This is a genomic window from Rhodococcus artemisiae (genome assembly GCF_036327795.1).
In the GTDB taxonomy this organism is placed as follows: Bacteria; Actinomycetota; Actinomycetes; order Mycobacteriales; family Mycobacteriaceae; genus Rhodococcus; species Rhodococcus artemisiae.
Map to the genome: position 1 here is coordinate 1 of NZ_JAUTXY010000028.1, position 48,579 is coordinate 48,579.

Here is a 48,579-nt window from a genome sequence, read left to right on the forward strand (position 1 = left end):
GATACGCCGCGCCCGCCAGGAGCCGGTGGCGAGACAGACGATCGTTTCGACCCAACAGGCCGAGCGGATCACCGACCGGGCACTACGCCATATCCGCCCGATTTTCGGCAAATGCTACGGCTACCCCCTCGACGGTGGAACGCGGAGGTTTCGCGGGCCACCTTCGGTGTCCACCGAATCGAGCTCCGCTGCGCTCCGCCCTGAAAAGAACTCTCTCTTTCCCCTTCTGGCCTTCCGATCATGACCGGCCGGCCGCTGCGCGCAACCCCTGGGCGCTCCGCGGCCTGACGGCCCGAAAACTCTCTCCTCCGCTTCGCTCCCCCGAGACTTTTCGTCCCAGGGGTTGCACTCCGCGTCCTTGGGCCGGTCGTTATCTCCATGCCAGAAGGGCAAAAGATCAGGCGGGCCGCGCAGGTCCGCCGCGACCGTGAGGAGAGGCCATGTCCGACCGCATTCACATCGAGGGAATCGGCGAACTCATCGCTGCTGTCCCAACCGTTCTGTCGTTCGTACCTGAGCAGTCCATCGTGCTGGTCTTCTCGAGCGCGGGCCGCATCACATGGATGGTCCGCACCGACTTCGGGACGGGTGGGCGCCTACTGACGGCCGAGACGATTGCCCGGAGCGGCGAGTCCGACGCAGTGATCGTCGTCGTCGTGGCGAAGGGACGCACCTTCCGCGAGGTGATCGCAGAGGGCGACCGCGTGAACGCGACGATGCTCGGGCTGGGTGTCGAGGTGCAGGGGATCTACTACACCCCGAGTATCGAGGGCGGGCAGACATGGACCGACATGCAGACGTTCGGGACCGGCACGGTGGTCGATCCGGCCACGACCGCGGCTGCCGCCGCGACCGTCTTCACCGGCAAGCAGTTCACCCGCACCCGCGAGGAGATCGTGGCCCGCTACCGGCGTGACGACGCGACGATGACCGACCGCCGCCGGGCACGGAAGACGAAGGAGGTGATGGGGGAGAACTTCCCGCGCAGCGTCATCAGCGAGCTGGCCGACGCCGTCCGCGAGCGCCAGGAGCCGACGGCCGCACTCGCAGCGCGAGTCGGGTTGCTCGTCACCACCGACATCACGGCGCGTGATGCGATCCTCGGACTGGCAGTGATCGACCCGGCCACCGCGGCCGAGACGATGGCGGCCGTCGCCCGCAAGTTGTACGGGGCCGAACGGGTGGCGGCCCTGACGGTCGCCGGGTTCTTCGCGTACGTGAACTTCCAGGGACCGGACGCCGGGTGCGCATTCGAGGCAGCCCGCGAGGAGGCCGCCCGGCATCCCCTGTCCGACACGCGTCTGCTCGGACTGGTCGAGCAGGCACTCTCGACGGGGCTGCACCCGAGGCAGATGCGCACGCTGTCCGGCACCGGAGTCGGCATCGCCCGCGAGAAGTTCGGTGTCGAGCTGCCCGCCCCGAGCAGTGATTGGCTCTGACGGCACAACACACAGCGAGGCCCCCGGAATCCGTAGTTCCGGGGGCCTCGCCCGTTGCGCAGAAACGTCGTTCAGGCATCGAGCCTGGACGACGTTCACGCACGACTCACAGCGACCACCATAACCGGGCGCGTACCGTCACCACACATCACCGGCCGTGTCCGTCGCAAACCCCACATCGATCCGATCGCGGACCGGGCGTGTCGGGCATTCACCGTTGACGATCGCGTCGAGATCACCCTCACTCGGCCGGTGCAGATGCTTCGTCGCGTCGTACAACTGCTTCTCCACCTCGGACCGCTGGACCATCGGTGCCCTTTCTCCGTCGCCGACCGTCGAGGCCGGCTCTGCTGTCAGAACAGTGTCCCCTGCCAGTCACCCGGGTTGGTCTTGGCGTGAAACAGTGCATCTTCGTCGTACCCGCCCCGCAACGCCTCACGGATCGCCAGCGACCGTTCGTAGCGTGAGCGCCCCTGACCGTCGAGCAGTGAGTGCCCCGACAGCCGCCCGAGCGCGATCGCGTAGCGCACGTTCTCGCTGTGGGTGGACTGCACGAGGTGATCGTGGCCGACGCGTACGCACAACGGTTCGTTGCACTTGTGCTCGCACACCACGTTCGGGTCGAGGGGCCCGTGCACCAGCTCCACAGAGAAGCGGTGCGCGAGCATCGTGCGTTGCCGGTTCTCGCGTTGGAAGTTGAATCGCCCGTATCCGTCGGGTGCACTGATCGCACCGACCCAGTACCAGCACGTCGGTGACTTGACGACCTTCGCCCAGAACGCCGCGACGTTCGCCCGTGATGGAGTGAGCGAGTTGTCGACCACGCGCACCCGCCGCGGTTGGTCGGACGACTGCGGCGCGACGTATTCGACGTCGCACTCGGGGAACCCGAAGTCGAGCGACGGCTCGCTGTCGGTGCTCATGACCGGCGCAGCGTCACGATGCTGCGGTCACCGGCTGTGTGTCGCCGGCACCAGGTGCCGAGGCCGGCGCAGACGCCGCAGGCGAGGCGGGGATGTCGGGCGTGTCCAGGTCGCTCTTCGCCTGTTCGATGATCTTCTTCGCCTCCCGCGCGCTCACACCCAGCAGCGGGGCAAGTTCACCGGCCGAGGCGTTCTTGCCGAACTCCACGATCGCGAGGGCGTACTCGCGTAGCAACGACGACTCCTGCGCCTGTTCCTCCGGCGTCAGGTGTACGCCGGCCGACTCTGCTTCCGCCTTCACGGCCTCGATCTTGGCGGCGTACTCCTGCTGGATCTTCGCGATGCGCCGATCCCGTGCCTTCTCCAGCTGCTCGATCTTGCGCCGCGGTGTGGCCGCCCGGGACTCGAGCACCGCATCGAGCTTCGCCAGCTTCGCGGCCGCGTCATTGATCGGCGCTGCCAGCGTCTCCAGTTCGGCCTGCCGCGCCAGGACGCGCTCGCGTTCGCGCCGCAGGTTCTCCCGAACATTCGGGGCGGTGTGGGGACGCAGTGATCGGCGCGCTGCCGACGTCGACGAGGTGGCCATAGGACCGGAGTCTATCGGCTCGCCACGCTCTCGGGGAGTTCCGCGCCCCGGATCGTCGTCACCTCGGCATGTCACCCGCTTCGGTCACCTCCCCGACGAAAACCCACCCCCGGCTGTCTAACACCCGCAACTCCGTCGGAACCTCGACGGAGTCTTGGTCGAACTCCGTTCGACCAAGAAAACTCCACACACCTCATGCACTAAAGGTGCGACATGGCATGATCAACTTCCGTGATGACCGTCCACAAGCTCAATGCAGGGGACGGCTATGTCTATCTCACCAAGCATGTTGCCAAGGGCGATGCCACCGAGTCCCGCAAGGCTGATGCGGTCGATTACTACGTCGCCAAGGGCACCCCGCCGGGAATCTGGTGCGGCAGACTTGCCGAGAAGGTCGGCGTCGAGATCGGCACTGAAGTGACCGAGGACGCGATGCGGTCGGTGTTCGGAGCCGCACGCACTCCCGATGCTTTCGCCACGCGGCCGAATGCGGACGCCCCGCTCGAGGAGCGGTTGGAGTGGTCGCGACGGACTGCTCTGGGCCGGGCATTTTCGTGGTTCCAGAAGAGCCAGGAGTACGTCAACGACGTCGAGGAACTGTGCAGTTCCTACAAGGCGAAGTACGGCGAATACCCGGCCCCTGATGCGAAGAAGGTGATCCAGCTCTCGACCGCCCGCAAGCATCTTCGCCGCAGGACGGGCGAGAAGGCCGACCTGCTCAGCGAGCCACAGGTGTGGGAGTTCATCACCGAGCAGTACACCAAGGTTCGGCAGCCGGTGGCCGGTTATGACCTGGTGTTCACGCCGATGAAGTCGGTGTCGTTGCTGTGGGGGCTCGGCGACGAGAAGGTCAAGGCCGCGGTCGAAGAAGCCCACGCGCAGGCGGTGTCCGAGACGCTGGAGTGGATCGAGAATGAGGTGATCTACACCCGCCGCGGGGCCGGCGGTGCGCGCAAGATTAAGGCCGAGGGCCTGCTGGTCGCCCGGTTCGATCACTACGACAATCGTGCCTCCGATCCGAACCTGCACACCCATTGCGCCGTGCTCAACCGGGTGTTGGGCGAGGACAAGTGGACCACGATCGACGGTTCGATTCTGTACAAGGCGAACGTCGCCGGCTCGGAGAAGTACAACACCCGTGTGGCCGAGTTGGTCTCGCGCAAGCTCGGTGTCACCTTCGCTCGCCGGCCCGATACGCCGGTCGGCAAGCAGCCGGTCTACGAGGTCGACGGCATCCCGCTGTCGCTGATCGAGGAGTTCTCACGCCGGTCGGAAATCGAGGTCCGGCAGGAAGAACTGGCGCGTGAGTACAAGGATCGGTACGGCAAGAACCCGCCGAAGAAGGTGCAGTACGCCCACGCGCAGCAAGCCACCCTCGATACCCGCAACGCCAAGAACCCGCCCCGGTCACTGGCCGAGTTGCGGTCCGAATGGCGCCAGCGCGCCGAGGCGATCCTCGCCGGAAGCGATCCGGCCGAGCTGGTCGAGGCGGTGCAAGGCGAACGCGACCGTCGTCCGCTCTTCTCCCCCACCCAGGTGCCCGCGTTGGTGGAAGACGTGGTCGATGCGCTCTCGCGCAAGGTCGGCACCTGGACGGTGTTCTCGCTGTCCGCCGAGATCGACCGGCAGTTGCGTCAGTTCAGTTTCGACAACGACGACGAGTTGCGGGCGATGTACGACAACGCCCTGGAACTGGCGCTGCGGGACTACTGCAAGCCGACCTTCACCGAGGAGTATCACGGCCCGGAGCGCGTCACCGAACGCATCGAACGCGGCCTGGTGCGCAGCCAACTCGTCGATCGCGCCGAGATGCGGTACACCGCAGAGTCGGTCCTCGAGGCCGAGAAGTTCATGCGCGAGCAGGCGTTCGCCGACGATGAGCGCACCGTCTCCGGCTTCGTGATCCGACGCCAGATCGCGCGAGCCGAGAAGAGGGCCGGCCACAGCCTCGGGGGCGACCAGATCGCGATGATCGAGCACTTCCTCACCGCGAAGAAGCACGTTGCCGTGGCGGTCGGTGCGGCCGGTGCCGGCAAGACCACCGCCGCAACCGTGATCGCCCGCGCCTGGGAGACCAGCTACGGAAAAGTCGTCGCACTGGGTCCATCGGCCCGCGCCGCAGAGGTGCTCGGGGAAGAGATTTCGGTTCAGGGACGCACCATCGCCGATGTGCTCACCCGCCACCGTGTCGGTCTGCCTACCGGCATCGACAAGGGTGATCTGTTGCTCGTCGACGAGGCGGGCATGGCGTCGGCGCGGGATCTGGCGGACCTGACCCGCATCGCAGTCGAGACCGGTGCGGTGGTGCGGTTGCTGGGTGATCCGCAGCAGCTCGCGTCCGTCGAAGCCGGTGGGGTGTTGCGTGATCTGGCCGATCTGACCGGCGCGCCGTTCCTGGAGAAGGTGCACCGTTTCACCACCGACGGCGAGGCCGAGGCCAGCCTGCGACTGCGCAGCGGCGATGCGTCGGTGCTGTCCTGGTACGCCGGTAACGACCGGATCCGCGAGGGCATGGCACACGAGCTGCCGGACCTGGTGTTCGACGCCTACGTCCGCGACGTCGAGGCCGGCGAGGTCGCGTTGATGGTCGCCCCGACCAACGACCTGGTGCGCCAGCTCAACGAGAAGGCCGCCGTCTACTACCGCACAGGCGGCACCGTCACCGGCCCCGGAATCGTTCTGGCGGACGGTCTCGAGGCCGCGGTCGGCGACGTGGTGGTCACCCGAAAGAACAACTCGAAATACGTCGTCAAGCACTCCGACGGCACCAAGTCCGGCCGAGTCAAGAACGGCGATCTGTGGACCGTCACCGCGATCGGCGACGACGGCTCACTGCGGCTGCGCAACCACATCAGCGACGGTGAGGTCACCGTCGCGGCCGACTACATCGCCGAGAACGTGCAACTCGGGTACGCGACGACGGTGCACCGCTCGCAGGGCATGACCGTCGGGCACTGTCATGTGCTCGCCGCGGCGAACATGGATCGGCAGTCGCTGTATGTGGCGCTGAGCCGCGGCAAGCACGCCAACATCGTCTACGCCGCGGGCGACGAGCTACCCGACTGGGACTTCGAACACCCCCAGCAGGACCATCCCGGCGCGACGGGTCTGCTGGCGAGGATCATCGAACGCGACGGCTCGCAGCGCACCGCCCATCAGATGATCGAAGACGCACAACGCCAGGCCGCGTCGTGGTCGAGGATCACCGACATCTACGAGCTGGCCGTGTCCGCGCTGTACGACGACTACACCGAAAAGCTGCTGTCGTCGATCCTCACCGAACGGCAGCTCGGCTGGGTGCACGACTTCGGCGGCTGGGATGCCGTCGTCACCTGCGTCACGCAAGCAGAAACCTTCGGCTGGGACACGAAGGCTCTGCTGCGCGGAGCCGCCGAGGAACTGCGCGAGCAGGGACGGGCCGGGCAGGTCGATGACGGCAAGAACGCTCCCGGCCGGATCCTGGCTCGGGCGCTGCGCACGCGCATCGCGCCCGAGGACGGACCGGGTCTGCCGCGCACTCGCCGCGACGATCTGGCGCGTTACAAGGTGCCGGCCTTGACCGACGCGGCGGCCGAGAGGGACCCGATCCTCGCCGCCTATGCTCGTGCCCAGCAACAGCAGATGCATGCCTTCATCGACTCGTATCTCACGCGGGCGATCGAGCAGAACGCCCCGTGGGTTGCGGCCGTGGGCACCCCCGGCGACGACCCGAGGCGAGTGCGGCTGTGGGAGAAGACGGTGCGCGAGATCGCGATCTCGCGGGTGACCTCGAACGCACCCGACGACCAGCACGACCCGCTGGCCTACCTCCGCGGTGCCCGCCGCGAGAAGATCGAATCGGCCATCGAGCGGCTGGCTGCGACGCCGGCCGGGCACCGGAAGTCGGCGCAGCCGTCCTCGCCGTACGCGGGCTACAGCGACACCGAACTGTTCGCGGCACGCCAGTCGAGCCGGCGACGGCTCGGCGAGGACCGGCACCTTCTGACTTTGACCGAAGACGAATTCGCCCGTGTCAGCGGCACCGATTCGGCGGTGACGGCCGTCGATGAGCGTGTCGCCGAGGTCGAACGGCAGGATCGGCACATCCAGGCGGTGCGCGCCTCGCGTGCCTGGCTCGAACGCCTGCGCACCGATCCGGCCGCGACCGCCGAGCAGATCGCCGCAGCGAGGGCGGCGCTGTCGGTGGCCGAGCAGACCGCTCCCCCGGAGCGGGACTGGCCGATCATCGAACGCTCCGCGCAGTTCAACCGGGCCGCAGCTGCCCGCCGGGACCGTGCCCAGGTGCTCGACGAACAGGCGATCGGCCGGGTGCGCGACCGCATCACCCGTCTGGAGGAAGGACTGCACAACGAGCAGGCCATCCTCGAACAGATCGACGCCGAAATCGCCCGGCGTGAGCGGGAGGGAACACCGCCCGGGACACGCCGTACCCGGCCCCAGGCGAGCACACCGCCGCCGACGAGTACGCACCCCGAGTTGGACCGGACCCAGAGTGAGTCCGGTCCCGAGGTGCAGTGGTGACGCAGACGCACGTGCACTGCACGACGAGAAGAGTGAGGACTTCCGCCGATGGCTGACAGCGACCGCACCCGCCGTTTTCGTCGCACGCGCCCCAACCAGGGCGGTGATGCTGCCGCGTTCATCGACGCCCGCGCCGCCCGGAACGCAGCGCCGCAGCAGCCCCCGGCGCAGCCCCAACCGCGACCGGCTGCCGTGCGGGCACGCCAGGACGTCGCGGATGTCGCCGCGTTCGTCCGCAAGGTCGAAACCGAACGCAGTCAGGGCCGGCCCGCACCCCAACCGCAGCCGATGAAGACCGTCCTCGGCGTGTTCCACGGATCCCCGGCGACCCAGACCACCGTGCAGATCCTCGCCGCCGCGGCCACCGCTCGGCATTTCGGCGGCGAGAACTCCGCCGCGGCCCGCAAGTGGCAGCAGCTTGCGCAGGACAACGCGGCCCGTCTCGAGGCGATGCGGGCCGCGCAGTACCGGCAGGAACAGGCCCGCTGCGTCCAGGCCCAGATGCCGCCGGAGGAGATGGACCGCCGGCTTCGTGCCCGTGTCGCCGCCGACCGGGACGCCGATCGGCGGGCCTTCGACGCGGCCGGTGCGGTGGCGCTGAGCTACGTCGCAGCCCAAGCACTGCCCCCGTTCGACAAGCTCGCCGAGCTGTCCCACACGCATCTGACCGTCCCGGAACCGACGCCGGTACCACTTGAAGTCGCCACCCACATGGCGAACCAGACTCACGCTGCACAGGCCGAGACCGGCATCGAACACGCCGACCCCGAGACAGAAGCCGCCCAGGAGATCGACCTCGACAAGTCCCCGGACCCGACAGAACCGGAGACCGAGCAGGACGTCCAGGCCGACACCGCGGCCGCGGCCGTCGAGGACGCCGATGTGTCCGATCGGCTCGAGCAGGTGCAGGCCGATCCGACCACTTCTTCCGAAGGAAAGGGTGGAGTGAGCCTCGAACGGATCGGGTCCGTGTTCGAGAAGGCCGGCCGCGGTATCGGTGCCGCGATCGGCCCGATCAACGGAAACGACGAGGTGGCCCCTCCCCTGTCCCCCGTGGATATGAACCAGCTCAGCCAGGAACTGCTCGACGCGCTCGCGGCTGCGATGAGCGGTCATCCCCGCTCGGTGACCGAGATGCTCAACATCGAACGCCAACCCGACCACACGAACGAGGCCGCGTTCGTTCCCGACATGGGACTCGAACACAGTCGGGAAGCAACACTCGGATACTGATCGGCACCTGTCACCGAGGGAGTCGATTACTGGGCTGACCTGGCGATACGGCAGGGTGTCGTGAGGATACGCAATGATATTCGTGCCACGCACCGGCTATAGCCGGTGCGTGGCATATTCGGACGGCACGTACGGCTCGTACTGGAGCGTCCAGAGTTGATGGTCGAGTACGTCGTGTAAAGGAGTCTTGTGAGCACGCTCGGTAGTTTCATCTGGTCGATCGCCGACCAACTGCGGGGGCCCTACCGCCCCAACCAGTACGGCAATGTGATCCTCCCGCTCACGATCCTGCGTCGTCTCGACTGCATTCTCGAGCCCGACCGGGAGACGGTGCGCGGGCTGGCGGCGAAGTACGACAACCCCAATCGGCTCAAGGTCGAGGTCAAGAAGGCCACCGGGCGGCCGTTCTACAACACCTCGAACTATTCCTTCGCTAACCTCCTGGAGGATGCCGACGGGCTGGCGGACAACCTGGTCGACTACATCGACCGGTTCTCGCCCGATGTCGATGTGTTCGAGTACTTCGACTTCAAGAAGGAAATCCTCGCTCTGGAGAAGGCGGAGCTGCTGCGCGAGGTCATCACATCCTTCAAGGCTGTCGACCTGCATCCGGACGTCGTTTCCAATGCCGACATGGGTGATGCGTTCGAGTACATCATCCGCAAGTTCAACGAGGCCGCGAACGAGACCTCCGGTGACCACTACACCCCGCGGGACGCGATCCGGCTGCTGGTCGACCTGCTCTTCGCGGAGAAGGACGTCGACCTGACCGAGGCCGGCATCGTCCGCACGCTGTACGACCCCACCGCGGGCACCGGTGGCATGCTTGCCCTGGCCGAGGAGCACCTGCTCGCCCAGAACCCCGACGCGAAGCTGAGTCTGTACGGCCAGGAGTACAACGGGCAGTCGTACGCGATCTGCAAGTCCGATCTGCTCGCCAAGGGCCATGACGCGACCAACATCGCTTTCGGCAACACCCTCACCGAGGATGCGTTCAAGGACCGCCACTTCGACTTCTGCATGTCCAACCCGCCGTACGGCGTGGACTGGAAGCAGTACGCCAAGGCGGTCACGAAAGAACGCGAGGAAGCCGGCCCCTACGGCCGGTTCGCCCCAGGTCTTCCGGCGACGTCGGACGGGCAGATGCTCTTCCTGCTCCATCTGGCCCACAAGATGCGGGCACCGGAGGACGGCGGCGGCCGCGTCGGCATCGTCATGAACGGCTCGCCGCTGTTCAATGGCGCCGCCGAGTCCGGCCCCTCCAACATCCGTAGGTGGCTGCTGGAGAACGACCTGGTCGAGGCCATCGTTGCGCTGCCGACCAACATGTTCTTCAACACCGGCATCGCCACCTACATCTGGATCCTCGACAACACCAAGCACCCCGACCGCAAGGGTGTGGTTCAGCTCATCGACGGCACTTCGTTCTGGACCAAGATGCGCAAGAACCTCGGCTCCAAGGGGCGCGAGATCAGCGATGTCGACCGCGCCAAGATCGTGAAGTTGTACGCCGACTTCACTGACGCTGACCCGGACTACTCCAAGGTGCTGCGCAACGACGAGTTCGGCTACTGGACCGTCACTGTCGAACGTCCACTCCTCGACGAAGCCGGAAACCCCGTCGTCGACCGCAAGGGCAAGGCCAAGCCGGACACCAAGAAGCGCGACACCGAGAACGTCCCCTTCACCTACGGCGGCTCGACCGCCGGCGCCGTGGGCAAGACTGAGGTGATCCAGGCGTACTTCGACGCCGAGGTAAAACCCCACGTCCCCGACGCCTGGATCGACTGGACCAAGGTCAAGACCGGCTACGAAATCCCCTTCACCCGCCACTTCTACAAGTACGTCCCACCCCGCCCTCTCGCCGAGATCGACGCTGACCTGGAGAAGCAGGTCGCTAAGATCCTCGACCTACTGCGCGAGGTGGAGGGATGACCGACTCCGTCCGCCTCAAGTGGCTGCTTACGGAATCCGACGCCCGAGCAGGGACAGAAGCCGGAACGCTTCCGCTCTTGTCGGTCTCGATCAGCTGGGGCGTCCGACGTCGGGAGGCGTCGGACACGACCACACGGGCAGCGGCCGAGGATCTGTCCAACTACAAGCTCTGCCGGGCGGGCGACCTCGTCATCAACCGAATGCGGGCGTTTCAAGGCGCGCTCGGAATCGCACCGGAGGATGGAGTCGTTAGCCCGGACTACGCGGTGCTGCGAGTCGACCCGACGGTCGACAAGCGGTGGCTGAACTACTTCCTCACCAGTGAATTCACTGTAGCGACGATGGCGAGCCTCGTGCGGGGCATCGGCGGTACCGAGGCTGGGAACGTCCGAACTCCCCGCCTGAACGTCAGCGACCTGCAGTCAATGACCGTCCCCGCCGTGTCGGCAGACGAGCAGCGCGCTATCGCCGACTACCTCGACCGCGAGACCGCCCGCATCGACACACTCCTTGAGGAGCAACAGCGCCTAATCGAGATGCTCCGCGAGCGGCGGAAGGACTTAGTCCGAGCGGCGGTTCTCGGATCTGTGAACCCCTTCTCACCACCCGCTGAAGCAGCGTTCACTGCGATTGGCCACCACTTCTCGGTAACCCTTGGGAAGATGTTGGACGCCGGAAAAATGGTTCGCAGCGAAGACCAGATGCTTCCATACATCCGAGCCGGAAATATTCAGGACGCCGGGCTAAAGCTCGATGACGTGAAACACATGCCTTACTCGGAGGAAGAGGCCGCAAATCTCAACCTGCTCGAGGGCGACTTGCTCGTCGTTGAGGGCGGGGCTGTCGGCACAAACGTGCTGCTCCGCGAGGATATGCCAGGGTGGTCCTTTCAGAAGACTGTCAACCGACTCCGTCCACTTAGCGACTGGTCTTCCGCTTGGCTGGGATATGTGCTGCGGACCTATCGGGACGTCGGTGTGATTGACATTGTGTGCAATCGCTCGACCATTCCGCACCTGACGGCCGAGAAGCTCCGCGCCATGCGTGTCCCTTCCGTGGATCCGCAGGACCAGGTGCGCGTGGCCGCGACCCTTGATCGTCAGACCGCGGAGATCGATGTCTTGATCGCTGAGACTGAGCGGTTCGTCGAGCTTTCGAAGGAGCGGCGTTCGGCGTTGATCACGGCGGCGGTGACGGGTCAGATCGACGTGCGGGAGGTGGTGTGATGGCTGCTCACAACGAGGTCATCTTCGAGTCCGAGATCTGCGCGTATCTGGAATCCCGCGGGTGGCTGTACTCGGCAAACGACACCGGCTACGACCGGGAACGGGCGCTGTTCCCCGAGGACTTGTTCGCCTGGCTGCAGGAGACCCAGCAGGCGGCGTTCGAGAAGGCGCTGAAGGCGGCGGGGTCGCCGGCGAAGTTCCTCGACGTGCTGGTCGCGGCACTCGACAAGCCCTTGGAGCATGGCGGCGGGACGTTGAACATCCTGCGCAACGGTGTGCAGTACATCGGCGGTGGCCGGTTGAAGATGGCCCAGTTCCGCCCCGAAACCAGCCTGAACGCGACCACTAACGAGCAGTACGCGGCGATGCGGGTGCGGGTGATGCGGCAGGTGCACTTCTCCACCGCCGACCAACGCTGCCTCGACCTGGTCTTCTTCGTCAACGGGCTCCCGGTCGCCACCGTGGAGCTGAAGACCGACTTCACCCAGTCCCTGGACGAGGCGATCAACCAGTACCGCAAGGACCGGCATCCGATGACCAACGGCCGGCCCGAGCCCCTGCTGTCGTTCGGGCACCGGGCGCTGGTGCACTTCGCGGTCTCGAACGATCTGGCCGCGATGACGACCCGGCTCGAAGGCGAGAAGACCCACTTCTTGCCGTTCAACGTGGGATACAAGGGTGGCGCCGGGAACCCGCCCGCTGAGGGCGGGCGGTCGGCGACGGCGTACCTGTGGGAACGGGTCTGGGAGAAGCACGCCTGGCTCACCATCATCGGCCGGCTGATGATCGTCGAGACAAAGCAGGAGTGGGACGTCGCGACCGGCACATCGGTGCGGCGCACGAGCATGCTCTTTCCTCGCTTCCACCAGTGGGAAGCCGTGACGAACATCGTGGCCGCAGTGCGCCAGGAAGGGGTGGGTCGCCGCTACCTGATCGAACACTCCGCAGGATCGGGCAAGACCAACACCATCGCGTGGACCGCACACCGACTGGCACGACTGCACGTGAACGACGAGAAGGTCTTCGACTCGGTGATCGTGGTCGTCGACCGCACCGTGCTCGACGGACAGCTCCAGGAGGCGATCCGGCAGATCGACGGGTCGGGGAAGATCGTGGCTACGATCAGCCCGGAGGACGTCCGCAAGGCCGGGGCGAAATCGAAATCCGGCTTGCTGGCGGCCGCGCTCAAGAACGGGGAGCTGATCATCGCGGTGACGGTGCAGACCTTCCCCCACGCCCTCGACGAGATCCGCAAGGACTCGACGCTCAAGGGCCGGCGCTTCGCGGTGATCGCCGATGAGGCGCACTCCTCCCAGTCCGGCCAGATCTCCTCCAAGCTCAAGGCCGTCCTGACCGCAGAAGAGGTCCAGGAGATTGAGGAAGGCGGTGAGATCGACGTCGAGGCGATCCTGGCGTCGGAGATGACCGAGCGCGCCGAGTCGCAGAACATCTCCTACCTTGCGTTCACCGCCACACCGAAGAACAAGACCCTCGAGCTCTTCGGCCGCAAGGGCCCGGACGGGAAACCGGTCGAGTTCCACCTCTACTCGATGCGCCAGGCGATCGAGGAGGGCTACATCCTCGACGTGCTCAAGGGCTACCAGACCTACGACACCGCCCTGAAGATCGCCGGCCAGGCCGAGAGCGGCGACGGGAGCGAGGTGGAGGAATCCGCGGCGCGTAAGGGGCTGATGCGGTGGGTGAAACTGCATCCCACCAACATCAGCCAGAAGGTGCAGATCATCGTCGAGCACTTCCACACCAACGTCGCCCACCTGCTCGACGGCAAGGCCAAAGCGATGGTCGTGACCGACTCGCGCAAGGCCGCGGTCAAGTACAAGAAGGCGATCGACTCCTACATCGCCAAACGGGCCGCCGTGGACGCCTCGTACAACTACCGCACCCTGGTCGCCTTCTCCGGCTCGGTGACGATGGACGAGGACGAGCAGTGGGCCTCGGACTGGGGACCGCAGCCGAGCAAGGACGACGAGTTCACCGAAGCTAACCTGAATCCCGGTGCCGGCTCGGACCTGGCTGCAGCATTCAAGGGTGAGACGTACAAGGTCATGCTGGTCGCCAACAAGTTCCAGACCGGGTTCGACCAGCCGCTGCTCTCGGCGATGTATGTCGATAAGAAGCTCTCGGGGGTCACTGCTGTGCAGACGCTCTCTCGGCTCAACCGCACTCATCGCACCGCGAGTGGGGAGCAGAAGCGCAAGACGTTCGTCATCGATTTCGTGAACAAGCCCGAGGACATCCGGGCTTCGTTCGAGCCGTACTTCACCAACGCCACCCTCGAGACCGAGACCGACCCGTACGTCGTCGTCCATCTCGCCACCAAGCTCGCTCAGGCCGGGATCTACACCCCCGAGCAGGTGCGTGAGGTCGCCGAACTGTGGGTCACCCGCAGGGGCAACAACGCCCTCTCATCGGCGATCAGTCCGGCCAAGCACGAATTCGCCCGCCGCTATGCAGCGGCGATCGAGGCCGACGACAAAGTCACCCTCAACACCCTCGACCTGTTCCGCAAGGACGTCGCTACCTATGTCCGGCTCTACGACTTCATGAGCCAGATCGTCGACTACGGCGACCCGTACATGGAGATGCTCTCGATCTTCCTGCGGCTGCTCGACAAGGTCATCGCAGAGTCCGCCTGGGCCGCGGAGGTCGACCTCTCCGACGTCGTTCTGGTCGGGGTCAAGCACACCAAAGCGGCCGCGGTCGACATTTCGCTGACCGGTGACGGTCAGCTCAAGGGCATTAGTGCCGCCGGCACCGGCACCCGGAAGGAGCCGAAGTACGTCGCACTCCAGGTCGTCATCGACAAGATGAACGACCTGTTCGGCGCCGAAGCATTCACCGACTCGCAGATTCGTGAGTTCGTGCAGGGCCTGGTGCAGCGACTGCTCGACTATCCGGACCTGGTCAACCAGACCAAGGTGAACTCGAAGAAGCAGTTCATGGAATCGCAAGACTTCCAGACCGCGGTCACTGAGGCGGTCGTCGACAACCAGGAAGCCCACAACACCATGGCCGACTACTTCTTCAGTGACGGCCCCGCCATCAGCGCTGTCATCATGGCGCTCGCAGACGCCTTCTACGAGGCAGCGGTCCATCAGCGGACGGACGTGTGAGCAACTCGGTAGCCGGTGGTGGTGACGGCCGGGCCTTCCGCACTCGCCCTCAGCGCGGATAGCCCCAAGGGGGCAGTGTTGTGAATCGCACGAGAGGCGATTCACAACACTGTCCCATTTCGGGACCGGTGAGAGGTGGACTCGGCGCAACCACGTACCGATGGCGGTCAGTATCGGACACGTTGCGGCTATGGCTGGCTGAGCTTGGTCACCACAGGGCGTTCCACCAGCTCACCGTCACAGCCGCGCTCCGAGTAGTGCTCGGAAATCCAGATCGTCTTGTGTTTGCCTATAGACGGGTACCACTGCCGTCGGTAGTGCCCCCGTACTCGCCATTTCAGCGGCTCCAGGTTTCTCACCGCCCGAGGCCCGTTGTCTTCGCGGGGAACAGGTTTCGCGGTGTACCGCACTACCACGGCAGAGCGCGGCCGCGATGGGCCGTCGTGCAGCTGTGTGTGCCTTGTCCCCGGTGCCGGCGGTGCCGCTGCCAGCAATCGAATCAGCCGGGAGAGCTCGTCCACGCCCGTGGTGGTCCCGTACGCGTCCGTCACGCGGGTTTCCCGGTCAAGCCGCACCACCGACCACATGCTCTTGTTGACATTCGGATTCTGTAGCCGCTTACGCAACGAATCTATCGCGATGCGTACGAGATCTACGTATGTGCCGGCATCTCGCCATGCGAGCAGTACCCCACCGTGCTTGTCGATTTCAGGGTCTGTCACGGCAAGCAGAACACCTGATGGCGAGGGCAGCGTTCCGTCCCACTCGTCACGTGGCATGTCGTCGTGCAGGATCTTCTGTGCAGCGATGCCATCTGCGAAGAACAGGTCGTGGCTGCCTTCGTCTTCGACGAATACGTGACCGGCCGCGGCGACCGCCTGTACCCAATACAGCATCGACCAGTTCCGCGCCAACAGCGTCATGTACGGACCCGGGCCGGTTACCCCGTAGCTGCGGCACGAGTCCGCCAGCAGCCTGCCGATCCGGGTTCCATTCGACTCGAGGTAGGTGCGACTCTGTTTCTCCAACAGCAGCGCCGGCGCGAGCACCTTCAACTCGTTCTGCGCCCTTCGTGTCAATGCCTCCACCACCTGCGGCATCGCCGCCGCAGTCAGCATCGACGGCGTGAAGGTTTCGGTAGGTACTGTCAACAGCTTGGCGTTGACGACTGCGTTCACCGGCCACGGCGTCAGATCATCGACACCGTGCCGTTTGGCTAGGGCGTGCGCCACGCGGGCAACGGGCTTGCCATCGGCGAACCCATCGCGCACCGTGTGCCTCTTCACCAGCGGCGGTTTTCCACGACCTCGGACGCCGCGCCCCCTGCTCGACAGCGATTGTTCCCACACGACCGTGTCCAACGACAACGTCGGCAACCCTGGCATTGTCTTCTTCAGTTCTGCCAGCATGTCCAACCAGTGCGGAGGATCCCGCAGCTCTTCCGAATCATGTCGGGTGACAACCTCAGCGAACACGTCTGCCCGAGCCGATTCCACTTCGGCGACACTCACCATTGCTACTACACCTCAGATCGACGATCACAAAAGACCTTCGGATCCTAAGAGGGTGCTATCGGCAGTGGGTCGGTGCCCGGCTCGGGATGCTTCTCCGCGAGTTTCTGTTGGGGCTCGTCAGTCTCAGCCCGGGGCCTATTTGGGTGCTCACTGCCTTCTAGCCGTAGTAGTTGAGGATGTTCTCGATAACGTTGGAGGGAACCGGGTCGGCGGGCATGGCCGGCCAGCCCATGAAGCTTCGGTCGGCTTTGGCGTTGGCCATCGGTCCGGTGTCGCCGTCGAGGATGACCCGCAGGTGCGGTTCGAGGTGCTGGATCCACCACGAGGACATCGCAGACATCGAGTCCGACACCCGCGCTTCCTCCCAGGCCTGGTGCAGGGCGGTCAGTCGGGCGACGACCTCCGGATACGCCCACCATCTCGGGTCCCAGGACAGCCCACCGTCGTTGTCGCTGATCCGGCGGCGGATCACTGGCAGGAAGAAGCCGTTGACCCACTCGATGACGTTGGCGAACTTCGGCTCCTTCTTCTGGGGTGAGTCTGTCTCGTCTTCGTACTCGTCGGCGGGCTCGTCTGTCTCGTCCTCGTCCGTGTCCTCGTCCGGCTCGTACTCGTCTTCGTACTCATCACCGTCGGGTGCTTCGTTGCTGGTGGCCCACTCGTCGGACGCTGCGGTGTTGACCTCGACCATGTTCAGTCCTTTGTCAGAAACTCGGAGCGGAAGAGCCGGTCGGCGCGAGAAGTCTCGGGCGTGGGCTCGAGGGGAATAGGTGCAGTGTCGGCCTGTTCCTCGGACGGCACCACCATGTCGGCAACCACAGCAGGCCGTTCGGATTCACCGACGGGCAGGGCTTTCTGCTGGGCGGGGCCGAGCTGCTTGCTTTCCTGCTTGGACTGGCGGATCTCCTCGGCGAACGGCGAGTCCCCCCAGAACGCTTTGCGGACCAGGATCGGGGTGGAGCCACCGATCGTGACGAGGGCGCGGGTTTTCGGCAGTGCTCGCAGGTCCCGCTTTTCGAAGATGGTTTCCTTCTGCCAGCTGCTCGACACGCTGGCCTGACTGCTGGCGAAGAAGCCGGCGGGGCGACTGCGGGATTCGGTGTCGACGTAGTGGGTGCCGACGGCATCGACCAGGCCGGACAGGAATGCGTCGTCTTCGACGTTGCCGCCGTACCAGATCACGCTGCACGCATCGACCATGGCTTTGAACGCTTCGCGGCCCCAGACCTTCTCGCCCTGGGAGGGGGACTGGAAGAAGGTGATGAGGATGATGCCGCGGCCACCGAAGTGTGAGTACCAGCGGGGCAGGTCCTCGATCTTGCAGATGTTGGCGGCCTCGTCGAGCACCGCCGTCAGCGGGAGCGGCATCCGTTCCGGTTGCTGCTGCTCGGAGTATTCCTCGGCGCAGGTGAGGATCTGGCCGACCAGGGCACTCGAGATCGCCGAGGACGAGCCGGGCCCGTCCTTCGACATCGCGTACATCGTGTCGGTGCGCTTGACGAACTCGTCGGCGAGGAATTCCGGCAGGTCGTGAACGCGGCGGCCGGGGGTGACGGTGACCTGGCCGTTCGTGTCGGTGCCGATGACCACCCGGCGGTTCGGCAGGACCGCGTCGGCGTAGCGGGGTTCGTCCAGCGGGGACAGGAAGCGGCGGGCCATGTCGTAGAAGCCGTCACGTTGTTTGGCGTTGACGGCCTGCTTGCCGCGCATCGTGCGGGCGAGTTCCGGGTAGCCGTGCTGCTCGAGCACCGCCGGGGGGATCTGCGATTGGGTGTGGGTCAGCCACTCGACCACATGCCGGATGTCCCCGCCGGCCAGGGCGGCGGCGAGCAGGTAGGAGGCGAACAGGTCCCGGGCGTTGCCGTCGAAGTAGGCATCGACGCGGGCGCCGGCGTCGGTGGCGGCGGAGATGAAGTAGCCGCACACCGCCGCAGCAGAGGGCAGGTCGGTGACGGTGCGCAGCGGATCGAACCAGAAGCTCGCTCGCTGCTGCCGGTTACCGGTGGTCACCCCTTGCAGGTCGAACACCCACACCCGCCCGCTCTGGCGGCGGAGACCGACGGTGTGCGAGTACACATCGCCGCGGTTCGAGGCCACCAGCGCCGCCCCCGGGGCGTGGCAGATCGCCGGGATAGCGAACGATGCGGACTTACCCATGCGGGCGCCGGCGAACGCGATCGCCACGAATTCCCAGGTCATGCGCAAGGATCGATTACCGACCACGGTATGGCCGAGGGGGATACCGAGATAGCCGGGATGGTTCTTCGAGATGGTCGGGGCGAGCCGTTCGGTGGAGGCGGCGAGGTACTTCGGGTCGGCCTCATCGACTTCCCGCGGGTCGACCATCGTGCGAGCGAGGCGGTCGATGCGCTTTTCGAACTGCTTGCCCTGCACGGTCTCGATGACACCGAACCGGCGCAGCACCCACCACGCGAGTACGGCGAGCACCGCCAGCAGGACCAGCTCGACGCCGAGGACGATGGTTGCCCCGGCCGGCCAGCTCGTCGACCCGAATGCCAGGGCGAACAGCAGGCCGATCGGGTTCCAGGTGGGATCTTGGCCCCCGCCGGTGTTGTAGGCGATCGTCGGCAGATACGCCGCCACAGCGACGAAGGGGAACGCGGTGAGGAACACCTCGTCCGCACTGGAGGAGGTGCGGGGCCGGTCGCGTCGGGTGTGTGTCATCGTCGTGTGCCCCTTCTACTGCTGGAAGCGGTAGTCGGTCAGTCGCCACCCGTCATCGGTGCGGACGGTGGTGGTGCGCCACAGCTGCGGGGTCAGGCGGGTGCTGCGCCCGCCGGCGTGCAGCACCGTCTGAGTGCAGATCACGTCGATGACCACGGTGCGCATCCCGGCCGGGGCCGCCGGGGTGGTATCCGAATGAGCGCAGACCGCCGTCACCGCGTCTTTCGCCGCGGCCCACTGCTGCCAGTCGGCATCGGACCGGACTTCGGCACGGCTGCCGGATTCGGCGACGGCGAGCAGGTCCCCCCCGAGATACGGCGTGGCCCGGATCAGGGCGTCGGCCTTGCTCTCGTCGATCGCCGGCTGCCAGGACAGGATCATCTGCATGGCGGTGATCGCAGTGTCGTCGGCGTCGATCTGCTGGGGTGAGAGCGGCTCGATCACCTGATGGTCGTCGCTGCCCTCATGCACGTGCTGGTCGTCGGGGGTGTCGCTGCCGCAGCCCGCCAGGGCGACGGCGGCCGCGGTGCACACGGCCGCGACGGTGACTCGTGTGATCCTCACGGGCTTGCCTTCTTTCACTGGTTGCTCATCGCCCGGTACTGCGGTTCTGCGGCGATGATCTTGTCGGCGTAGGGGCGGGTCTGCACCACGTAGTCGGTGTGTCCGGTGGGGAACCCGCCGGAGTTCAGGACGGCGCCTTCGCCTGCGTTGTAGCCGGCCAGATACAGCTCGGTGCGCCCGTTCGGTGCGCTGACCGTGCCGTCGTCGATCCAGCCGTCGATGGTGTCGGCGATGGTGCACATGTAGTGGCCCTGGGCCATGACGGCATCGCCGATGCTGTTCACATCGACCCGGCCGTCGCCGTCGTAGTCCTGGCCGTAACTCGCCCAGGTGCCCGGCATGAACTGCGCCGGTCCCATCGCTCCGGTCACCGACACCGGCGCAGAGTCTCCGTGGCGAAAGCCGTTCTCGGCGGCGAGCTGGGCGGCGATCAGCGACGGTGTGATCTGCGGGCAGATCGACCCGGCCCGCTCGAGCCACGCCGCGTACTCGTCCGGCACGGTGCCGTCGGCGAGGTAGTCGCCCACCCCTTCCCCGGAGATGAGGCAGTCGGCGGCCGCGGCGGTGGCGTTGCCGCGGCCGCCGGGCAGCGATCCCCACGACACCAGGGTCTCGTCGGTGCCCTGTCCCCGGACGGACACGTGCACGTGGTCGTAGTGGTTCTCGGTCTCGCTGCCGCGATCTTCCATCAGACTCGGGGCACCGCCGGCGGGGTAGTAGGTCTGTCGCCAGATCACGTACTCGACGTCGAAGAACTCCGCATTGGCCAGGATGTAGTCGGTGATCTCGTCCCCGAGGGCCACCCCGTCGCCGGAGCGGTGGTTCGGGATCATCACATCCACAGCCCGGCCTTCGGTGTGGTCGGTGGCGTAGCCGCCGTCGGCGCGCCACCCGCCGAGGCCCGCGATCCGGTCGCCGAACGTCAGTTGCATCGCCCGAGCGAGTTTCTTCGCATCGACCTGCAGGCCCTGCTCGGAGCCCGCCGACAACGGCAACGGCTGCGCCCGATTCCCCTGGGACGGGGCCGGCGGCACCGAGGTGGTCGGCCCGGCCGAGGACTGTCCCGGTGCGGGGGCGGAGTCGTAGTACGGCAGCGGATCCACCGCTTCGGTGCCCCAGCCGCCGGGCCAGAGTTCCCAGTGCAGGTGCGGGCCGGTCGATTCCCCCCGGTTGCCGAGGGTGGCGATCTGCTGACCGGCGCGGACCTGCTCACCGGCGGCGACGGTGTAGGTGTCGATGTGCCCGTACACGGTGGACACCAGCTGCCCGCCGCGGGTGTGGTCGAGCACCACCCACTGCCCGAACCCGGAGGCGGGACCGGCGTGGCGCACCACCGCGTCGGCGGAGGCATAGATGGGGGTGCCGACGGCGCCGGCCAGGTCGATGCCCTGATGCTGGGTCCCCCACCGCTCACCGAACCCGGAGGTGAGGGTGACGGCGGAGGGATCGACCGGTTTGAGGAACGAGCCCCTCGGTGCGAGCCGGTCCCCCGACCCGAGACCACTACCGGGGCCGAGGCAGGTCGTGCCGTTCTCGCGGTCTTGTTCGTCCTGGATCCCCATCACCAGCACGAGGAGCAGGAAGAACGGAATGAGCGTAAGCGCCAGGATCAGCGCGATCAGCCCGGTGCCCCCCTTGTCGGTCACCGCAGACTCAGATCCTCGGCGAGGGCTGCGTGCTTGCGCACCAACGCCCGGTTCAGCTCCTGCGCCAACGCCAGCTCCGCCTCCAGGGCGGCGACTTGCTGCGGGGTGCGGCGGGGACGGCGGCCGGAGCGGTTGACCCAGCCCCGCACCGTCGTCTCGGCCACCTCCAGCTGCGCCGCGGCGGCTCGCGTGGCGGCGGTGAAGCTGTCGCCGGCCTGCATGCGCCCCAGGACCGTCTCGATTGCAGCCTCGCGGGTGAGCTCGTCGACCAGGGTGTACCGGCGAGTGCCGGGACGGCCACGCCGGCTCATGCTGCGAACTCCGTGCCCCGGTCTTCGTCGGCGGCCCGCAGACGGGCATCGGTGTCGTGAATCCCGGAGTCCTTCTCCGCCTGGGGCACCCACACCTTGAACGGGGTGCCCGGTGTCGCGCCTTCACCGAGCTTGAGCAGGAAATGCCCGACACCGGCCGCGGTGCGCTTGCTCTCGACTGCGCCGGTGCCGTCGTCGCCGGAGCTCGTGCGGCGCGCCTGGCGCAGCGCCTTCTTCTCCTCCACCGAGGAGGTGCTGTCGTTGGCCCAGCCGGTCACCATCGCCCGCTCAGCGCGGGAGAACTTCATGAACCGGCCGAGCCGGTCGAGTTCGGCCTCCGGGACCGGGCCGACGATCCGGGCGCGGGAGCGTTCGATCATGCCGAGGGCCCCGACCTTCTCGAAGTCCGCCAGCGAGTGGGTGACCATCGTCATCGCCACGCCCATCGACCGCTGCAACCGCTGCACCGCATCCAGCCGCGCCACCGCCGAGCTGCCGGTCGCGATCACCTGCCACACCTCGTCCAAGATGATGTGCGCCGCGATCGCCTTCGCGCCGGGCACCTGGTTGTCGGCCAGGATGTGCGCCGCCTCCACCGCCGCGAACGCCTCGTTCCACCCCGCGAGCAGCACCGCGGCCCGCATCAACTCGTCCCCCGGCGGGACCGAGGACATGTCCAGGTCCACCATCGGCTTGGTCAGGTCGATCCGCACGGTGCTGTGCCGGTTGAAGGTCTCCCCGAACCGGCCCTTGACCAACGCGCGCAGCGAGCGCAACAGCGGCTTGATCTGACCGCGGTACTCGTCGGCGGTGTCGGCCACCGCATCGTCCCTCAGCTCCTCGGGTCCGGTCGAGATCAGCGTCAGCAGATCCTCGATCCGGGCCGCGTGATCGTTGTCGAACGTCGAGCCCGGTGCGTAGAGCAACCGGATCGCCGAGGCCAGCAGGGTTTCCTCGAAGTCCTTGAGCGGGCCGCGGCGGACGATCTCGAGCAGCGCGCAGATCATGTTGAGCTGGCGAGCATGCAACGCGAACTCGGCCTTCTCCCGCTCCAGCGAACCGGCGGGCAGCTGCTCGATCGCATCCCCGATCGGGCCGCGGCCCAGCGGGTTGATCGCGCCGGTGCCGTAGCCGACCTCGCTGACCTGCCCGCCGACCTGCTCGGCGAGCACCCGCAGGTCCGGCTTGACGTCACCGGGCACGAGCACCAATGTGCCTCGCGCAATGTCCCCCAAAGCGATCCGGCGCAGCAGCGTCGACTTGCCGAAACCGTTGAGCGCGCAGATGAAACACGACGGGGCGGTGATCGCCTTCATCTTCCAGGCGTAGAGCGGATCGAAACCGACCGCCGCGCCGGTGGTCAGATGCCGCCCCAGTGGGGTGCCCAGCAGCGGGGCCTTCGCGCCGACGATCCACGGGTAGATCCCGGCGACCTGAACCGAGGTGCCCCGGTATTCGACCGGGGGCATCACCGTGGACATCCGTCCCCCGCCGGCACCGTCGAATCCGCGGGCGTCGAGATCAGCGAGCTGGCGGTCGAAGCCGTCGGTGTTGATTCGGGTCAACCGTTCGACCGTCGCCCGGCGACTGTACTGGCGGGTGACCAGGCTTTTCTTCCATGCCTTCTTGAGCCCGGTTGCGGTGGCGGCCTGCTCTTCGAGACGGGACAGCTCGTTGTCCGACAGCAGAGTCTTGGTGATCTTCTCCGCTGTGAGCAGCCGCGACGATCTCGTGGCGTTGCGTTCACTCATGGATGTGCCCTTTGTGTGTCAGTTGCTGAGGAAGCTGGGAATGGTGGTGTGGTCGGGGGCGATGACTCCCACGCCGAGGGAGGCCGCGAATGCGGCGGCCTGCCAGCACCAGGAGCGGCGGATCGTCAGTCGGCTCTGGCGCGAGAGGTCCTCGACCAGGGCGTCGATCTTCGGCACATCGGCGCTGCGGACCGGTTCGGTGACGGTGATGAGCACTCCGAAGCGCACCATGCCCGCGCCTCGGGCCTGTTCCATGCGGGCCTGGGCGGTCGCGGCGACCTCGATCTGCGACTTCGCCGAGGCGATCGAGCCGTTCTTGAGCGACCCGCCGTGGGCCTCGGCCATCGCGTTGCGGTAGTCGCTGTCGGCGATGTCGGTGGCTTCCCCGGCCGAATGCGGGCGGTAGATCACCGAGACCCGCTTGAGCGGCACCGCCTCGTTCGGGGCTAGCAGGCGCGCCAGCACTCGTTCGGTCACCGCGCCCTTGGGGGCTTCGCGCATCTCCCAGGTCACCGACACCGCGCCGTCGTGGACGTACTTTCCTCCGTCCGGGCTTTCGTGGGCGGTGCGGGGACCGCAGTCCTCCCAGGTCAATCCGGTGCCGTCGCCGGAGTGCAGGCCGGCTTCGACGTCGACGAGCGAGGCCGGGTCGTAGGAGCGGCGCACGAACGCCATGATTTCGTCGGCGTCCATCGGTGAGCACGGCACACCGGAGCGTGCTGCCGACGCCGTCAGGGCGGGCAGCCGCCGGCCGAGTTCGACGGCCTGTTCGGAGGGGTCCTGTTTGCGTTCGGTGGTCTTGGCCTCGAAGGTGATCGCGATCCGGGCTGCCAGGCGGATCCCGCCGGAGGTCAAGCCGGTGGCGAGCTGGTAGGCCGCATCGCGGGCCAGCTGCGGGGCATCGGCGCGGGTGTTCTGGTGCACCGTCTCGTACAGCTCGATGCCGGTCTCGGGCAGCGTCTCGACGGTGGTGACCACCGCGAGGATGTCCGAGGTCTCCCCGGCCCCGGACAGGAACTGTGCCCAGTTGCCGACATAGTGGTCGATCACGTCCTGGTCGACGGCTTCGGCGCCTTGGGGGTAGGCGTCGAAGACGACGGTGTAGGCACCCCGGCTGGGCATGTGGATCATGCCGAAGGTGCGCCCGTCGGAGTCGATGCCTTCGTAGAGCTCGGTATCGCCGAGCACGCCGGGAAGACGGTAGGCCCGGCCGGGAACGCGGGAGAACGTGCCCGAGGCGTAGGCGTGCTCACCGCGGCGGCGGCCGCGCCAGAACTGGACTCGCATCAGTGCCCTTTCGTAGCCGGAGCGGCCGTCACGGGAGATGACCAGGGGGATGAAGCAGACGATCACCGGGATGGCCAGCAGCAATGCGCCCGTCATGCCGAGGAACAGGCCCGCGATGATGACGACAGCTGCGGCGGCGATCGCTGCGATCGAGGTGCCGAAGGTGGCTCCGAGTAGGCCGGTGCTGCGGGGTCGGCGCCAGTTGCCGTAGGTGTTGAATGTCGGCTCGTTGCTCACTGTTCGAAGCCCCCTCGGTTGAACTGGTGGCCGGCCCCTGTCGCCACGGGCGCATCGGAGCCGGTGCGGGCGGAACCGCCCGCGCCGGAGCTGCCGGACGCAGCGGCGCCGGGGGTGCCCGAGTCGTTGCCCTGCGGGCCACCACTGCCGACGGCGGCGCTGCCGTCACGGGCGGATGGAGTTCCGTTCTGATTGCCGCCTGCCTGTCCACTCCCGGCGCCACCTGCGGCACCGAAACCGGACGGTGTAGCCCCACTCGGAGAATTCGAGGCGGTCGTCGTCGAGGTGGCGCTGGTGGTCGCCGCACCGGATGCTGCGCCGCTGGCACCGCCGGTGGCGATCATCCCGCCGACCTTCGCGCCGACTGCGGCCGCGCCGGCGGCTGCGGCCAGGCCGCTGCCGCCGCCCCCGAGTGCGCCGACGTTCGGGACGATCAGCCGCATCAGTGCGGGCAGCACCAGCGCCGCAGCGCACAAGGTGATGACCCCGGACAGGGCCATGAACCCGTCGCCGTTCTCGGGGTCGGTGATGGTCGGGGTGGCCTCGAGGAACAGGATCGCCGAGACCCCGATCACGAACGCTCCGACCGGTTTGACCAGCAGGAACGCGATCGTCCAGGCCAGCATCTTCTCGTATGCCTGGCTGCCGACCTTGGTGCCTCCGGCCGCGCCCGCGATCGGCAGCGCCGCTGCCATGAGCACGAGGATGCCGGTGCGCAGCAGCATCAAGAACGCCATCATCAACCCGCCGAGCATGCCGATGATGCCGATCAGGAACAGCAGGCCCACACCGGCCGGACCGGAGTACAGGTAGATCGACACCATCGCTTCGGCCAGGCGGGACGGATCGGAGCCGACCGCACTGTCCATGAACCAGGCCGAAATCTGGTCGGACAGTTCGGTGCCGAGCACGATCAGCGTCGATGCTCCCCCGGCGAGCACCGCCGCACGGGCCATCTGCCTGAGGCCCTCTTCCGAGGTGTCGCGGATCGCCCCCGACCGGGCCAGCGCCAGACGCCCGCCGAGCAGGATCAGCGACAACGACAAGGCGGAGACCTGGATGTAGAAGGTGTAGTCGTTGACCGTCGCCACGGTCCTCTGGAAGGTGTCTCCGTCCATCTCGGTGCTGGTGATCCACCATCCGAGCGCGAACTTCAAGACCGCAACACCCGCGTTGCCGATCCACAGCGCCGTCTTCTCGACCGCGCCCGCAGCCGCATCATTGATGCCGTCCGCGATCGCCCCTGTTCCGGCATCGACGATGTTGCCGGCTGCATCCGCGCAACTCGGGACGTCTGCGTCTGTGAAGGCATTGAGTGCTCCGCTGGCGGCAGCCGCAAGAGGGTTGGCACAGGCAGCGCCCCCGAGAAGGGTTTCTTCCCAGGCAAACCCAGAATTGTTCTCGCTCTCGCCTGTGGCTTCGGTGCTGTCGAAGTTGCCGCTGGACGAGTCCCCCGGTGGAGCCGTTTCTTGTGCCAGGGCCACGCCCGCTGCGCCGATGCCGACCACTGCGACGGTGCAGAGCACGGCGAGCAGCCGGAACACACCGGCGAGCACGCCGCGGTTCACCACCACTGCTCCCACCCCTCGGAGGACAGCGGCTCGAAATCGCTGCTGAAGGCCGGAGAATCCAGCTGGACAACCCATCCGGTGCCTTCACGCCACACCATCGGAATCTTCGTCACCTGAATCTCGGTCGCTCCGTTGGACCGCTCGACGGTGACACCGAACTTGACCAGCGACAGGTCTGGGTTGAAATTGACCTTGACCATTGGCGCCGCCGAGACCCCCGTGTTGTCGGGCACTCTCACGCCCTCCAGTAGCAGGGTCGGGTCCGACGAGTGACCTGCTTCCGCGACCATCTCGGCGCGGTTGTCTCCACTGAGGAGGTAGGAGAGGTAGTGGGTTGCGGCCAGTGCTGCTCCCTGCGCCGTGCGCGCGAAGCCGGTGGCCACGCCGTTGCCGGTGAACCCGGTAGGACCGTCGGAGGTCGAGAACGGAAGATCCATGTTGCCGTGGATGCGCTCGAGCATCACCCCGCTCGGTGCCTGATCGGCAGGCCGGTTCCCGCTTGCGAGGGTCTCGGACAAGATCACCCCGTTCGGGTCGAGCGGCACGTAGACAACGCGCTCGAACCGGTCGAACACCGGGTCCGGCTCGAACAGACCGCCCTCGACCTGAGCGGTGGCGCCACTGCCGGTGGTCGGATCGAGAGAAACCAGCGGTTCGGCGTCCTCGCCTCGGAAGACCATCACGAGGCTGACCACGACACCGACGACGACGATGACGGCCACGGCCGCCAATCCGATGGTGAGTTTGGTTGCCGACGATGCGCGTTCGTTCTCGGCTTCGAATGAGGGAGTGTTCTTCTCGTTGGTCGAGTCGGTGGTGTTCTGCTCGGTCACTTGCGGGTCTCCTCGAGATCGACCAGCTCCGACGGCACGCCGTCGAGAGCGGTGATGGTGGCGGCGGTCTCGCTGGGCAGGTTCAGCCGCCAGTCGTCGTCGATCCACACCACCTGGGTGGTCGCGGAGGCGAGCGAGTTGTCGGAGAACCGCTGCACGACACCGACGGTGGCTGCGGTGTCGCTGTAGTCGGCGATGGTGTAGCCGACGATGGTCGGCACCATCTCGGGATCGGTGCCCGACATCTCCACCAGGGCGCGGTGGGCGGCGTACAGGTCGCGGCCTTCGCCGGGGGCGGCCACCCCGGCCAGGACCTGGGGCCAGGTCCGATCGGACGCGGTGGCCAGCTGCACCGACTGGGTGATCGCCGCCAGGGCCGCACCCTGCGGGGTGTGGCTGAACCCGGCGAACGGCTCCCACTCGCCGCCTCGCGGTCCGTCGGTGGTGCCGATCGGCACCTCGATGCCACCGACGGTCACCCACCGAGCGATCTGCGGCGGATCGGTGATCGACCCTGCGGTCTCGGTCGTCTCCGATCCCCCGCAGCTCACGGCAACCAGCGCCACCGCGACCGCCGCGGCTCGCGCCCACCGACGCCTCATCGTTCGTTCTCCTCGCTGCCGGGTTGCTGTTGCTGTTGCTGGAGCTGTTCGAGCTGGTCGATGACGGTCGGGGAATGGCCGCCTCCGAGCTGGTGGGCCTGGGGCCCGTGGGCGGTGGCCAGCAGGATCGTGGCGAGGGTGGCGGCCACACCGCCGGCGAGGATCGCGCCGATGTTCGCCGCCAGGAACTCCGCGGCGGTGGGGGATTCGAGGCCGGCGCCGTGCTTGTGGTCCCACGCCAGGCGTGCGCCGACGAAGATCACCTTGGCCACACACAGGAGGAAAACGATCCCGGCCGCGTACCCCAGAAGCGTCTGGAACCCGTCGAGGACGTCGGGGGGCGGGCTGACCACGCCCTGTGCGAACACCTCCATCGATCGCCCCGCCTTACGCCGCGCTGGTGACGGCACTGAGGATCTGGTTGGCGGAGATGGCGACGATCGCGCCGACGAGGGCACCGACGAGCATCTTCGGTGAGTCCCCCGAGCCGTGCTGCCACTTCTCCCACGCGAACTTCCCGCCCGAGAAGATCAGGGCCGCCACGCACGCGAGCGTCACGCCCCACAGCAGCCAGTTCAGCAGCTTGAGCAGGCCGTTCGCGCCCGGCGGCACCTCCGGGTTGATGTCGAAGTCGACCGAGCCTTGTGCGAGATACGCAACGTCCACGACGGTCTGAAGCATGACGTGTCCTCCGTGTCTTACTGCCCCGACCACAAGGCGGGCAGGCTGGATTGGATTGCCGTGACGATGCCGACGCCGGCAGCGATCACGTCCTCGGGAACGGCGATCACGGCTCCCTTGGTCCGAATCGGCACGCCGTCGAGGGCGCGCCAGGTGGGCAGGCTCGACCGGGCCGCCGAGGCCAGGAAGCGATGCCAGCCGATCACCCAGTGCGCAGCCACCGCACCGGTGACGATCGAGCGCAGCTGACGCACCTCTTTCGGGGGCTGACCGGGCGCGTTCGCCACGGTGACCAGGCCGAGCAGCTCGCACGCCAACCCGCGGTTGCGGTGCTCGAGGATCAGATCGTGGGCGCTGGACAGACCCTCGATGGTTTCCCGGCAGACCACCACCACATACGGCGATTCGACCTCCCGGGCGTCACCGCACGGCCACTGATGCCGCGCATCCTCGGCGAAGTCCCAGTACCGGGCGAGGGTGGAGACCCCGGCCCCGCCGTGCGCGCCGAGCAGCCACACCGCCGGTCCGGGCGCAGCCACCGGGTACGGATCGACCCTCACCTCGACGCTGGTGCGTTCGCGGGTGCTCATGCCGGCTCCCCCGCCCCGGCCTGGTGATCGGTGTCGCGGTGGCCGGCCTCGATGCGGCCCAACGCGTCGAGCACGTCGGTCCACGCGTCGATCGAGGCGACCGACAGGCAGCGGTGATCGACGGTGCCCGGCCGCGCCACGCTCGCATCGAACGGCACCTCGACGAATCCGGCGACCCGTGGGGCCAGGTGCTCTCGGATCGGGGCCAGATCCACCAGACGGTGCGGGAGCTGGTGCGAGATCGACACCACCGTCCGCGCCAGCACGCCGCGCCCGTAGGTGCCGAGGAGCCAGTCGAGACCGGCACGCATCCGGGCCAGCGGTTCCGAGCGGGCCGGGGCGACGATCACGATCGCGGCCCCGGCCTCGAGCAACGGAGTCAGACGCCGTGAGCGCAACGCTGTTCCGACGTCGTGGATGCGGGCGAGATGCCGGTCGGCGAGCAGACTGTCCACCAGCACCGAATCCGAGGATTCGCCGTGGCCGACGACGACGACCCCGGCGCTGCTGACGGCCATGCGCGAGCCGAGCCGGCGGATCGCCCGCGCCGGGTCGATCGGTTCGACCCCGACCCGGTCGAGCAGGTTCCCGCCGCCGAAGGTGCCGTCGATCGCCGCGACCTGCACACCGGTGCCCAGGCGCAGCGCGGTGGCCAGACCGAAGCAGGTGGTGGTCGCGCCCGCTGCGCCGGAGCCGGCCACCACGATCACCGAGAGGTCTTCGGGTTGCTCGAGTTTCGGGCTACGACGAAAAGCAACAACGTTGTTCATCGATTCTCCACGTTCGCGATCGTCAACCCGCCGTCGGCGGGCAGGGTGGTGATCCACTGCTTGTGGATGCCTTCGTCTCCCACGGGCGGGAACTTCAGCAACACATCGACCGACCAGCGGTTCGGGTCCTCGGTCGGCAGCACGCTCACGCAGTGCTCGGTCCCGACCGGAACGGCGTCGATGAACGACTGAATATCGGTGCCGGGCAAGACCATCAGCTCCGCGACGGCCGTGCCGTCCCGCTCGACGTAGTAGGCGTACTCGAACGCCTGGATCACCGCGGGGCCGGAATCGCGGCCGCCGGGACCGTTGCCGACGACCCGGCCGGGTTCGGTGACCGGGGCGCACCACGCCGGAGCCGCGACCGTCGACGTCGAGGTGGTGGACGAGGACACCGCCGTCGGCGAGGGCAGCGGCGGCACCTGCGGTTCGTCGGTGGTGCCGACCGTCGCGGTGACCACCGACGCGGAGACCACCGCCAGCACCGCGACACCGCCGCCGACGAGCATCCAGGTGCGGGATCGATCGGGGCGGGCGGTCGCGGCCGCAGAGGCGCTGTCGGTGACCGGCTGGGTGGTCGTCTCCTCGACGACCTCGACCGGAGCCGCAGCCGGAGCTGCGGCAGGGGTCGGGCGAGCAGGTCGGGCACGGTCGATCGCGGACTTCAATCCCCCACGGGTGCGTTCGGGGATCATCAGCGGGCCACGGGGAAGGTGGGCGCGGACCCACTCCGGGGCGCCTGCATAGGGGGCGACCTCGGTCGCCGTATCGCCGTATCCGGCCCCGCCGTGCTCGTCGTCGGCCGGGTTCTGATCGTCGTATCCGGCAGGGCCGTGGGCTGAGTGATCGGCAGGATGGACCGGGGCCGGGTAGATCTCGGCTGCGGGTTCGGCAGCGACGATCGGTTCGAGGTCGGTCTGGATGACCGACTCGTCGTCGGTAGCAGGCTGTTCGGGGACGCAGGCCGCATCGACCGGGTGGAGGTCCGATGCCGGCACCCCCGCGGCGTCGAGGGTCTCGTCCGGGATCGGAAAGCGCACCGATCCGGTCTCTCGTTCGTCGCTCGCAGTCGACTCCGGCCCGTACCGCTCGGTCACGTCCGGGAAGAGTTGTCCTCGATTGCCGGTCGACAATGTGTCCTCCGTCGTCGGGTGGTGGGGGCGGGGCTACCCGCCCCCACCGGCGAGATGGTCGGGCAGGTCAGGCCGGGTTGATGCCGTCCGCGGCCGCGGTCGAGATCATCTCGGCGGCAGTGCCGAGCGAACCGTCGAAGAACGTGGTCAGCACGGTGTCCGCTCCCGCGACGACACCTTCGCCACCGGGCTGGACCTTCACCCACTCGCGGACCTGCGAATCGACCTGCGGAGCGGTGGTCACGACGCTGCGCACGGCGTCGGCCGCGGCCTGCCCGACCGGACCGGAGGAGCGCCACTGCTCGACCGTGGCATCGGCCTGCTCGGTGAGCGCGTCCTGGTGCACATCCGGCAGCTGCACCTCGAGGGGCTGGCCCTCGTCGTCCCCGGCACCGAAGGCGGTTCCGGCAGCCAGACCGGCCACCCCGCCGACCACCGCGCCGGGGACCGCGCCGACCGCAGCGCCGATCGCTGCGCCTGCCGCGGTCCCGGCCACGCCGGTGGTCACCGCGGGCAGCACCGGGATCGGCAGCGGCACCACACCACCGGCCGCCGCCCCGGCGATACCGCCGAGGGTGCCGCCGATCAGCGCGCCGGGAACCGCCCCGGCCGCAGCGCCGGCCGCGGCGCCGGCCACCGTCGCACCGATCTGCGCAGCAGCGACCCGATCGGCACGGCTGGCATCCACGCCGACCGAGGTGTAGAAGGTGGCGACCTCGGAGCGGATCAGACCGGCGGTGTTGTTGGTGCGCTCCCGGTCGTCGTCGGTGACCCAGTTCGGCTGGTTGACGTGGACATCGCCGACCATGATCTTCTCCGGCGGAGCGAGGTAGATCGGCTCCGGGGTGACCGGCTGCGGCGCCCGCAGCGTCATCGGGTCGATCGGCGGCGGGGCGGACTGCCGCTCGTAACGGTTCGTGTCGTAGTTGTAGTCCGGCAGCGGCGCGTACTGACGCTGCTGCGCCGGAGGCGGGGTCCAGTAGATCTGCTTGGCCGGAGGAGCCGGGGCCGGCTTCGGGGCGCTGGTGGTGCCGCCCTGGGTGGACGGTGCCGGGGTGGTCACCCCGCCCTGCGAGGGCAGCTCGACCGGAGCGGCCGAGGCCAGCCCCGACCCTGCTGCCACGATCGCTGCGGCCGTGGCGGGCACGACGCTCGCCTTGGCGAGCCGCGAAGCCCTGCGATGTGTGCTCATGATCGCTTCTCTCTCTCGTGTGTGTGTCGGGGCGTGGAATCAGTTGAGTGCGGCGGCCGAGACGCCGCCCTGCTCGAGCACCGTCGGTTCCCGATCGACCACATGCGTCGTGGTCACGGCCGGTGCCGGGGTGGTGGAGGCGATCGTCTGCGACGGCGTGGTCGAGACGGTCTCGGTGGTGCTTGTCGGCCGAATCGTGGTGGTTGTCGGGACCGGCGTCGTCGAGGTCACCGTCTTCGACGTGGTCGCGGACGTGGACGACACCGAGGAGACGGCGACGTCGAGGTCGGCTGCCGCCGCAGCGAGCCAGGACGCGACGAATCGTGTCGGGGCCTGCCCACTGGCGGTGGCCGGAACCGACCCGTAGGAGCCGTGCTCGGCGGCGACGTTGCGCACCGTCGTCATCGCCACCAGATCGAAGGCATCCCGGTTGGCCTCGACCTCGTTCGCCACGACCTGGAACGCCTGGCGCACGAGCCGCTGCGAGGTCGCCGGCGGAACCAGCTCGGGCAGCACACCGACCGTCTTGGCGGCCAGCACCCCGAACGCCGCGGCCGGATTGGCCAGCCCGACCGCCGCGACCGCCGCGATCGTCTCCGGGGTGAGCACCTTCTTCGCGACCGTGACAGCCGCGTTGAGGCCGATCAGACCGACCTTCATCAACGCCGCAGTCACCTCCTGCCCGGTCGGAGGCGTCGCCCGCGGATCGGAGGCTTCCGCCAGACGCTGCGAGATGGTCTTCTTCGGCTGGATCGACACCGCCTCGAGGGCGTTCCTCGGAGCCGCAATGTCCTCGTTGACCACATCGACGGCGGTGGTGAACGCCGTCGAGGCCAAGGCCCGGCCGACCGTGGCGACGGCGACGAACGGATCACCGCCGACCTCGACCTGCCCGGCGACGTTGACCACCGCCCGCACGATCGGCGCGTTCGCCGGGGCGTCGCACGCCAGATCACCGGTCTGGCACCAGGACGAGACCCGACCCGAGAGGCTGCCGTAGTCCTCGGTCAGATCGGCGACGGGGCCGATGCCGCCGCCTTCCGGGGCGGTGAACGCCACCGACGACAGCGCCGTGACCGTCTCGCCCGTGGTGCCGGGAACCGGCGACGGGGCGCTCTGCGAGGTGCCGGGGAACAGGCCGGAGCCGGGGCTGCGGGTCGGCGCGCCGAACAGCGCACCGGCAGCGATCGAGCCGGCCGGCACCGCTCCGGTGCCCTTGCCGACCGACCGCAGGAAGTTCGAGGCCGCATGAGCGCCCTGGGAGTAGCCGACCACGGCGAGCTTGGCCGACGGACACTGCTCGAGCACCTTCTCCGCCGCCAGGGACAGGTTTTCCTCCCCCTCGGTGACCGACTCGACGTACGAGTCAGAGCCCCCGGGGGTGAGGCCACCGAACGAACCCGGATACGGCACATAGGCCCGATCGACGTTCGCGCCCAGCTCACGGGCCTGGTCGAGCATCGGCCCCATGATGTTCGACAGCATCCCGGTGTCGACCTTCACCGGCGCATCCGGTGAGGACTCCGTGGTGCCCTGCATCCCCAGGACGTACAGATCCGGGCACCCATCGACCAGCTCGTCGAGCCAATTCGTCTGCGCGTGCACCGGGACCAGACCACCCACACCGGCCATGACCGCAGCCGTGGTGACGGTCATCGCCAGGACTCTCTTGCCCGAACATTTCATGTCTCTCCCTCCCGAACAGCCGTTTCCCGATGCCAACAGCCACCCCTGCTTGTTCCGAGACGGGATTGTCGATAGGCCGATACGGTGCAAAACCGCCTTCGGAGAATGCAATTGATTCGACCCGGGGACACATGTGCGGGCTGTCGTTGGGATGGCCAGGCCGTGTTCGGGGTTGACGGGCCCGGATCGGTCGCCTTCGCCCGGACCTCTTCGACAGTCGCGATGGGCACTCGACGCAGCGACTGCGCGGACTCGTGTGCGTGGACGGGCTCACGAGAGAGACCCATTCGCCGACAGGATTGGCGCTGGCCAGGAACTTATGCAGCCTTTGCTGGTACCGGGCACGACCTCGCTGTTCGCGAACAGGGGGACGACGACGGCTTGACTGCCCTCGGGGTCTTTGGAGCTGAGCGGAGCCGCTGGCCCCAGGTCGACGGAGCAGCGACGACCTGGGACCAGCGGGCGCAGTGGACGCGGCGCGAGGGGTCGCCGGCCACCGTTCGGGAGCGGGTACGACCGATAGCGCCCTTCGCTGAGTGTTGGGCGCAGGTGTTCGGCAATCGGTGGTACGCGCAAGTTGATTCCCCGGGGTTCCGTAGCTGGCTCTGGGTAAAGCTCCGCCATCGCGTCAGTGCTACGTCCGAGGCCGACCACGACAGACCTCGGGAAACCCCCGGAAGGGGCGCGAGCGGATCGTAAGCAAGAGCGGCGCGTTCGCGCAACATGGCAGGCCCTCCCCTCCTCGGCGCAGCACCTTCAGTACGGTTCCTGAAATTGATCCGTAGATTAGTACCCTAGAATTCTAAACACTAGCGGTACAAGGAGACGGGAAGGGGCGAGACAATGAGCGGCGACAGGAGGATCCAGGGCAGGGAGTGGAGTTGGCTCGAAGCGGCATGCACGGCTTCAGTGGGGCCCGCCTGCGCAGATACCGCCAAGCGCTCGACATGACGATGGCTGACCTCGCTGATACCGCGGAGGTCTCGGAAGCGACCGTCTCGGCTTGGGAGACCGGCCGTGCTGCCCCCACGCCGCCGTTGTTGAAGCGCGTGGCCGACGTCTTGCGCGTCACCGTCCCGGACCTTGCCCCGATCCAGGAAGGCCGGATGACGCTCAGCGATTTGCGCGCTCTGGCTGGTCTCACGCAGGCGGAAGCGGCCCGAAAGCTCGGCATTTCGGCCACCGTGCTCGGGCGCATCGAGAAAGGTCGTAAGGACTACGACAAGGATCGAGTGGCGAGCATGGCCAAGCTTTATGGGGTGAAGTCTTCGGTCGTTAAGGCCGTCTGGGAGCGCGACCGTGCGACACGCCAGGAGTACATTCGGCGTCTGTAGATTACATCACTAAAATAACGCCACATGCATGCTTCGATCGGTTGAGGGTCGATGTTGCATCGGATGACTTCTGTTGCGAACTGGGGGTGTGTCGCTCCCCCTCTTCCGAACCAACCTGGGACAAGATCAAGGGCGTTCGGAAGCAGTGATGAGGAAGGGCCGACACCATGCCTACGCCAAGCAAGGGGCCGCGCAAAGAAGTGAAAACCCGCGTTCCGGAAGATGTGCGCGAAGTGCTGGAAGTGATGGCAGCCAGTTCCGGTGCCAGCTCACTCAGCCAGTACGTAGCGGACCTTCTCTCCAGCCTCGCCGGCCGTCCGGACCTTGTACGAGAAATCCACCAGGAAGTGATGCCGATGCCGCTCTCCGCATAGAAAAGTGCGGCGGAGTCCTCCGCCGCACCAGCACATAGCCGAAGCGGTTACCACAACTGAAATGCGAAAACCCCCGGCGGGCAGGCCGAGGGCTTTCGTCTGAAGTTGGCGAGAACGAGTTGGCGCTCGTTCTCGGTACCGCATATCCCCGAAGGGACTGTCTTGCCGGACAGGTCTCAGGGTACATCGCGCCCTGAATCAGAGCCAACGATAGCTGCGCGTGTCGCCGCTTTCACCGGTGACACCGCACCGAATCGTCACCTTTTCGATGTGTGCACGCGCCGCTGGTCGCCGCGTGCCCGGGTGCGGATCGACCCGGATCGCACCCACACGTATGCCACCACGATGGCCATGCCCAGCCAGGCGCCCGGATTTCCGTGGGCGATCTACCTGGCCGGGGCGAACCATCGCTACCGCCTGCTGGCGTTCGACCTCGACAGCGGGCGCCACGGCCCCGAGGTCGCCCGCGCCGATGCCGACCGGCTGGCCGCGCACCTGGCGGAACTCGGTGTTCCGCATCTGCGCGCCCGGTCCGGGCCCACCGGCGGGCAGCACGTCTGGCTGCGCCTCGCCGGGCCGGGCGCCGCCCCCGACGAGGTGCGGCGCCTCGCCCACGCCCTGCGCCAGCACTATCCCAGCCTCGACACCGTCCCCTTGACCAACCCCGCCACCGGCGCCGTCCGCCCGCCCGGGGCCCCGCACCGCCGCGGCGGGCAGTCCCGACCCCACCTGCACGGCGCCGCCCTCGAGACCGCCCTTGCCCGCCTCGACACCGAAACCGCCCCGGAGGTGGTGGACTGGTTGCTCGCCCGGCACCCGCACTCCGCCGCCCCGGCCCCCCGCCGCCCCACCGGGCCGGTGCGCATCGTCGATCCGGCCTCCGATCCCCGCCTGGACCGGCCGCGGCGCCCCCTCACCGACGCCACCCGCGCCCTGCTCGACGCGGTTCCGGCACCCGGAGCGGACCGCTCGGCGATCGTGCACAGCATCTTTCTGGGTATGGCCCGCGCCGGCCACAGTCTCGCCGACGCCCGGGCGGCCGCCGCGACGGCGCCGGGACTGGTCCGGCTGCGCGAGGACCGCGCCCGCGGTCGCGAGGACACCGACCGGCAATGGCGCCGCGCCCTGGACACCGCCGCCGGCTTCGCCCCCGCTCCCCCGACCACGCGGGCACCGGTGGACGACGAACTCGACCGCATCGAGGCCGCCATCGGAGCTGACCCGGCGCACTGGGCCCGCCCCGGCGGTGCCAGCGACGAACGCATCCTCTACGCCCTCCTCGCGCTCGCCCGCACCGCCCGCACCCGCATCTTCGACATCGACTGCCGCCGACTCGCCCAGGCCGCAGCCGTCGACGCCTCCACCGTCTCCCGGCGGTTGCGGGTGCTGGCCCACGCATCCTGGGTGCGGTGTGTTCGCACCGGCAGCGGAACCCGCGCCGCCACCTGGCAACTCGAACTTCCCGACCCGGTGGCACCGCTACCGGTTGCAACACAAGGGAAACCCGCCCCCGCCCCGGGGCACCCCTCCTCCCTGCTGGAGCACCACACGCACGATCTCTGGGCGCACCGGTCCGGGCTGGGTGGGGCAGCTGCCCGCATCCATTGGGCCGTGATTTCGGGAAAACCTGCTATTTCCGGAAAGGGCAGAAATCCCGTCGAGGTGGCTGCGCTGACCGGCTACAGTCTCGCCACCGTGACGCGGACCCTGTCCACCCTCGCCCGCCTGGGCCTGCCCACTGGGGCCGGAGCTGATACTCCCGAGCTGCGGGAGCAGCTCGGGAATGCCGCCGACCGGGTCGGGGCCTCCGGTGTCGGGGCGCAGCGGGTCCGCCGCCACCTGCTCGATCGGGAGCTGCACCGGTGGTGGCTCGAAGAGCAGGAATGGCGCTGCCGACGGGGCAAGAAGACCGGCGTGCCCCGCACGGTCTCGTTGACCATCGCCCTGCCGATCGGTGCGCCGGCTCGGCTGCGGTACGGCCGATTCCCGGTGACCGACACCGGCCGCGCCGACTATCGTGCGGCGCGAGCCGTGGTGACCCGGGTGTGCTCCCCTGGTTGGAATTCCACGACCAATCCAGATCGGCAGGGCGGGAAGGCGGCCTGACACACTCTGGCTCTCCAACCGGACCGAATCAGTATGAGTCGTCCACTCGGGCGATTTGAGCGAGGAGGAGCGCGGCGTGGGGCGGCCGATCCGGCAACTGGAACGGCCGCAATGTCACAGCGGCCTTGACCCAGTCACCATCTCCTGCATGCAGTCGCACGAGATCGCCGGCCTGGGGAACCTCACCGCTCTCGACTCTCCGAGCATTCGCTTGCAGACTCGGCAGATCCTCGGGATGGACGACGGGACCGGTGATATGCGCATACTGCCACTCCACCCACTCCGGAGCCCGGCCGATCCACATCGCGACAATGCCTCGCTGGGCCTCGAACAGCGCGACATGGACATCGGCACCTAACAACCCCTCACGCAGTCCGAGAGCGGCCAACGATGGCATTGACGGCGGATACACGTCGGACACGTCGTGATATAGCACCCGGACACCGGATCCGTCTTCCATGGGGCGTAAGACGACCTGCCACTGCATCGCATGGCCGTGGTCGTGCCGAACCGAGAACCACGTGCTCAGCACTCCCCCGGACCGCGGATTGAGCACCAGATCCAGGAATTCGGTCTCGTGCTCGAAGCAGATCGCGCGGTTGATGTAGTCGGCAGGGGTCGCGGTGGGAAGCCAATCTTCGAGCAACGTACCGGACATCGCCCCCGACTCCCACGTCTGATAGATCAACATTTCCTCGACCATCCAGGCCACACCTGAGGTCAGACGCCGCGTTCCCAGCTCCTCCCCCGGCTCTCCCACCCACAGATGGATGCCGTGCACATCGCCGAACGGGCCGATGATCGGCCAGGCATAGAACCGCCACGACTGCCGCATCTTCTTCGACGACAGCACCCGATCGAACGGTTTACGGACTTCCCGGACGTACTCCACGATCGGCTCCACCGGGATGTCCGGTGCGGGCGAGACCTTCCGGCGGAGCGAAGTCATCTCCTTCACTTCACCATCCGAGGCCACCAGCGTCGCAACACCCTCCACGAGCGTTTCGATCAAATGCCATGAACCCATCGAAGACCCCCCCTATGTCTCGACCTGATCTCGATGCGGGGAGGCAGTGTAGCGAAAACCGACTGTTCGACCGTTAAGCGGGATCGATGGTCACGCTCGGACGTGTAGCGCCAGCTGCAAGCGCTCGGGCCGGATCGTCAGCAACTCGGCCACCGACAGCTCATAGCCCGGCACGGGCTCGACCTCGAAACGGGTGAGGATCTCCGCCAGCGCCAGGACCGCCTCGTGCAACGCGAACTGCCGGCCGATGCAGGCCCGAGCCCCTACCCCGAACGGTTTATATGCGTGGGCTGGGCGGGCACGCACGGCCGCAGGCAGGAACCGGCCCGGGTCGAAGACCTCGGTGTCCTCGCCCCACAGCGTCGGGTCGCGGTGCAGCGCCAGCAACACCACCAAGACCGTCTGCCCCTTGCGCACCGGGTAGCCGGCCAGCGTCGTGTCCGTGCGGGCCTTGCGGAAGAATGCCGGGCCGGACGGCCACAGCCGCAGGGTCTCGTCGACGAGGCGGCGGACATAGCGCAGCTTCGCGACCTGTTCGAACCGGAGCGGGCCGCTGCCGTCGCGCACCTGGGCGATTTCCGTCCGCGCTCGCTCGACCATCGCGGGATGCAGCGACAGGTAGTGCAGTGCGAACGACAGCAGACCTGCCGTCGTCTCGTGCCCGGCCACCAGGAAGGTCAGCACCTGATTGCGGATACTCTGATCCGACAGCAGCTCCCCGGTCTGCGGGTCCGGGTGCTCCAGCATCCGCTGCAGCAGGTCGTCCTGGCGCGGTGACTGTCCGTGGCGGCGTGCCGCGATCACCTCGTCCACGGTGCGCTGCATCAGCGCAATGTCCTTCGGGTGTTGGCGCAGCGCCTTCCATCCGAAGATCTCCCGGATGACCGGCAGATCGTTCGCCGACTGCGACACGAACGACAGCGCCCGCGTCATCGACTCGACGAACGGATGCCGACCGGCGGAGAACGAGTCGAAGCTGTACCCGAACCCGGTGCGACCGATGACCTCCAACGTCAGGCGATTCATGTCCGAGGAGACGTCCACCGGACCCTCAGTGGCCTGAGCGGCCCAGTAGCTGCAGAGCCCGTCGACGCACTCAAGCATCACCTCGTGATAGCTGCGCATCGAGGATTGGCTGAACGCCGGCATCAGCACGTTGTGCGCCTGCGCCCACGCCGGCTCACTGTTGAACGCGGTGAACAATCCGTCCCCGGCCAGCTCGCGCAGGTTGCTCACCGGTGGGACGACCGCCTTGGCGAACCGGGACTCGTCGAAAACCTCCGCGGCCGCGTCCCCGCCCCCGACAACAACGACCTTCTTGCCGGCGATGTCGATCTCGAACACATCCCCGAGCTCCCGTACGAACTGCGCCTCACGCTGTACCGGCCGCCGAGGATCGAGACGCAACACATCTCCCAGCAAGGGCAGCCGCCACGACGGATGCGGCATCGCTTCTCCACGTCCGGTCTCAGCTTCGACGCGGACATCATTTGAGGCTTGCTCCCCCGCAGAAGTCATGACCGGAGTCTGCCGCACCGCTGTGCCGATCGCAGAATCGGTCGGCTGGCATGACGGAGGAAGCGACGGCTACGGCCAAGTCGGGTGATGAGGGTTCGTGGCGGTTCCACCCCGTGGAAGCACTGCCGCTGAACGAACGACGGCTCGCTCAGCGGAGGCGCCACGCGTTTACTGTTATAGCGCTACAACGTCGTTGCGTAAGGCGCTGGCTGGGTAGAGCCGTTATAGCGCTTGAACGTCGGAGCGCAACGCCGGCAATGCGTCCGGAGGGGGCGGATATCCTAGTTGTAGCGCTATAACGCCCCAACGCTAGAACGTTGTCACGTCATGCCGTTACCATGGCTGAGCGTCAGAGCGCTACGATCTTGAAGCGTTGCAGAGCTACAACGCTCTGGCGACGGAACGTTGCAGCGTTGGAACGTTGCTCCGCTACAACGGTGCAGGAGCGGGCAGTGGACTGCTGCGGAGGGGTTACTCGGCCGAGCTTTTGGGAAACTGCTGGTCACGCAGTGTGTTCAGAAAGCATGAGTTATAGCGCTACAACGTCGTTGCGCAAGGCGCTGGCTGGGTAGAGCCGTTATAGCGCTTGAACGTCGGAGCGTAACGCGGGCAATGCGTCCGGAGGGGGCGGATATCCTAGTTGTAGCGCTATAACGCCCCAGCGCTAGAACGTTGTCACGTCATGCCGTTACCATGGCTGAGCGTCAGAGCGCTACGATCTTGAAGCGTTGCAGAGCTACAACGCTCTGGCGACGGAACGTTGCAGCGTTGGAACGTTGCAGCGTTGCTCCGCTAGAACGGTGCAACGCTGCAACGGCGTGGCGCTACGACGTTGCAGCGTTCCGACGCTTAGCGTTCAGAGCGTGGTAGCGGTGCACGCTGCCGCGCCTCAATGCACCGACTCATTGCACCCAGTGCAACCGACGAAAGGCTCCATGCAATGGCCAAAATCATCGTTTGCCACTCCCGGAAGGGAGGGGTGGGAAAGACCACGATGGCGTACGAGTTGGCTTACGAGCTGGACGCAGTCCTGGTGGACTTGGAGTACGACGGGGGCGGCGCCACCGGTAAGTGGGGGGATCGGCCTCTCGACCGGGCCCGCATTCCGATCCTCGATGCAATCCGCACCGGCAAGACCCCCAAGCCGTTGAACGGCTTCAAGAAGCCGCGTCTGGTACCTGGGCATCCTGACCTGTACGACCAGGCGCCCAGCGAAGATGCAATGGCGGATGCGCTGGTGCAGTGGGCGGGGGAGTGGGGCACGGAATGGGTCGTCGTGGACACGCATCCAGGTGCAACAACCCAGGCCCATGGTGCACTGTCCGTTGCAAATGTCGTTCTCGCCCCGACTCCGTTACGGAAGCTGGATCTCGATGCAACTGAGCAGCTCGTCGACGAACTCGCCGACTACCCCCTAGTCATTTCGCCGACAATGGTGCCGGCGGCACCTCCGGGAACGATGATCGACCGTCTTGCGCGGATGGTTGACGGCACGCCCGTGCAGGTTGCGCCTCCGGTTCCCCACGCCGCCCGGGTTGGCACTCGGACGAAGCGCATTGCAATCACCGCCGAGGAACCACCGGCCAAGCCGTTGCGGGCGTTCGCGGCTGCAATCACCGACACCGCGAAGTTCCTCCAGGAGTACGTCAATGACTAACGGACTCGATGCCTTGCGGCAAAAGAACAAGCGTGCCGGTGGGCGCACCATGCCGCCACCGCGGCACAAGCCCCGGTCGGTTCCGGTGGAGATTCCCACCGATTCCCAGAACTCGACCAATCCCATTGCACCCCCCGTGCAAGAGATTCGACCGTCTACTTCGGACGCTGCGGCGACTCTCTCGGAGAATGTGGCCGCGCAGACCGTCAACGGCCGGGAACCTGCACCCGCGTTGCCTGCCTCCGAGTTGCCGAAGGCGGCGCCTCCAGTGCCTTCGACAGAAGTGGACGAGCTAACAAAGTCGACGATCTATCTGGACGCCGAGACCGACCAGTTCCTCGAGGAGGCGATCTATCTCGGGCGGAAGCAGAAACCACGCATTGATTCCCGTAGTGCGATCGTGCGTTTTGCACTTCGTGAGTTGGCCTCTCGCATGTCCACTGAGCAGGTGATTGCCGCGATCCGGGCAGGTGCGCCTGAAACTGGCAACCAAGGAAGACCTCGCCTCTAACTTCATAGCGCTTCAACGTTCTAGCGCCATAAAGAGGAGGAGCCCCGCTCGACCTGCAATCCAACGGGACTCCGTGACCGGCTACCTCAGCAAAGGAAATTCCGATCATGTATGACCTTAACGTTCGCGCTGCGCAACGTCAGCTACCGTCCGCAAGTGCACGCCGACGATTGCACTCGAAGACCATGGCCCTCGGTGCTGTTGCAGCGATGACGCTCGTGCTTGCAGCGCTGGCGTTCACCCTGTCGTTCGATGCGTTGCGTCAGCTCACCCTGGAAATCGGCGTGCGCCCGGAACTGGCCTGGATGGCGCCGGTGGCACTCGATGTTGCACAGGCCGCCGCCGCCCTGGCCCTCGTTGCACTGGGGACCGACGACGAGTTCCGCGGTGCCCGCCTGTACTGCAAGGCCCTGGCCACGGGCACGGTCCTGCTCAGCGTGGCCGGCAACGGCTACCACGCCTTCCGCCTGGCCGGGCAGCGGCACGCGCAGGCCGCGGCCGGTGTCGATGTCGGGTACCAGCCGCAACCGGCTGCCATCGCCGCCTGCATTGCGATGATCGTGCCGCTGCTGTTCCTGGCCCTGTTGCATCTGTTCACCACGATCGTGCGGGCGCTGGCCGTCGAACGCGGCCGCTACCACGAGGCGGTGCACGACGCGCACCCGACCGTGCACCAGGATTCGCCCGTGACTGCACCCGAGGTATCGGAGGTGCACGACCCTGCGGAGGATGCACCCGTCGGGGACGACGTGCAATACCCCGGTGCCCGCGTGTACGCCGAGGCCTCCGCCGTTGCCGCCGAGCCTGCAACGGTGCAGCCGCAAGGCACCGGGCGCCACGGGGAGGATGCATCGGGGGAGGCCTCCGTGCAGGCCCCGAGCCCGCTCGAGGCACCGCCCGAGCAGACTCTCGCGCCGACGTCCGGTGGCCATCGGCAGACGGTCGACGGCCTGCGCGAGTTCCTGGCCGGGTGCACGCTGCGCAGCGAGGAGAAGGAGGTCGCGGCGATCCTGCTGGATCGCCCGCAGCTGACCTATGCGCAGGTGGCCGCCGAGTTGGAGGACACCCCGTCCCCGTCCACGGTGTGCCGGCGCTGGCAGCGCTTCAAGAACGCCGCCTACGCCGAAGGCTTCGAAATCCCGCCGGTGGTGCTGCTTCCCCTCGACGCGATCACCGCACGCGAGGAGCAACTGGTGTCGGTGTGACCAGACCCCGTCCCGGGCCACCGGCTGTGCCGTGGCCGGAGGCAGCTGCCGTCGAACGGTCGGTGGCCAGAGGCGGACCGGGGGCGGGAAAAGCAGTGACGCCGGGACTGTGCTTCCCCCACAGTCCCGGCGTCGCATCCCACCCTAGCAGAGTTATTCGAACATGTGTTCCCTCGAGTTGGTGTTTCGAGTGTCCACGGGAGTGTCCGAATAACGGTGGATCCGGCTTCGGCCGACAGTCGACGTTGAGGACTCGGAGTGCTTCCATCCCGCCGTCGCTGCTGGCTTTCCGGTGGGTCATCAGGGCCCGTGCGTCCTCGCGGCACCGTGCTTGTGTGAGCGCGATCCCGGTGTAGTGCAGCGTTGAGCTGTCGGTTTCCGGTGCGTGAGAGCCGATGCCGAGTATGGTTCGACGACCACTGCTGGTAGCAGTGCCGATGTGCCGGGCGAAGGAGCTTTGCACCCTAGCGGGAGGTGGGCTTCGGGGTGCGCCGGCGCCCGGCTGGTCGGCCGGTGGTGTCGGTCGTGCGGGGCTCGGCCCGGCCGCGGGCCTGGCGCGCGGTGCGGGACTCGGCGCTGTGGGTGCCGCGGGCGGTCGGGTCGGGGCGGGCGGGGCGGCGGATCTTCGGCGCCCGGACCGGCCGGGGGGCGGCACCGACTCGGGGCCGGCCGAAGATGCGGGTGACCAGTCGAGGGGAGGTGCTCGAATCCAGCGAGACGCGGGCCTCGGGTTCGCGGTAGGCGGCGTGGGCGATCAACCCGAACATCAGCAACGTGGTGAGCATCGAGGTGCCGCCGGCGGAGATCAACGGCAACTGCAGACCGGTCACCGGCAACAGCCCCACGACGTAGGCGATGTTGATGAACGCCTGGAGCACGATCCACATCGTGGCCACCGCGCTGAGCATCCGCAGGAACGGATCGGTCGAGCGCAACGCCACCCGCAACCCGACCCATAGCACCGCGGCGAACAGCCCGATCACCAGCAGCGCCCCGACCGCGCCGAGTTCCTCGCCGATGATCGCGAAGATGAAGTCGTTGTAGGCCTGCGGCAGATAGCTCCATTTCGAGTTGGACTGGCCGAGCCCCTGGCCGAACAGTCCACCGTTGGCCAGGGCGTACCTGGCCTGGGTGGCCTGGTAGTTGATGCCCTGCGGATCGGCATCGGGATTGAGGAAGGCGCGGATGCGGTCCGAGCGGTAGCCGACGGTAGCGGTGAAGAGCGCGATGCCCAGCACCCCGACGGCCGCCATCGCTGCGACGATGCGGGCGTGGAACCGGCCGAACCACAGCACCGCCATCACGATGATGGCGATGGTCACCGCGGTCCCCAGGTCACGCTGGAGCACCACCATGGCCAGCACCGTGAACGACACCGCCCCGATCGGCCGCAGGACGCGGTGGACGTCGACACGCCGCTCGGCGGCGGTGGCCACCATGTGCGCGGTCCAGATCACCAACGCGACCTTGGCGACCTCCGACGGCTGGAACGAGACCGACCCGATGAAGATCCACGACTGGGCGCCGTAGACCTCGCTGCCGATCCCGGGAATGAGCACCAGGATCAGCAGCGCGAAGGCGAACCCGAGAAACCACGGCGCGCCGCGCCGCAGCACCGTGGTCGGAAGCCGCACCACCGCCACGAAGATCGCCAGGCCCACCACGGCGTAGAGCAGCTGCGGCACGAACCGGGCATACGGCGAGCCCAGGCTCAGCAGCGATTCCACGCTCGAGGACGAGAGCACCATCATCAGCCCGAGCACCACCAGCAGCAGCGTCACCCCGACCAAGGTCTGGAAGTCGTGCAGCGGCCGGGCCGCCCAACTGTCGAACCACAGACGCAGACCCCGCCCCGACGACGACCCTTCGGTCTCGTCGGATGTCGGCGCCGACCGGGTTCGTGCACTCTCGTCCGTACTGCCGTTTCGCCCTGAACTCACCGGCTCATCGTCCCACGAGCGCACCCTCGTCCCCGGGGACCCACACCGTCCGCCGAGGACGGGAGTGCGGTGAAATCTCGGGCCCGTGCCGCGATCTGCAGGCCGCCGGGGTGGCGCGGACGCCAGCGCCGGATGGGCGTGTCGACCGGACCGCCCGGCCGGAACGACATCGAATGCGGACAGGCCCGCCGGCCCGCCCGCTCCGGTGTCCTGCTCGCTCAGCAGCCGCCGATGTACCAGGCTCCGTCGATGCGCTGGAACGCGCTGGGGGTGCCGATCTGGGTGATGCCCGGTCCCACGCACCGGGTCTCGTTGTGATCAGGGCCGAGGAAGTTGTCCCAATGGATGTTGATCTTCACCCAACCGCCACCGCAGTGGTTGTACCAGTGCCGCCCGGCGTCGGTGTAGAACCCGCACGGCGCCGCCGAGGCCACCGCCGGGGCCGCCACCGCCAGACCGGCCCCGATACCCACCGCCGCCACCGCCGCCGCGGCGGCGCGGGCTACCGTCTTCGTTCCGCGAGTCATCGTCGTCCTCCCTCACCGTCGGTAACATACCGGGAAGTCGGTATGTTCAGGCCGACGATAACTTATCCGGGGGCTGCAATGGGGTAAACGGGAGGAAACGGTCACGATGTGTCGCGGGACGCGGTCGGCCCGGGCGTAAGGTGCACAACGTGACGGCCGAGGACCTTTTCGACGAGGACTCCTACAACGGCACCGTCGGGCCGTTCGCCACCGCCGCCGACGCCCACCGGTGGTGGAGCGCCCGCACCGCCGCCTTGGCCTGCCTCGCGGGCCAGCACGGGGCCCCGACCGTACGATTCGACCCGCATCCGCTGCCGTCCTGGCTGTATCCGCCGTGCGACGGCTCGGCCACCTACCGGCCCTGGGCGGACCGGATCACGCTGCACTACCGGCACACACCCGCTGACGAGCTCGACCTCGCAGTGGTCGACGGGATGCTGTGGCACGCTCTCGGCCACCGCGCCCAGCGGCGGGTCCGCCGGCTCCTGCACCTGCTCGGCGCCGCGGTCACCACGGTGGGCCTGACGCTCGCCGGAGTGAGCGCGCAGACCGGCGAACCCTATCCGGCGCTGATCGCCGGCGCCGCCCTGTGGGCCCTGTGCGCCGCGGCCTGGATCGCCGCAGTACTCCGGACGAACCAGCACACCGAAACCGATGCGGACGAGTACGCACTCGTCCACGGTGGACCGCGCCCGATCCTGGCCTACCTGCGCCGGTCCGCGGAATCGGTCACCGGCGACCACCCACGACTGCAACGCCTGCGCCGGCACCTGTGGAACCGCTCCACCCTGTCCGCAGGTTCCTGAGGTATGGGTGAGGGATGTCCTGGACCTTCGGATCCGGAACCTCCCTCTCTTCCTTGTGTCGTGTGAGTCCGCGATCGTAGGTTCCGTCAGTAGGTGGTGTTGATCGGACCCGGACTCCACAGACCGCTCGCGCGTTCGACCGAACACCAGGCCAGCAGAACCCCGGTGGCCACGATCGGTTCCGGACGCAGTCCGTTGTTCAACGGCAGCCAGAAAGCGAGGAACACCAGCGCGCCGGTCCACAGCGGAAGCCGGGTGCGGCGCAGCGCCACCCCGAGACGCGGAGCGACCTCACGGCTGAGCACCCACCAGCACAGGATCCCGGCACTCAACGCGGGCAGTCGCATCCAGATGCTCGCGGTCGAGACCTGCGTCATCGCGGCGAGCACGTCGTAGAAGGGCGTGCCGAACGGCGCCTCGGGCACGCCGAACCAGCGGAAGTAGTTCGCCATGTACCCGGCCTCGCCCGCGGCACGAGCCATCCCGAGCTGGTAACCGTCGTCGGCGGTGTTCGCGCCGATCACATGCCAGAGCAACAGCGTTCCGACCACCGCTGCGTCGATGCGGGTGAACGACCACCACGTCGCCGGCAGGACCCGGCGGTGGCGGCGTCCGTCGGCGCGGTCGAGCCGGTGCAGCGTCCACAACGCCAATCTCGTGGCCAGCACCGCCACTGCCATCGCTGCAACCTTCAGCACGGTCGGGGAGGTGGCGAAACGGGTGTCGACGGTCGCTGTGACCGAGACGCCGTCGAGCGCGGGACCGGGCAGATCGGTGAAGATCCCGACCAGCTGCGGGCGCAGATCCCGATCGGAGCTTCGCTGCCCGGCCGCCCGGGTGGAGCTGGAGGCCGTGGCGATGGTGCGGTCCGGGGTCGAAGACACGGCGACCGCACAGTCCCCGGACAACTCGTCCACCGGGGCCGAGACCAGCATCGTGTTGCGCGAGATCATCTCGAACATCGCCGGCCCGTCCTCGCCGGGCCGGACGCGGGCGATCAGCCCGTAACGCTCACGGTCGGGAGCCCCGGCCGGCAGCGTGGAGAACACCGTACCGCCGCTCGAGGACAGATCTTGCACCGACCGACACGGAATCGTGGCCTCGAGGTCGACAGGCGCGTAGGACACCAACGGCGCCGAGACGCTCGTTCCGCTCTCGTACTGTGGCCAGCTGATCGATGCCACGGTCTGGGTCACCGGCAGCAACGGCATCGCGATCGACGCCAGGATCCCCACCACCGCGGCAAGCACTGGCCCACAGGCGGGTCCGCGTCTCGACTGCTCGCCCGCCGGAAGGCGGGCCGGGTTCTGGGCGTCTCGAAGCCGATACTGCTCTCGTCTCGGTCACGGGGAGCGATGCTAACGGGAGCAGACCGAACGGCTTGTTTTGCGGGGAAGTCGGTAAGTCCGGTGAAGTTGGTTCTGGGTAGTGTCGTTCTCGGGCGCGCACGGTCCCCTCGGACGTGCGGGCCCACGTGACCCGGCGCTTCACCCCCCGCCGCCGGGGCACGGGCCTACCCGGGGG

General features: G+C 67.5%; 39 protein-coding genes and 1 pseudogene. 13 read left to right on the forward strand and 27 right to left on the reverse strand.

Annotated features, from left to right (window positions below; translation table 11 throughout):
* Nucleotides 1–440: 440 nt before the first annotated feature.
* Nucleotides 441–1,439: a DUF4192 domain-containing protein gene (locus Q7514_RS31755; RefSeq protein ID WP_006553201.1), complete on the forward strand. Its 999-nt coding sequence runs from the start codon at nt 441–443 to the stop codon at nt 1,437–1,439.
* A 138-nt stretch (nt 1,440–1,577) separates the two neighbouring features.
* Here the strand turns inward: Q7514_RS31755 and Q7514_RS31760 are convergent, their stop codons facing one another.
* From Q7514_RS31760 to Q7514_RS31770, 3 genes are read right to left on the reverse strand one after another with little or no spacing between them, the layout of a single operon-like run.
* Entirely contained in the window at nt 1,578–1,748 is a 171-nt protein-coding gene (locus tag Q7514_RS31760; protein WP_017681369.1) for a hypothetical protein, read from the reverse strand.
* Between the two features lie 44 nt (nt 1,749–1,792).
* Nucleotides 1,793–2,362 (reverse strand): HNH endonuclease, encoded by a 570-nt coding sequence (locus Q7514_RS31765; protein ID WP_006553202.1) that lies wholly within the window; start codon nt 2,360–2,362, stop codon nt 1,793–1,795.
* Between the two features lie 13 nt (nt 2,363–2,375).
* A complete protein-coding gene (locus Q7514_RS31770; protein WP_006553203.1) occupies nt 2,376–2,948 on the reverse strand; it encodes a hypothetical protein in 573 nt (190 codons plus the stop codon).
* Between the two features lie 234 nt (nt 2,949–3,182).
* Between Q7514_RS31770 and mobF the strand changes: the two genes are divergently transcribed.
* The 5 genes from mobF to Q7514_RS31795 all read left to right on the forward strand — a co-directional run bounded on the left by mobF (nt 3,183) and on the right by Q7514_RS31795 (nt 14,997).
* Nucleotides 3,183–7,469 carry a MobF family relaxase gene (gene mobF / locus Q7514_RS31775; protein ID WP_017681370.1) on the forward strand — a complete coding sequence of 1,429 codons (4,287 nt, stop codon included), beginning with the start codon at nt 3,183–3,185 and terminating at the stop codon, nt 7,467–7,469.
* A gap of 48 nt (nt 7,470–7,517) precedes the next feature.
* Entirely contained in the window at nt 7,518–8,702 is a 1,185-nt protein-coding gene (locus Q7514_RS31780; protein ID WP_017681371.1) for a hypothetical protein, read from the forward strand.
* 189 nt (nt 8,703–8,891) lie between these two features.
* Complete coding sequence (locus Q7514_RS31785; protein WP_017681372.1) at nt 8,892–10,637, forward strand: type I restriction-modification system subunit M; 1,746 nt, start codon at nt 8,892–8,894, stop codon at nt 10,635–10,637.
* Nucleotides 10,634–11,863, forward strand: coding sequence for a restriction endonuclease subunit S (locus Q7514_RS31790; RefSeq protein WP_017681373.1), 1,230 nt, complete (start codon nt 10,634–10,636; stop codon nt 11,861–11,863). Before Q7514_RS31785 ends, Q7514_RS31790 begins: the two co-directional genes overlap by 4 nt.
* Nucleotides 11,863–14,997 carry a type I restriction endonuclease subunit R gene (locus tag Q7514_RS31795; RefSeq protein ID WP_017681374.1) on the forward strand — a complete coding sequence of 1,045 codons (3,135 nt, stop codon included), beginning with the start codon at nt 11,863–11,865 and terminating at the stop codon, nt 14,995–14,997. Before Q7514_RS31790 ends, Q7514_RS31795 begins: the two co-directional genes overlap by 1 nt.
* A gap of 188 nt (nt 14,998–15,185) precedes the next feature.
* Here the strand turns inward: Q7514_RS31795 and Q7514_RS31800 are convergent, their stop codons facing one another.
* From Q7514_RS31800 to Q7514_RS31885, 18 genes are all read right to left on the reverse strand, one after another.
* The gene (locus tag Q7514_RS31800; RefSeq protein ID WP_082752499.1) at nt 15,186–16,511 is read right to left on the reverse strand and encodes a hypothetical protein; all 1,326 of its coding nucleotides are present in this window, start codon (nt 16,509–16,511) and stop codon (nt 15,186–15,188) included.
* A 157-nt stretch (nt 16,512–16,668) separates the two neighbouring features.
* Entirely contained in the window at nt 16,669–17,202 is a 534-nt protein-coding gene (locus Q7514_RS31805) for a DUF4913 domain-containing protein (protein ID WP_017681376.1), read from the reverse strand.
* Nucleotides 17,203–17,204: 2 nt separating this feature from the next.
* Complete coding sequence (locus tag Q7514_RS31810; RefSeq protein ID WP_017681377.1) at nt 17,205–19,196, reverse strand: type IV secretory system conjugative DNA transfer family protein; 1,992 nt, start codon at nt 19,194–19,196, stop codon at nt 17,205–17,207.
* A gap of 15 nt (nt 19,197–19,211) precedes the next feature.
* On the reverse strand, nt 19,212–19,760 hold the full coding sequence (locus Q7514_RS31815) for a hypothetical protein (protein WP_026137918.1): 549 nt from the start codon (nt 19,758–19,760) through the stop codon (nt 19,212–19,214).
* A gap of 14 nt (nt 19,761–19,774) precedes the next feature.
* Nucleotides 19,775–21,406 carry a M23 family metallopeptidase gene (locus tag Q7514_RS31820; RefSeq protein WP_017681379.1) on the reverse strand — a complete coding sequence of 544 codons (1,632 nt, stop codon included), beginning with the start codon at nt 21,404–21,406 and terminating at the stop codon, nt 19,775–19,777.
* Nucleotides 21,403–21,717 (reverse strand): hypothetical protein, encoded by a 315-nt coding sequence (locus Q7514_RS31825; protein WP_017681380.1) that lies wholly within the window; start codon nt 21,715–21,717, stop codon nt 21,403–21,405. Before Q7514_RS31825 ends, Q7514_RS31820 begins: the two co-directional genes overlap by 4 nt.
* Entirely contained in the window at nt 21,714–23,468 is a 1,755-nt protein-coding gene (locus tag Q7514_RS31830) for an ATP-binding protein (protein WP_017681381.1), read from the reverse strand. The genes Q7514_RS31825 and Q7514_RS31830 overlap by 4 nt, the downstream gene beginning before the upstream one ends.
* A gap of 18 nt (nt 23,469–23,486) precedes the next feature.
* On the reverse strand, nt 23,487–24,992 hold the full coding sequence (locus Q7514_RS31835) for an SCO6880 family protein (protein ID WP_017681382.1): 1,506 nt from the start codon (nt 24,990–24,992) through the stop codon (nt 23,487–23,489).
* Complete coding sequence (locus Q7514_RS31840) at nt 24,989–26,566, reverse strand: hypothetical protein (protein ID WP_017681383.1); 1,578 nt, start codon at nt 26,564–26,566, stop codon at nt 24,989–24,991. Before Q7514_RS31840 ends, Q7514_RS31835 begins: the two co-directional genes overlap by 4 nt.
* Nucleotides 26,557–27,396, reverse strand: a complete 840-nt coding sequence (locus tag Q7514_RS31845; RefSeq protein ID WP_017681384.1) for a hypothetical protein — start codon at nt 27,394–27,396, stop codon at nt 26,557–26,559. Before Q7514_RS31845 ends, Q7514_RS31840 begins: the two co-directional genes overlap by 10 nt.
* Nucleotides 27,393–27,998 carry a hypothetical protein gene (locus Q7514_RS31850; RefSeq protein WP_026137919.1) on the reverse strand — a complete coding sequence of 202 codons (606 nt, stop codon included), beginning with the start codon at nt 27,996–27,998 and terminating at the stop codon, nt 27,393–27,395. Before Q7514_RS31850 ends, Q7514_RS31845 begins: the two co-directional genes overlap by 4 nt.
* Nucleotides 27,995–28,372: a hypothetical protein gene (locus Q7514_RS31855; protein WP_026137920.1), complete on the reverse strand. Its 378-nt coding sequence runs from the start codon at nt 28,370–28,372 to the stop codon at nt 27,995–27,997. Before Q7514_RS31855 ends, Q7514_RS31850 begins: the two co-directional genes overlap by 4 nt.
* Nucleotides 28,373–28,385: 13 nt before the next feature.
* A complete protein-coding gene (locus Q7514_RS31860) occupies nt 28,386–28,679 on the reverse strand; it encodes a hypothetical protein (RefSeq protein WP_006934612.1) in 294 nt (97 codons plus the stop codon).
* 17 nt (nt 28,680–28,696) lie between these two features.
* Nucleotides 28,697–29,269, reverse strand: a complete 573-nt coding sequence (locus Q7514_RS31865) for a DUF6668 family protein (protein ID WP_017681387.1) — start codon at nt 29,267–29,269, stop codon at nt 28,697–28,699.
* Nucleotides 29,266–30,039 carry a hypothetical protein gene (locus Q7514_RS31870; RefSeq protein ID WP_026137921.1) on the reverse strand — a complete coding sequence of 258 codons (774 nt, stop codon included), beginning with the start codon at nt 30,037–30,039 and terminating at the stop codon, nt 29,266–29,268. The genes Q7514_RS31865 and Q7514_RS31870 overlap by 4 nt, the downstream gene beginning before the upstream one ends.
* Nucleotides 30,036–31,136, reverse strand: coding sequence for a hypothetical protein (locus Q7514_RS31875; protein ID WP_017681389.1), 1,101 nt, complete (start codon nt 31,134–31,136; stop codon nt 30,036–30,038). The genes Q7514_RS31870 and Q7514_RS31875 overlap by 4 nt, the downstream gene beginning before the upstream one ends.
* 103 nt (nt 31,137–31,239) lie before the next feature.
* Nucleotides 31,240–32,364 (reverse strand): hypothetical protein, encoded by a 1,125-nt coding sequence (locus tag Q7514_RS31880; RefSeq protein ID WP_017681390.1) that lies wholly within the window; start codon nt 32,362–32,364, stop codon nt 31,240–31,242.
* Between the two features lie 39 nt (nt 32,365–32,403).
* Nucleotides 32,404–34,020 carry a cutinase family protein gene (locus Q7514_RS31885; protein ID WP_017681391.1) on the reverse strand — a complete coding sequence of 539 codons (1,617 nt, stop codon included), beginning with the start codon at nt 34,018–34,020 and terminating at the stop codon, nt 32,404–32,406.
* A gap of 905 nt (nt 34,021–34,925) precedes the next feature.
* Between Q7514_RS31885 and Q7514_RS31890 the strand changes: the two genes are divergently transcribed.
* From Q7514_RS31890 to Q7514_RS31900, 3 genes are all read left to right on the forward strand, one after another.
* Nucleotides 34,926–35,384 carry a helix-turn-helix transcriptional regulator gene (locus tag Q7514_RS31890; RefSeq protein ID WP_026137923.1) on the forward strand — a complete coding sequence of 153 codons (459 nt, stop codon included), beginning with the start codon at nt 34,926–34,928 and terminating at the stop codon, nt 35,382–35,384.
* A gap of 167 nt (nt 35,385–35,551) precedes the next feature.
* Nucleotides 35,552–35,758: a toxin-antitoxin system gene (locus Q7514_RS31895; RefSeq protein ID WP_124259439.1), complete on the forward strand. Its 207-nt coding sequence runs from the start codon at nt 35,552–35,554 to the stop codon at nt 35,756–35,758.
* A 303-nt stretch (nt 35,759–36,061) separates the two neighbouring features.
* Nucleotides 36,062–37,864 carry a hypothetical protein gene (locus Q7514_RS31900; protein WP_330137204.1) on the forward strand — a complete coding sequence of 601 codons (1,803 nt, stop codon included), beginning with the start codon at nt 36,062–36,064 and terminating at the stop codon, nt 37,862–37,864.
* Between the two features lie 28 nt (nt 37,865–37,892).
* Here the strand turns inward: Q7514_RS31900 and Q7514_RS31905 are convergent, their stop codons facing one another.
* Both Q7514_RS31905 and Q7514_RS31910 read right to left on the reverse strand, forming a co-directional pair.
* Nucleotides 37,893–38,891, reverse strand: coding sequence for a GAF domain-containing protein (locus tag Q7514_RS31905; RefSeq protein ID WP_160331281.1), 999 nt, complete (start codon nt 38,889–38,891; stop codon nt 37,893–37,895).
* Nucleotides 38,892–38,981: 90 nt separating this feature from the next.
* On the reverse strand, nt 38,982–40,340 hold the full coding sequence (locus Q7514_RS31910) for a cytochrome P450 (protein WP_006931038.1): 1,359 nt from the start codon (nt 40,338–40,340) through the stop codon (nt 38,982–38,984).
* 1,009 nt (nt 40,341–41,349) lie between these two features.
* Here Q7514_RS31910 and Q7514_RS31915 point away from each other — a divergent pair.
* The 3 genes from Q7514_RS31915 (at nt 41,350) to Q7514_RS31925 (ending at nt 43,782) form a co-directional block, all read left to right on the forward strand.
* Nucleotides 41,350–42,066 (forward strand): ParA family protein, encoded by a 717-nt coding sequence (locus Q7514_RS31915; protein ID WP_017681394.1) that lies wholly within the window; start codon nt 41,350–41,352, stop codon nt 42,064–42,066.
* Nucleotides 42,059–42,577: a hypothetical protein gene (locus tag Q7514_RS31920; protein ID WP_006931050.1), complete on the forward strand. Its 519-nt coding sequence runs from the start codon at nt 42,059–42,061 to the stop codon at nt 42,575–42,577. The genes Q7514_RS31915 and Q7514_RS31920 overlap by 8 nt, the downstream gene beginning before the upstream one ends.
* Before the next feature lie 107 nt (nt 42,578–42,684).
* Entirely contained in the window at nt 42,685–43,782 is a 1,098-nt protein-coding gene (locus tag Q7514_RS31925) for a DUF2637 domain-containing protein (protein ID WP_330137203.1), read from the forward strand.
* Between the two features lie 321 nt (nt 43,783–44,103).
* Here the strand turns inward: Q7514_RS31925 and Q7514_RS33350 are convergent.
* The 3 genes and pseudogenes from Q7514_RS33350 to Q7514_RS31935 form a co-directional block, all read right to left on the reverse strand.
* Nucleotides 44,104–44,201 (reverse strand): annotated as a pseudogene (locus tag Q7514_RS33350) (transposase); the annotation flags it as partial.
* A 45-nt stretch (nt 44,202–44,246) separates the two neighbouring features.
* Complete coding sequence (ftsW, locus tag Q7514_RS31930; protein ID WP_017681396.1) at nt 44,247–45,722, reverse strand: putative lipid II flippase FtsW; 1,476 nt, start codon at nt 45,720–45,722, stop codon at nt 44,247–44,249.
* A gap of 218 nt (nt 45,723–45,940) precedes the next feature.
* Nucleotides 45,941–46,249 carry a DUF6355 family natural product biosynthesis protein gene (locus Q7514_RS31935; RefSeq protein WP_006936885.1) on the reverse strand — a complete coding sequence of 103 codons (309 nt, stop codon included), beginning with the start codon at nt 46,247–46,249 and terminating at the stop codon, nt 45,941–45,943.
* A gap of 149 nt (nt 46,250–46,398) precedes the next feature.
* Here Q7514_RS31935 and Q7514_RS31940 point away from each other — a divergent pair, with 149 nt between their 5' ends.
* Entirely contained in the window at nt 46,399–47,055 is a 657-nt protein-coding gene (locus Q7514_RS31940) for a hypothetical protein (protein ID WP_006936883.1), read from the forward strand.
* 86 nt (nt 47,056–47,141) lie between these two features.
* On the opposite strand, the gene Q7514_RS31945 is transcribed toward Q7514_RS31940, so the two are convergent.
* Complete coding sequence (locus Q7514_RS31945; protein ID WP_006936881.1) at nt 47,142–48,305, reverse strand: arabinosyltransferase domain-containing protein; 1,164 nt, start codon at nt 48,303–48,305, stop codon at nt 47,142–47,144.
* Nucleotides 48,306–48,579 lie beyond the last annotated feature (274 nt).

What these genes read in the sequence shown, in the direction of transcription:
- Q7514_RS31755 (WP_006553201.1), top strand. Translation starts at nt 441, where the DNA reads ATGTCCGACCGCATTCACATCGAGGGAATCGGCGAACTCATCGCTGCT.
- Q7514_RS31760 (WP_017681369.1), bottom strand. Translation starts at nt 1,748, where the DNA reads ATGGTCCAGCGGTCCGAGGTGGAGAAGCAGTTGTACGACGCGACGAAG.
- Q7514_RS31765 (WP_006553202.1), bottom strand. Translation starts at nt 2,362, where the DNA reads ATGAGCACCGACAGCGAGCCGTCGCTCGACTTCGGGTTCCCCGAGTGC.
- Q7514_RS31770 (WP_006553203.1), bottom strand. Translation starts at nt 2,948, where the DNA reads ATGGCCACCTCGTCGACGTCGGCAGCGCGCCGATCACTGCGTCCCCAC.
- mobF (WP_017681370.1), top strand. Translation starts at nt 3,183, where the DNA reads ATGACCGTCCACAAGCTCAATGCAGGGGACGGCTATGTCTATCTCACC.
- Q7514_RS31780 (WP_017681371.1), top strand. Translation starts at nt 7,518, where the DNA reads ATGGCTGACAGCGACCGCACCCGCCGTTTTCGTCGCACGCGCCCCAAC.
- Q7514_RS31790 (WP_017681373.1), top strand. Translation starts at nt 10,634, where the DNA reads ATGACCGACTCCGTCCGCCTCAAGTGGCTGCTTACGGAATCCGACGCC.
- Q7514_RS31795 (WP_017681374.1), top strand. Translation starts at nt 11,863, where the DNA reads ATGGCTGCTCACAACGAGGTCATCTTCGAGTCCGAGATCTGCGCGTAT.
- Q7514_RS31800 (WP_082752499.1), bottom strand. Translation starts at nt 16,511, where the DNA reads ATGGTGAGTGTCGCCGAAGTGGAATCGGCTCGGGCAGACGTGTTCGCT.
- Q7514_RS31805 (WP_017681376.1), bottom strand. Translation starts at nt 17,202, where the DNA reads ATGGTCGAGGTCAACACCGCAGCGTCCGACGAGTGGGCCACCAGCAAC.
- Q7514_RS31810 (WP_017681377.1), bottom strand. Translation starts at nt 19,196, where the DNA reads ATGACACACACCCGACGCGACCGGCCCCGCACCTCCTCCAGTGCGGAC.
- Q7514_RS31825 (WP_017681380.1), bottom strand. Translation starts at nt 21,717, where the DNA reads ATGAGCCGGCGTGGCCGTCCCGGCACTCGCCGGTACACCCTGGTCGAC.
- Q7514_RS31830 (WP_017681381.1), bottom strand. Translation starts at nt 23,468, where the DNA reads ATGAGTGAACGCAACGCCACGAGATCGTCGCGGCTGCTCACAGCGGAG.
- Q7514_RS31850 (WP_026137919.1), bottom strand. Translation starts at nt 27,998, where the DNA reads ATGAGGCGTCGGTGGGCGCGAGCCGCGGCGGTCGCGGTGGCGCTGGTT.
- Q7514_RS31855 (WP_026137920.1), bottom strand. Translation starts at nt 28,372, where the DNA reads ATGGAGGTGTTCGCACAGGGCGTGGTCAGCCCGCCCCCCGACGTCCTC.
- Q7514_RS31860 (WP_006934612.1), bottom strand. Translation starts at nt 28,679, where the DNA reads ATGCTTCAGACCGTCGTGGACGTTGCGTATCTCGCACAAGGCTCGGTC.
- Q7514_RS31865 (WP_017681387.1), bottom strand. Translation starts at nt 29,269, where the DNA reads ATGAGCACCCGCGAACGCACCAGCGTCGAGGTGAGGGTCGATCCGTAC.
- Q7514_RS31870 (WP_026137921.1), bottom strand. Translation starts at nt 30,039, where the DNA reads ATGAACAACGTTGTTGCTTTTCGTCGTAGCCCGAAACTCGAGCAACCC.
- Q7514_RS31880 (WP_017681390.1), bottom strand. Translation starts at nt 32,364, where the DNA reads ATGAGCACACATCGCAGGGCTTCGCGGCTCGCCAAGGCGAGCGTCGTG.
- Q7514_RS31885 (WP_017681391.1), bottom strand. Translation starts at nt 34,020, where the DNA reads ATGACCGTCACCACGGCTGCGGTCATGGCCGGTGTGGGTGGTCTGGTC.
- Q7514_RS31895 (WP_124259439.1), top strand. Translation starts at nt 35,552, where the DNA reads ATGCCTACGCCAAGCAAGGGGCCGCGCAAAGAAGTGAAAACCCGCGTT.
- Q7514_RS31905 (WP_160331281.1), bottom strand. Translation starts at nt 38,891, where the DNA reads ATGGGTTCATGGCATTTGATCGAAACGCTCGTGGAGGGTGTTGCGACG.
- Q7514_RS31910 (WP_006931038.1), bottom strand. Translation starts at nt 40,340, where the DNA reads ATGCCGCATCCGTCGTGGCGGCTGCCCTTGCTGGGAGATGTGTTGCGT.
- Q7514_RS31915 (WP_017681394.1), top strand. Translation starts at nt 41,350, where the DNA reads ATGGCCAAAATCATCGTTTGCCACTCCCGGAAGGGAGGGGTGGGAAAG.
- Q7514_RS31920 (WP_006931050.1), top strand. Translation starts at nt 42,059, where the DNA reads ATGACTAACGGACTCGATGCCTTGCGGCAAAAGAACAAGCGTGCCGGT.
- Q7514_RS31925 (WP_330137203.1), top strand. Translation starts at nt 42,685, where the DNA reads ATGTATGACCTTAACGTTCGCGCTGCGCAACGTCAGCTACCGTCCGCA.
- Q7514_RS31935 (WP_006936885.1), bottom strand. Translation starts at nt 46,249, where the DNA reads ATGACTCGCGGAACGAAGACGGTAGCCCGCGCCGCCGCGGCGGCGGTG.